The 55,020-nt window shown below is 62.0% G+C and carries 58 protein-coding genes and 2 tRNA genes; 26 read left to right on the top strand and 34 right to left on the bottom strand.

Annotated features, from left to right (window positions below):
• Positions 1-126 precede the first annotated feature (126 nt).
• Complete coding sequence (locus tag D3872_RS17410; RefSeq protein WP_119811988.1) at positions 127-456, bottom strand: hypothetical protein; 330 nt, start codon at positions 454-456, stop codon at positions 127-129.
• A 133-nt stretch (positions 457-589) separates the two neighbouring features.
• On the opposite strand from D3872_RS17410, the gene D3872_RS17405 reads away from it, so the two are divergent.
• Positions 590-862: a BrnT family toxin gene (locus tag D3872_RS17405; protein ID WP_119811987.1), complete on the top strand. Its 273-nt coding sequence runs from the start codon at positions 590-592 to the stop codon at positions 860-862.
• A complete protein-coding gene (locus D3872_RS17400) occupies positions 822-1,115 on the top strand; it encodes a BrnA antitoxin family protein (RefSeq protein ID WP_119811986.1) in 294 nt (97 codons plus the stop codon). Before D3872_RS17405 ends, D3872_RS17400 begins: the two co-directional genes overlap by 41 nt.
• A 193-nt stretch (positions 1,116-1,308) precedes the next feature.
• On the opposite strand, the gene D3872_RS17395 is transcribed toward D3872_RS17400, so the two are convergent.
• The 4 genes from D3872_RS17395 to D3872_RS17380 all read right to left on the bottom strand — a co-directional run bounded on the left by D3872_RS17395 (position 1,309) and on the right by D3872_RS17380 (position 4,775).
• Positions 1,309-1,384: transfer RNA gene (locus D3872_RS17395), tRNA-Lys, on the bottom strand.
• A 66-nt stretch (positions 1,385-1,450) separates the two neighbouring features.
• Positions 1,451-3,274, bottom strand: a complete 1,824-nt coding sequence (gene tfpB / locus D3872_RS17390; RefSeq protein ID WP_119811985.1) for a type IV pilus assembly ATPase TfpB — start codon at positions 3,272-3,274, stop codon at positions 1,451-1,453.
• A 29-nt stretch (positions 3,275-3,303) separates the two neighbouring features.
• Positions 3,304-4,086, bottom strand: a complete 783-nt coding sequence (locus D3872_RS17385; protein WP_119811984.1) for a spermine/spermidine synthase domain-containing protein — start codon at positions 4,084-4,086, stop codon at positions 3,304-3,306.
• A 158-nt stretch (positions 4,087-4,244) separates the two neighbouring features.
• On the bottom strand, positions 4,245-4,775 hold the full coding sequence (locus D3872_RS17380) for a glycine zipper 2TM domain-containing protein (protein WP_119811983.1): 531 nt from the start codon (positions 4,773-4,775) through the stop codon (positions 4,245-4,247).
• A 381-nt stretch (positions 4,776-5,156) separates the two neighbouring features.
• Between D3872_RS17380 and D3872_RS17375 the strand changes: the two genes are divergently transcribed.
• From D3872_RS17375 to D3872_RS17355, 5 genes are all read left to right on the top strand, one after another.
• Positions 5,157-5,555: a barstar family protein gene (locus D3872_RS17375; RefSeq protein WP_119811982.1), complete on the top strand. Its 399-nt coding sequence runs from the start codon at positions 5,157-5,159 to the stop codon at positions 5,553-5,555.
• Positions 5,556-5,658: 103 nt separating this feature from the next.
• On the top strand, positions 5,659-6,276 hold the full coding sequence (gene purN, locus D3872_RS17370; RefSeq protein WP_119812008.1) for a phosphoribosylglycinamide formyltransferase: 618 nt from the start codon (positions 5,659-5,661) through the stop codon (positions 6,274-6,276).
• Between the two features lie 12 nt (positions 6,277-6,288).
• The gene (locus D3872_RS17365; protein WP_119811981.1) at positions 6,289-7,593 is read left to right on the top strand and encodes an RsmB/NOP family class I SAM-dependent RNA methyltransferase; all 1,305 of its coding nucleotides are present in this window, start codon (positions 6,289-6,291) and stop codon (positions 7,591-7,593) included.
• A 14-nt stretch (positions 7,594-7,607) separates the two neighbouring features.
• Positions 7,608-8,933: a mechanosensitive ion channel family protein gene (locus D3872_RS17360; RefSeq protein WP_229459380.1), complete on the top strand. Its 1,326-nt coding sequence runs from the start codon at positions 7,608-7,610 to the stop codon at positions 8,931-8,933.
• Positions 8,934-9,041: 108 nt separating this feature from the next.
• Complete coding sequence (locus tag D3872_RS17355; protein ID WP_119811980.1) at positions 9,042-10,253, top strand: DesA family fatty acid desaturase; 1,212 nt, start codon at positions 9,042-9,044, stop codon at positions 10,251-10,253.
• Positions 10,254-10,547: 294 nt separating this feature from the next.
• On the opposite strand, the gene rpmG is transcribed toward D3872_RS17355, so the two are convergent.
• From rpmG to radC, 3 genes are all read right to left on the bottom strand, one after another.
• A complete protein-coding gene (rpmG, locus tag D3872_RS17350) occupies positions 10,548-10,718 on the bottom strand; it encodes a 50S ribosomal protein L33 (protein WP_197422130.1) in 171 nt (56 codons plus the stop codon).
• An 11-nt stretch (positions 10,719-10,729) separates the two neighbouring features.
• Positions 10,730-10,966, bottom strand: coding sequence for a 50S ribosomal protein L28 (gene rpmB / locus D3872_RS17345; RefSeq protein ID WP_119811979.1), 237 nt, complete (start codon positions 10,964-10,966; stop codon positions 10,730-10,732).
• Between the two features lie 172 nt (positions 10,967-11,138).
• Entirely contained in the window at positions 11,139-11,813 is a 675-nt protein-coding gene (gene radC / locus D3872_RS17340; RefSeq protein WP_119811978.1) for a RadC family protein, read from the bottom strand.
• Positions 11,814-11,898: 85 nt separating this feature from the next.
• Between radC and D3872_RS17335 the strand changes: the two genes are divergently transcribed.
• From D3872_RS17335 to D3872_RS17310, 6 genes are all read left to right on the top strand, one after another.
• Positions 11,899-12,354: an FKBP-type peptidyl-prolyl cis-trans isomerase gene (locus tag D3872_RS17335; RefSeq protein WP_119812006.1), complete on the top strand. Its 456-nt coding sequence runs from the start codon at positions 11,899-11,901 to the stop codon at positions 12,352-12,354.
• Between the two features lie 11 nt (positions 12,355-12,365).
• Positions 12,366-13,319, top strand: a complete 954-nt coding sequence (ispH, locus tag D3872_RS17330) for a 4-hydroxy-3-methylbut-2-enyl diphosphate reductase (protein ID WP_119811977.1) — start codon at positions 12,366-12,368, stop codon at positions 13,317-13,319.
• Positions 13,320-13,591: 272 nt separating this feature from the next.
• On the top strand, positions 13,592-14,521 hold the full coding sequence (locus D3872_RS17325; RefSeq protein ID WP_119811976.1) for a branched-chain amino acid ABC transporter permease: 930 nt from the start codon (positions 13,592-13,594) through the stop codon (positions 14,519-14,521).
• A gap of 18 nt (positions 14,522-14,539) precedes the next feature.
• On the top strand, positions 14,540-15,748 hold the full coding sequence (locus D3872_RS17320) for an ABC transporter permease subunit (protein WP_119811975.1): 1,209 nt from the start codon (positions 14,540-14,542) through the stop codon (positions 15,746-15,748).
• 23 nt (positions 15,749-15,771) lie between these two features.
• Positions 15,772-16,542 (top strand): ABC transporter ATP-binding protein, encoded by a 771-nt coding sequence (locus tag D3872_RS17315; protein WP_119811974.1) that lies wholly within the window; start codon positions 15,772-15,774, stop codon positions 16,540-16,542.
• A gap of 1 nt (position 16,543) precedes the next feature.
• Complete coding sequence (locus D3872_RS17310; RefSeq protein WP_119811973.1) at positions 16,544-17,266, top strand: ABC transporter ATP-binding protein; 723 nt, start codon at positions 16,544-16,546, stop codon at positions 17,264-17,266.
• A 116-nt stretch (positions 17,267-17,382) separates the two neighbouring features.
• On the opposite strand, the gene phaP is transcribed toward D3872_RS17310, so the two are convergent.
• Complete coding sequence (phaP, locus tag D3872_RS17305; RefSeq protein ID WP_119811972.1) at positions 17,383-17,949, bottom strand: TIGR01841 family phasin; 567 nt, start codon at positions 17,947-17,949, stop codon at positions 17,383-17,385.
• 339 nt (positions 17,950-18,288) lie between these two features.
• On the opposite strand from phaP, the gene D3872_RS17300 reads away from it, so the two are divergent.
• From D3872_RS17300 to pbpG, 3 genes are all read left to right on the top strand, one after another.
• Positions 18,289-19,194 carry a DMT family transporter gene (locus tag D3872_RS17300; RefSeq protein WP_119811971.1) on the top strand — a complete coding sequence of 302 codons (906 nt, stop codon included), beginning with the start codon at positions 18,289-18,291 and terminating at the stop codon, positions 19,192-19,194.
• Between the two features lie 8 nt (positions 19,195-19,202).
• Positions 19,203-19,898 carry a nitroreductase gene (locus D3872_RS17295; protein WP_119811970.1) on the top strand — a complete coding sequence of 232 codons (696 nt, stop codon included), beginning with the start codon at positions 19,203-19,205 and terminating at the stop codon, positions 19,896-19,898.
• 154 nt (positions 19,899-20,052) lie between these two features.
• Positions 20,053-21,129, top strand: coding sequence for a D-alanyl-D-alanine endopeptidase (gene pbpG / locus D3872_RS17290; RefSeq protein WP_119811969.1), 1,077 nt, complete (start codon positions 20,053-20,055; stop codon positions 21,127-21,129).
• Between the two features lie 13 nt (positions 21,130-21,142).
• Here the strand turns inward: pbpG and D3872_RS17285 are convergent, their stop codons facing one another.
• Positions 21,143-21,922: an IclR family transcriptional regulator gene (locus D3872_RS17285; protein ID WP_119812005.1), complete on the bottom strand. Its 780-nt coding sequence runs from the start codon at positions 21,920-21,922 to the stop codon at positions 21,143-21,145.
• Positions 21,923-22,080: 158 nt separating this feature from the next.
• On the opposite strand from D3872_RS17285, the gene D3872_RS17280 reads away from it, so the two are divergent.
• The 6 genes from D3872_RS17280 to D3872_RS17255 all read left to right on the top strand — a co-directional run bounded on the left by D3872_RS17280 (position 22,081) and on the right by D3872_RS17255 (position 27,078).
• Positions 22,081-22,467 (top strand): diacylglycerol kinase, encoded by a 387-nt coding sequence (locus tag D3872_RS17280; protein WP_119811968.1) that lies wholly within the window; start codon positions 22,081-22,083, stop codon positions 22,465-22,467.
• 93 nt (positions 22,468-22,560) lie between these two features.
• Positions 22,561-23,199: a peroxiredoxin gene (locus D3872_RS17275; protein ID WP_119812004.1), complete on the top strand. Its 639-nt coding sequence runs from the start codon at positions 22,561-22,563 to the stop codon at positions 23,197-23,199.
• Between the two features lie 137 nt (positions 23,200-23,336).
• Positions 23,337-24,110 carry a sulfite exporter TauE/SafE family protein gene (locus tag D3872_RS17270; RefSeq protein ID WP_119811967.1) on the top strand — a complete coding sequence of 258 codons (774 nt, stop codon included), beginning with the start codon at positions 23,337-23,339 and terminating at the stop codon, positions 24,108-24,110.
• A 130-nt stretch (positions 24,111-24,240) separates the two neighbouring features.
• The gene (gene cysT, locus D3872_RS17265; protein ID WP_229459379.1) at positions 24,241-25,092 is read left to right on the top strand and encodes a sulfate ABC transporter permease subunit CysT; all 852 of its coding nucleotides are present in this window, start codon (positions 24,241-24,243) and stop codon (positions 25,090-25,092) included.
• Positions 25,089-26,003 carry a sulfate ABC transporter permease subunit CysW gene (gene cysW / locus D3872_RS17260; protein ID WP_119811966.1) on the top strand — a complete coding sequence of 305 codons (915 nt, stop codon included), beginning with the start codon at positions 25,089-25,091 and terminating at the stop codon, positions 26,001-26,003. The genes cysT and cysW overlap by 4 nt, the downstream gene beginning before the upstream one ends.
• Position 26,004: 1 nt before the next feature.
• Positions 26,005-27,078 carry a sulfate/molybdate ABC transporter ATP-binding protein gene (locus D3872_RS17255; protein WP_119811965.1) on the top strand — a complete coding sequence of 358 codons (1,074 nt, stop codon included), beginning with the start codon at positions 26,005-26,007 and terminating at the stop codon, positions 27,076-27,078.
• Between the two features lie 129 nt (positions 27,079-27,207).
• On the opposite strand, the gene D3872_RS17250 is transcribed toward D3872_RS17255, so the two are convergent.
• The 5 genes from D3872_RS17250 to D3872_RS17230 all read right to left on the bottom strand — a co-directional run bounded on the left by D3872_RS17250 (position 27,208) and on the right by D3872_RS17230 (position 31,467).
• Positions 27,208-28,254, bottom strand: a complete 1,047-nt coding sequence (locus D3872_RS17250; RefSeq protein WP_119811964.1) for an aldo/keto reductase — start codon at positions 28,252-28,254, stop codon at positions 27,208-27,210.
• On the bottom strand, positions 28,251-29,300 hold the full coding sequence (locus D3872_RS17245; RefSeq protein ID WP_119812002.1) for a quinone-dependent dihydroorotate dehydrogenase: 1,050 nt from the start codon (positions 29,298-29,300) through the stop codon (positions 28,251-28,253). Before D3872_RS17245 ends, D3872_RS17250 begins: the two co-directional genes overlap by 4 nt.
• A 55-nt stretch (positions 29,301-29,355) precedes the next feature.
• Positions 29,356-30,084 carry an arginyltransferase gene (locus tag D3872_RS17240; protein WP_119811963.1) on the bottom strand — a complete coding sequence of 243 codons (729 nt, stop codon included), beginning with the start codon at positions 30,082-30,084 and terminating at the stop codon, positions 29,356-29,358.
• 62 nt (positions 30,085-30,146) lie between these two features.
• Positions 30,147-30,875 carry a leucyl/phenylalanyl-tRNA--protein transferase gene (gene aat, locus D3872_RS17235; protein ID WP_119811962.1) on the bottom strand — a complete coding sequence of 243 codons (729 nt, stop codon included), beginning with the start codon at positions 30,873-30,875 and terminating at the stop codon, positions 30,147-30,149.
• A 10-nt stretch (positions 30,876-30,885) separates the two neighbouring features.
• Positions 30,886-31,467 carry an NUDIX hydrolase gene (locus tag D3872_RS17230; protein WP_119811961.1) on the bottom strand — a complete coding sequence of 194 codons (582 nt, stop codon included), beginning with the start codon at positions 31,465-31,467 and terminating at the stop codon, positions 30,886-30,888.
• A 161-nt stretch (positions 31,468-31,628) separates the two neighbouring features.
• On the opposite strand from D3872_RS17230, the gene D3872_RS17225 reads away from it, so the two are divergent.
• Positions 31,629-31,705: transfer RNA gene (locus tag D3872_RS17225), tRNA-Met, on the top strand.
• Positions 31,706-31,816: 111 nt separating this feature from the next.
• Here D3872_RS17225 and D3872_RS17220 read toward each other — a convergent pair.
• From D3872_RS17220 to D3872_RS17200, 5 genes are all read right to left on the bottom strand, one after another.
• On the bottom strand, positions 31,817-32,152 hold the full coding sequence (locus tag D3872_RS17220) for a hypothetical protein (protein ID WP_119811960.1): 336 nt from the start codon (positions 32,150-32,152) through the stop codon (positions 31,817-31,819).
• A 16-nt stretch (positions 32,153-32,168) separates the two neighbouring features.
• The gene (locus D3872_RS17215) at positions 32,169-32,381 is read right to left on the bottom strand and encodes a ribbon-helix-helix protein, CopG family (RefSeq protein ID WP_119811959.1); all 213 of its coding nucleotides are present in this window, start codon (positions 32,379-32,381) and stop codon (positions 32,169-32,171) included.
• A gap of 131 nt (positions 32,382-32,512) precedes the next feature.
• Positions 32,513-33,409: a DNA-3-methyladenine glycosylase family protein gene (locus tag D3872_RS17210; RefSeq protein ID WP_119811958.1), complete on the bottom strand. Its 897-nt coding sequence runs from the start codon at positions 33,407-33,409 to the stop codon at positions 32,513-32,515.
• 3 nt (positions 33,410-33,412) lie between these two features.
• A complete protein-coding gene (locus tag D3872_RS17205) occupies positions 33,413-34,315 on the bottom strand; it encodes a DMT family transporter (RefSeq protein ID WP_229459378.1) in 903 nt (300 codons plus the stop codon).
• A gap of 81 nt (positions 34,316-34,396) precedes the next feature.
• The gene (locus D3872_RS17200; protein ID WP_119811957.1) at positions 34,397-35,404 is read right to left on the bottom strand and encodes an XdhC family protein; all 1,008 of its coding nucleotides are present in this window, start codon (positions 35,402-35,404) and stop codon (positions 34,397-34,399) included.
• A gap of 44 nt (positions 35,405-35,448) precedes the next feature.
• Here D3872_RS17200 and D3872_RS27110 point away from each other — a divergent pair, with 44 nt between their 5' ends.
• The gene (locus tag D3872_RS27110; protein ID WP_274381736.1) at positions 35,449-35,583 is read left to right on the top strand and encodes a hypothetical protein; all 135 of its coding nucleotides are present in this window, start codon (positions 35,449-35,451) and stop codon (positions 35,581-35,583) included.
• Between the two features lie 55 nt (positions 35,584-35,638).
• Here D3872_RS27110 and D3872_RS17195 read toward each other — a convergent pair whose 3' ends face one another.
• From D3872_RS17195 to D3872_RS17130, 14 genes are all read right to left on the bottom strand, one after another.
• A complete protein-coding gene (locus D3872_RS17195) occupies positions 35,639-36,727 on the bottom strand; it encodes a M48 family metallopeptidase (RefSeq protein ID WP_119811956.1) in 1,089 nt (362 codons plus the stop codon).
• Positions 36,728-36,742: 15 nt separating this feature from the next.
• Positions 36,743-37,192: a dUTP diphosphatase gene (dut, locus tag D3872_RS17190; protein ID WP_119811955.1), complete on the bottom strand. Its 450-nt coding sequence runs from the start codon at positions 37,190-37,192 to the stop codon at positions 36,743-36,745.
• A gap of 16 nt (positions 37,193-37,208) precedes the next feature.
• Positions 37,209-38,429: a bifunctional phosphopantothenoylcysteine decarboxylase/phosphopantothenate--cysteine ligase CoaBC gene (gene coaBC / locus D3872_RS17185; protein WP_119812000.1), complete on the bottom strand. Its 1,221-nt coding sequence runs from the start codon at positions 38,427-38,429 to the stop codon at positions 37,209-37,211.
• Positions 38,430-38,448: 19 nt separating this feature from the next.
• Positions 38,449-38,964, bottom strand: a complete 516-nt coding sequence (lspA, locus tag D3872_RS17180) for a signal peptidase II (RefSeq protein ID WP_119811954.1) — start codon at positions 38,962-38,964, stop codon at positions 38,449-38,451.
• A gap of 18 nt (positions 38,965-38,982) precedes the next feature.
• Positions 38,983-41,883 (bottom strand): isoleucine--tRNA ligase, encoded by a 2,901-nt coding sequence (gene ileS / locus D3872_RS17175; RefSeq protein ID WP_119811953.1) that lies wholly within the window; start codon positions 41,881-41,883, stop codon positions 38,983-38,985.
• A 69-nt stretch (positions 41,884-41,952) separates the two neighbouring features.
• Positions 41,953-42,924 (bottom strand): bifunctional riboflavin kinase/FAD synthetase, encoded by a 972-nt coding sequence (locus D3872_RS17170; protein ID WP_119811952.1) that lies wholly within the window; start codon positions 42,922-42,924, stop codon positions 41,953-41,955.
• 154 nt (positions 42,925-43,078) lie between these two features.
• On the bottom strand, positions 43,079-44,308 hold the full coding sequence (locus tag D3872_RS17165) for a tetratricopeptide repeat protein (RefSeq protein ID WP_119811951.1): 1,230 nt from the start codon (positions 44,306-44,308) through the stop codon (positions 43,079-43,081).
• 92 nt (positions 44,309-44,400) lie between these two features.
• Positions 44,401-44,829, bottom strand: coding sequence for an ExbD/TolR family protein (locus D3872_RS17160; protein WP_182915843.1), 429 nt, complete (start codon positions 44,827-44,829; stop codon positions 44,401-44,403).
• Between the two features lie 77 nt (positions 44,830-44,906).
• Positions 44,907-45,344, bottom strand: a complete 438-nt coding sequence (locus tag D3872_RS17155; protein ID WP_119811950.1) for an ExbD/TolR family protein — start codon at positions 45,342-45,344, stop codon at positions 44,907-44,909.
• 3 nt (positions 45,345-45,347) lie between these two features.
• Complete coding sequence (locus tag D3872_RS17150; RefSeq protein WP_220476954.1) at positions 45,348-46,274, bottom strand: MotA/TolQ/ExbB proton channel family protein; 927 nt, start codon at positions 46,272-46,274, stop codon at positions 45,348-45,350.
• A gap of 82 nt (positions 46,275-46,356) precedes the next feature.
• Positions 46,357-47,016, bottom strand: a complete 660-nt coding sequence (locus D3872_RS17145) for an energy transducer TonB (protein ID WP_119811949.1) — start codon at positions 47,014-47,016, stop codon at positions 46,357-46,359.
• Positions 47,017-47,481: 465 nt separating this feature from the next.
• Positions 47,482-49,011, bottom strand: coding sequence for a SpoVR family protein (locus D3872_RS17140; protein ID WP_119811997.1), 1,530 nt, complete (start codon positions 49,009-49,011; stop codon positions 47,482-47,484).
• A 13-nt stretch (positions 49,012-49,024) separates the two neighbouring features.
• On the bottom strand, positions 49,025-50,293 hold the full coding sequence (locus tag D3872_RS17135) for a YeaH/YhbH family protein (protein ID WP_119811948.1): 1,269 nt from the start codon (positions 50,291-50,293) through the stop codon (positions 49,025-49,027).
• Positions 50,294-50,356: 63 nt separating this feature from the next.
• Entirely contained in the window at positions 50,357-52,279 is a 1,923-nt protein-coding gene (locus tag D3872_RS17130; protein ID WP_119811947.1) for a PrkA family serine protein kinase, read from the bottom strand.
• Between the two features lie 610 nt (positions 52,280-52,889).
• On the opposite strand from D3872_RS17130, the gene D3872_RS17125 reads away from it, so the two are divergent.
• Complete coding sequence (locus D3872_RS17125) at positions 52,890-53,915, top strand: adenosine deaminase (protein WP_119811946.1); 1,026 nt, start codon at positions 52,890-52,892, stop codon at positions 53,913-53,915.
• A 7-nt stretch (positions 53,916-53,922) separates the two neighbouring features.
• On the top strand, positions 53,923-55,020 hold a 1,098-nt coding region (locus D3872_RS17120; RefSeq protein WP_119811945.1), incomplete at its 3' end, for an ABC transporter permease.

Genomic DNA, 55,020 nt, shown 5'->3' with positions numbered 1-55,020 from the left:
GCCGGGGACGCTGGTTCGTCAGTTATTGCATAGTATATTGCTCGCCAGCGGGACCATCAAACCGCGGCCCCGCTTACATGCAATATAGGTCGGAAAAACGTATAAGTCGAACAATGCTTTGATCGCTCAAGCGAGGCCGATCGCACTCGCGCGGAAGGCCTTGGTGCGGGCCAGGATCCGGCGGTCGCGCAGGAAGCGGGTGACCACCTGGGCCGCCTGATCGACACCCACGAAATGCCATTGTGGTGACGTTTCCGCCAAGGCTGCCAATTCGACACCACCTGCTCCGACGACGAGGACGCTGGCTTGTTCCTGCGCTCGCTCGGCGACCAGCAAAGCCGTCATTTTTTGCAGGTCGGACCAGCCCGGGACGAGGCGCCGAGTTTTTTCAGCGTAGTCGGACAGGGCAATGGGATCGTTGAAAGCTGAGGATGGCTCGACGTTTGATTTTTGCATTGGAGCAATCTAGGTCTCGGCCTTGGCAAGCGTCAACCAATCTTGATCTATCGTGAGGTGTAGAAAAGGAACGGTAGTAAGGTGCAAGTGCACAAAACACTGGCACATCCTATTTCTGTTACTACAATAATCAATGAAGCTTAGCTTCGATCCGGCAAAACGTGCCAAGGCACTTATTGAAAGAGGTTTGGATTTCGCACGTGCGAACGAAGTTTTCGCAGGTGTAACCATGACGCTTGACGACGACCGCCGGGACTATGGCGAGCCCCGGCGTATGACTGTCGGCTTGTTGGACGATCGGGTCATAGTCGTCGTGTGGACACCGCGTGGCGGGACGCGAAGAATCATTAGCATGAGGAAAGCAAATGAACGTGAAATCGCCGAATTCGAAAGAGCCTTGGGTTGACCCTGACGATGCTCCCGAGCTGACAGACGAATTTTTTGAGAAAGGCGAATGGAGAGTCGGCGAGAAGATCGTATCGCGCGAGGAAGCGTGCGCAGAGTTAGGAAAGCGGCGCGGGCGTCCGATAGGCAGCGGGACCAAGGTCAGCACAACGATCCGGTTTGATGCCGACGTGCTGGAGGCTTTCAAAGCTACTGGCGCTGGCTGGCAAACGCGCATGAACGATGTTCTTAGGGAGTGGCTGAAGTCACGTTGAGATGCAACGTTGCCAGAAGAGGTGCGGGTGCAGTCGACTGGAAGTGGCGAGGCACCCATCCCGGGAACGACGAGTTTAGAGGCGGGATGTAGTTTTGGCCGCTGATCACGCGATAAAAAACCTATCAGCGCCCCAAAACAAAAAAGCAGTCACGATCACTCGTAACTGCTTCATTTGCTTACTTCTGTATTCGTGGTAGGCCGTGCGGGATTCGAACCTGCGACCAACGGATTAAAAGTCCGCTGCTCTACCAGCTGAGCTAACGACCCGAAGAGGCAGCATTATAGCCTGCGATTCGTGATTGCGCTAGGGTATTTCTGCGGACTGTCCAAAAATCAGGTCAGTGCCGCCGTCACCTTCAATACTTCGTCCGCCGTGGTTACCCCTTCGATGATCTTGTACGCGCCCGCGATGCGCAGCGGCTTCATGCCGTCGGCCACGCTTTGCTGGCGCAGTGCGATCAGGTCGGTTTCTTCGCTGATGCGCTTGGTGAAGTCTTCGGTGATCGTCAGCAGCTCGTAGATGCCGGTACGGCCACGATAGCCGGTCTGCCGGCATTCCGGGCAGCCGATCGGGCGGTACATCGGCGACGGCTTCTGGATGTTCCACGAGCCGCCGATGCTTTGCCACACCTCGTCGCTGATCTCGCCATCGAGCGCCTTGCAGTGCGGGCACAGCGTACGCACCAGTCGCTGCGCCATGATGCCGACCAGCGTCGCCTCCAGCAGGTAGTAGGGCACGCCAAGTTCCAGCAGCCGCATCACGGCAGACGGCGCGTCGTTTGTGTGCAGCGTCGACAGCACAAGGTGACCGGTCAGCGCGGCCTGGATCGCCATTTCGGCGGTGCCGAGGTCGCGGATCTCGCCGACCATGATGATGTCCGGGTCCTGCCGCATCAACGCCTTCACGCCGTCAGCGAACGACAGGTCGATGCCGGGCTGTATCTGCATCTGGTTGAACGATGCTTCCACCATCTCGATCGGGTCTTCCACCGTACACACGTTCACTTCGGACGTGGCCAGCGCCTTGAGCGTGGTGTACAGCGTGGTCGTCTTGCCCGAACCGGTAGGACCGGTGACGAGGATGATGCCGTGCGGCTTGGCGGTCAGTTCGTCCCAGCGGCGCGCGTCGTCGAGCGGGAAACCGAGTTCCGGCAGCGTCTTGACCACCACTTCGGGGTCGAAGATACGCATCACCAGCTTTTCGCCGAACGCGGTTGGCATCGTCGACAGGCGCAGCTCCACTTCCTGGCCGCCGCTGGTGCGCGTCTTGATGCGGCCATCCTGCGGGCGCCGCTTTTCGATCACGTCCATGCGTCCGAGCAGCTTGATGCGCGCGGTCATCGCGATCATCACCACCGCCGGCACCTGGTACACCTGGTGCAGCACGCCGTCGATGCGGAAGCGGATGACGGCCATGTCGCGCTTCGGTTCCAGGTGGATGTCCGAGGCGCGCTGTTCGAACGCGTACTGCCACAGCCAATCGACGATGTTGACGATGTGCTGGTCGTTGGCATCGACCTGCTTGTTCGACTTGCCCAGTTCAACCAGCTGCTCGAAGTTGTTGCGCAGCGCGACGTCCTGGCCGGTCGACTTGTTGGCGTCCTTGATCGATTTGGCCAGGCTGAAGAACTGCGAAATGTACTGCGCGATGTCGAGCGGGTTGGCCATCGCCAGCTGGATCTTGCGGCGCGAGATCTTGGCAATCTCGGCTTCCCATTCGTGCGAGAACGGGTCGGCCGTGGCCACCGTCAGCGTGGTGCCGGTGAGTTCCAGCGGCAGGATGTTGAAGCGCGCCGCGTAGCTGGCGGACATTACGTCCGCCACTTTGGTGAAGTCGATCTTCAGTGGGTCGATGCGCACGAACGGCAGGCCGACTTTGCTGGCGGCGTATTCCGTCAGCAGGTCGAGCGTCATCAGGCGGTGCGGCGGTTGCGCGGAGATCAGCTTGCACTGGGCCGCGGCCGATAGCGGGTGCATCGAGCCGACCGCGTTTTTCAGGATGGCCTGGGCCTGGGTGAAGTTGGTTTTGACGTTGGCTTTTTCGACGATGCCGTCGGCAAGCAGCCACGAAAAAATCGTCTGGAGGTCGAGCGAGCGGGGAGCCCTTGGCTGGGCCGCCGCCGGTTTTGGCGCTGCTGGTTTCACATCTGCGTTCAAGCCGTTCCTCCTGCGGGCGCTGCGGTTGGTTATTCTGCTGACTGGATGCCCTTGACCCACGATTTGGCGGGCAGCTTGGTCGCGGCGACGATCTCCGCGGCACGCGCCTGCAGCGCCTCGATGTCGAGAGCCGGGCGGTCGCGGAAGCAGATCGCGACAACATTACCATCATGCACTTCAGGCAGGCAAATTACATGAGCGAAGGCGAACTTCATCGCCTTGAAGTTTTTCGCGAAGCTCGGGTGGTCGCCAAACAGGTTGACCGTCATGATACCGCCGTCGGCCAGGCAGGCGTTGCAGGCCTGGTAGAACTCGGGCGTGTCGAGCACTGGGCCGCGCGCGGTGGCGTCGTACAGGTCGCATTGCAGTACGTCGAAGGCGCCGTGGTTGGCATCGTCGTTGACGAAGTCCATCGCATCCATTTCGACCACGTTCAGGCGCTCATCGTTCGCCGGCAGCTTGAACATCGACGCGCAGATGTTGATGACGGCGTCGTTCAGTTCGACGGCGGTGACGTTCGCGTCGGGGAACTGGCGATAGCAGAACTTGGTGAGGGTGGCAGTGCCGAGGCCGAGCTGGGCGATGTTGCGCGGTTCTTTGATGAACAGCGTCCAGGCCATCATTTGCTGCGCGTATTCGAGTTCAGGCCAGTCGGGCTTGCGGATGCGCATCGCGCCTTGAACCCATTCGGTGCCGAAGTGGAGGTAGCGGACGCCGTCCTGTTCGGATAGGGTGACAGGTGCAAATTTTGGTTTGCGCGCGGGCTTGCGGGACGATTCGGCTTGTTCGATGGATTTGCGTTTGATGAGCATGATGCGGCCTGGTTGAGTGGGCGCATTATATCGTGTGCGCGTATCCAGAAAAACGTAGGGCGGATAAGCGAAAGCGCATCCGCCAAACGCACGCGTCACGATATCGCATGCATTTGGCGGATGCGCTCCGCTTATCCGCCCTACGGGTTGCTAACTTATTACTGGCGCTCGTCCGGCTCGACCGAAACGCGCAGGCGCACACGGTTGCCCGGATCGCGCGGCATTAAGGTCGTATAAGTGCGGCCACGGTAATCGTAAGTCACGTCGTAGCCCACATTGCGGGATTCGAACGAATCCACGGTGCGGCATTGACGCACGGCTTGTTCCTGATAACCCGGAGGCGGCGCCGCACGGTTGGCGTTCGACACCTGGTCGCCAATCGCGGCGCCGGCCAGCACGCCGGCCGCGGTCGCTGCCGCACGGCCCGAGCCGCCGCCAACCTGGTTGCCGATCACGCCGCCCGCCAGCGCGCCAAGGATGGCGCCGCCGGCGCTGCGCTGCGGTTGCTGCGCTACCGGTACCTGCACGTATTCGGTACGGCATTCCTGGCGCGGCTGGCTGTAGCGTTCGACGCGCGGCTGGACACGGGTGACGTGGCCAAAATCTTCAAACTCGGCTACCTGCGCCTGGGCCAGCGGGAGGGCGCAAACGCCCATCGCGGCGATCATCAATTTTGCTTGTGCGTTCATTTTGAACCTCGCTTGTATTCGTTGGACTGCATGGTTACTGACCCAGTTCTCATATTAATACTGCGCAGGGTTCATCCATGATCCATGTGGCAACAAAATGTAACAGCACGATAAGACGCCACGATCGACGCCCATTTCGAGGATATCGCTGAAATCAGACTTCTTTTAAGCCAATACATTCCATATTTTCACAAATCTTGCGTCCGTGATCACATTCGGGTTGATTCAACTACCACAAAACGTTACCCTTATATGATTCAGGGATATATTGGCGCGTGGCAACCAACCAAGGAGACAAGCGATCGCAGCAGCGAGCGCGTAGCGCATCAGCATTCAATACAAGAAAAAACACCCCGTTCATCAGGTCGACTTGAGGGAAAAATGAGTTTGTTTATAACAGTGCCGCCCAACCTAGTGCAGTCCATTCGTGCGTTCCGTGTGACGGAGCTGCAGGAGGAGGCCGCTCGCCTGGGGCAGCACTTTCTGTACGCTCACTGCGCCGATACGTTGACCAAACAGCAAGTGTGTGCGCGCATTGGCGAGAACTTCCATTTTCCCAAGCAGGCCAGCAAGAACTTCGAAGCGCTTCGCGTGTCGCTGACCGATACCATCTTCAAGGCCGGCCAGCAGCCAGGCTTCATTGTTGTGCTTGAGCAATTGCCAAATACGCAAAAATTCGACAAGGAAGCGCGCGAAACCCTGCTCGACGTCTTCCGTGACGCCGCCGACTACTGGGCCGAGAAAAAAGTCCCGTTCCGCGTCTTTTACTCGTTCGAATAAGCTTCAATCGCACTATCCGGTGGCGCAGAAAGTGTATGCTGCGCCGCATCATTTTTGGCCCGTTTCCTTGGTTCGGCCTGTGGGCCGGGGTACAATGTGCGCCATGAAAAACATTGTCATCCTCATTTCCGGCCGCGGCAGCAACATGGAAGCTGTCGTGCGCGCAGCTCAATCCGAAGCCTGGCCGGCACGTATCGCCGCCGTTATCAGCAACAAGGCGGACGCCAAGGGTCTCGAATTCGCCCAGGCGCACGGCATTCCAACCGCCGTGGTCGCAAACAAGGATTTCCCCACGCGCGACCAGTTCGACGCCAAATTGCAGGAAGTAATCGATGGCTTTGCGCCCGACCTCGTCGTGCTGGCTGGCTTCATGCGCATCCTGACCGCGCCTTTCGTCGAGCATTACGAAGGCCGCCTGCTGAACATCCACCCGTCGCTGCTGCCGCTGTTCCCGGGCCTGGATACGCACCAGCAGGCGATCAACGCCCGCGTTGCCGAGCATGGCGCGACGGTGCACTTCGTCACCGCCGAACTCGACCACGGCCCGGTCGTGGTGCAGGTAAAAGTACCGGTGCTGCCCGGCGACACGGAAGACACCCTGTCGGCGCGCGTACTGGTCGAAGAACACAAGCTGTATCCGCTCGCCATCCGGCTGTTTGTCGAGGACCGGCTCAGCATCGTCGGCGGCGGCGTCCGCATCGCCGACACAGCAAATATCTAACCAAGGAATTACATGAGACTGCCACCAGCGATCCTCGCGAACACAGAAGAAGTACTGCGCGAGATTTTGCGTTTTTCGGCGCCTGCCGACACCACCCTGTCGCGCTATTTCAAGGACCACCCACGGCTGGGCGGCCGCGAACGCGGCGCCATCGCCGAAGGTGTCTACGCAGTCCTGCGCAACAAGAACTTCTTCACCGACTTCGCCGGTTCGGGCAACGGCATGCGCCGCCTGACCATCCTTGGCCTGGCCGAAGCGATGGGTGTCGATTCTCTCGGCGGCCTGACCGAGGAAGAAACCGAATTCCTGGCACGCATCAAGGAAATCGACCGCAGCCTGATCCCGGCGGCCAAGCGCTCGAACCTGCCGCAGTGGCTGTACGATAAATTCGTCGGCCAGTACGGCGAGGAAGAAACGCTGAAGCTGGCCGAGGCGCTCAACCAGCCTGCGCCGCTGGACCTGCGCGTCAATTCGATCAAGGCCAACCGCGACGACGTGGTGGCGGAACTGGCGCAAGCGCCGATCGCCGCCGAGCCGATGCCTTATGCACCGCTGGGCCTGCGCGTGCTGCGGAAGCCGGCACTGCAGAACCTGCCGCTGTTCAAGAGCGGCGCGATCGAAGTGCAGGACGAGGGCAGCCAGGTGCTGTCGCAGATCGTCGGCGCCAAGCGCGGCGAGATGGTGGTCGACTTCTGCGCGGGCGCGGGCGGCAAGACGCTGGCGCTGGGCGCGGCGATGCGCAATACCGGCCGCCTGTACGCTTTCGACGTGTCCGAGAAGCGCCTGGCCAAGCTGAAGCCGCGCCTGGCGCGCAGCGGCCTGTCGAACGTGCACCCGGTGCAGATCGCACACGAACGCGACGCCAAGATCAAGCGCCTGGCCGGCAAGATCGACCGCGTGCTGGTTGACGCGCCTTGCAGCGGCATGGGCACCTTGCGCCGCAATCCTGACGTCAAGTGGCGCCAGAAGCCGGAAGCCGTGACCGAGATGCACGACAAGCAGGTAGCCATCCTCGACGGCGCAGCGCGCCTGCTCAAGGGCGGCGGCCGCCTGGTGTACGCCACCTGCTCGCTGCTGGATGAAGAGAACGACCGCGTGATCGAGCAGTTCCTTGCTTCGCACGACGATTTCGAGCTGGTGCCGATGAATAAGGTACTCGCGGAACAGAAGATCGACCTGGAAATGGGCGACTACCTGAAGCTGCTGCCGCACAAGCACCAGACCGACGGCTTCTTCGCTGCTGTACTTGAGCGCAAGAAGATGGTCAAGCCTGTCAAGGCTGTTGAAGCCGACGAAGAAACTGCAACCGACGAATAAGAAAGGCGCCGCCTATGCCGCTGTCAAACCTGCTTACCGACCTGGTCAACGATATACGCGATCCGGGCGTGCTATGGCAGGTGGCGGCGATCGTCGTTTGCGTGGCGCTGGGCTGGTTCATGGCGCGCGCCATCCGGAGCCGGCGTGCCGAGGGCGTGGAAGGGCATGCCGCCCTGGTACGCGCCGGCTTCGTCAGCTTCGCCCAGATCCTCACGCCGCTCCTGATCGCGGCGCTGGTCTGGGGCGTCAAGCTGGTGCTGGTCAACTTCCTGCATAACGTCAGCCTGCTCAAGGTTGCACTTCCGATCTTCGCGTCGCTGGCCGTGATCCGCACCGCGTTCTACCTGCTGCAGCGCGTGTTCGCGCGGCGCGGGCAACTGGGCGCGGCACTCGTCACCTTCGAAAAGATCTTCGCGCTGCTGGTATGGGCCGGCGTGGCGCTATACCTGGCCGGGCTGTGGCCGGACATAATCGCTTTCCTCAACGGCACCAAACTGCCGCTCGGGCGCAGCGACATCTCGCTGGCGATGGCGATCCAGGCCGTGGTGTCGGTGGTGGTGCTGCTGATGCTGGCGCTGTGGGCCGGCACCGCGCTGGAAGAGCGCCTGATGGGCATGGAGGGCATGCACACCTCGCTGCGCGTGGCGATGGCCCGCATCGGGCGCGCGATCCTGATTGTCGTCGCGGTGCTGTTCAGCCTGCAGCAGGTGGGCATCGACCTGACGGTGCTGTCGGTGTTCGGCGGCGCGCTCGGCGTCGGCCTCGGCCTCGGCTTGCAAAAGATCGCCAGCAATTACGTGTCGGGCTTCGTGATCCTGCTCGAACGCAGCCTGGCCATCGGCGACAACATCACCGTCGACAAATACAGCGGCAAGGTGGCGCGCATCAACACCCGCTACACGGTGCTGCGCAGCGTCGATGGCACCGAGTCGGTAGTGCCGAACGAAATGCTGGTGTCGGGCGCGGTCATCAACTCCTCGTTCACCGACCGCAAGACGCGGCTTGTCACCGAAGTCATCGTTGGCTTCGATACCGACCTCGCAAGCCTGCTGCCGCAAATCGTGGAGACCTGCCGCGGCGTGAAGCGCGTGATGCAGGAGCCGGCGCCGGAAGCTTTCCTGCTGCGCTTTACGCCCGACGGCCTGCTGCTCGAAGTCGGCATGTGGATCCAGGATCCGGACAAGAGCAAAGGTGAAGTATTGTCGGAAGCGAACCTGAAGATCTGGTCATTACTGCAAGCGGAAGGCGTGACGCTCCCTCGCGCTACGCGCGAACTGCGCCTTGCCGACCCGCGATTCGATGTACTACTCGATAAGGCAGCCACGCTCGACAGCAAATGATTGGTGACATTCGTGCCGTGCATCACTAATCAGCGTAAAATGTGGGTTCCCTGCACGTTGCGAAACGCAAGCCACGTGGTGGGATGAAGCCACCATTTTGGAGCAGTAATGAATTTGTTAAGCAACACTCTGGATACCGTCCTCGCGTTTCTCTCGACCGGCATCGTCGGTCTCTCAGGTTGGCAAGTTGTAATCTACACCCTGATCGTCACCCATATCACCATCGCAGCAGTCACGATCTACCTGCACCGCCACCAGGCGCACCGTGCGCTGGACCTGCACGCGATTCCAAGCCATTTCTTCCGTTTCTGGCTGTGGCTCACCACCGGCCAGGTCACCAAGGAATGGGCGGCGATCCACCGCAAGCACCACGCCAAGTGCGACACCGAGGAAGATCCGCACAGCCCGGTCACCCGCGGCATCAAGAAGGTCTTCTTCGAAGGCGCGGAGCTGTATCGCGCGGAATCGAAGAACCTCGAGACCATGGAAAAATATGGCCACGGCACGCCGAACGACTGGATCGAGCGCAACCTGTACACCAAGTACAGCTGGGCCGGTGTCGTCATCCAGCTGATCCTCAACGTTGCGCTGTTCGGCGTTATCGGCATCACCATCTGGGCGATCCAGATGATGTGGATCCCGGTCATGGCCGCTGGCGTCATCAACGGTATTGGCCACTGGTGGGGCTACCGCAATTACGATTGCGCCGATGCCGCTACCAACATCATCCCGTTCGGCATCCTGATCGGCGGCGAAGAATTGCACAACAACCACCACACCTACGCCACCTCGGCCAAGCTGTCGTCGAAGTGGTACGAGATCGACATCGGCTGGGCCTACATCCGCGGCCTGGAAATGCTGGGCCTGGCGAAGGTCAAGAAAGTGGCGCCGAAGCCGGTGTTCGAACACGGCAAGCAAGTGCCTGACTTCGATACGCTGCAATCGGTGATCGCGAACCGTTATGACGTGATGGCCAAGTATGCCAAGTCGGTCAAGCATGCATGGAGCGAGGAAGTCGAGCACCTGCGCCACAAGGCTGCATTCGAGAAGCGTTTCCTGAGGTCGTCGCGCAAGCTGATGCAGCGCGAACCGGCCAAGCTGGAAGCGCCGCACAAACTGCAACTGGGACAGGTGTTCGAGCACAGCAAGGCGCTGGAAACCATGCACCACATGCGTGTGGAACTGGGCGCGATCTGGGAGCGTTCGCACTTCACCCGCGACCAGCTGCTGCACCAACTGCAGGACTGGTGCGCGCGTGCCGAGGCATCCAAGATCAAGGCGCTGCAGGACTTCTCGCTGAGGCTGCGCAGTTACGCTTAATACATACGGCTTCAAGTGAAAAAACGGCTTCCGAGGAAGCCGTTTTTTTATGTGGGAAAGGTGGATGCGTGCTGCGCACTTATCCCCCCTACGTGTCTCTCATAGTGGCGTAGGGCGGATAAGCGGAGCGCATCCGCCGATTCGCCATGGCAAATGACGCAATTGTTCCCGGTGTTCGTAGGGGCGGAAAAGCGCGCAGCGCGTTATCCGCCGGTTTGAGGTCAGTGGTCCAAAAACAAAAAAGCCGCAAACTTTCGTCTGCGGCTTTTCTTCGTACCGAATACCCGATCAGAATTACTTGATCTTGGTTTCCTTGTACATCACGTGCTTGCGTGCTTTAGGATCGAACTTCATGATCTCCATTTTCGCAGGCATCGTGCGCTTGTTCTTGTCGGTGGTGTAGAAGTGACCCGTACCTGCAGTCGATTCCAGCTTGATTTTGTCGCGGCCAGTTTTTGCCATGATAGCTCCCTAATTTATACTTTTTCGCCACGAGCGCGCATGTCAGCCAGAACGGCGTCGATGCCCACTTTGTCGATGACGCGCAGGCCGGCGTTAGACAAACGCAGGGAGACCCAGCGGTTTTCCGACTCTACGAAGATACGGCGGTTCTGCAGGTTAGGCAGGAAACGACGTTTGGTTTTGTTGTTAGCGTGCGATACGTTGTTGCCAACCATCACGCCCTTTCCAGTAACTTGGCAAACACGTGCCATAGCGCACTCCTTGAAAATATCCAAAATTGGAAAAACGAGAGTATAGCGTGAAAACCATCACGGAATCAATCACTTGCGAAAAACAATAGTGTCTTAAGCTGATTCATGAATTTAACAATTGTAAAATCAGCGCAACACCCTTGATTTGCATAGGTTTCTACACAGCAGGCGCTTACATCTGCCCGTGCTCGGCGAAGGAATGGACATGTGGCCCGGCGACAACAAAGTGATCCAGCACCCGCACGTCGACCAGGGCCAGCGCCTGCACCAGCGCCCGCGTCAGCATCAGGTCGCAGTCGCTGGGTTCGGCTACGCCGGAAGGGTGGTTGTGGACCAACATGACGCTGGCCGCGTTGTGCGCCAGCGCCTTCTTCACCACCTCGCGCGGGTAGACGCTGGTGTGGGTCAGCGTGCCGGTGAACAGTTCCTCGCATTCGACCAGCCGGTTTTTCACATCCAGGAACATCACCAGGAAGGATTCATGATGCTGGCGCCCCAGGCGCATACTGAGGTAACTGCGCACGGCGGCGGGGGAAGTCAACAAATCGCCCGAGCGCAGTTGTTCCGCGATGGCGCGCTGGGCCAGTTCCATCACCGCCTGCAGCTGGGCGTACTTGGCCGCGCCCAGCCCCGGCACTGCGGCGAAATCGCGCAGGCTGGCGCTGAACATGCCGCCCAGCGAGCCGAAACGCGTAATCAGGTCGCAGCCGAGGTCGACCGCGCTGCGGCCCCTGACGCCCACGCGCAGGAATACGGCCAGCAATTCCTGGTCGGACAGCGCAGGGGCACCGTCCCGGATCAGGCGTTCGCGCGGCCGCAGGTGTTCGGGCCAGTCCTTGATTCCCATCGTCGCATCGATCCAAATGGCTGTGCATGAACCGGCGAGCGCCGCAGTGGCTTACAATAACGGATTCCCGATTTTTGCCACCACTATGTCGAACGCCACCGCCCCTGTTGTCAATGAGTCTTCCTACCTCACGCTGCATTATCGGCTCGCGTCGCTCGACGGTACTGATCTGATTACTACTTTCGGCGGGAACCCGGCGACGCTGATGCTGGGCCAGGGCCAGCTTGCCCCGGCGCTGGAGGCCTGCCTGCTCGGCCTGCCGGAAGGCACCCACAAGACTTTCGTGCTGACCCCGGCGCAGGGCTTCGGCGAACGCAGCCCGGAATTGGTGCAGGCGGTGTCGCGCGCCACGCTGGATGAGAACTCGGCGCCGGACGCCGGTTACAAGGTGGGCGACCTGGTCGACTTCGCCGCGCCCGGCGGCGGCCGTTTCGCCGGCGTTCTGCGCGAAATCGGCGACGATACCGCCATCTTCGATTTCAACCATCCGCTGGCGGGCCAGACCCTCAAGTTCGAAGTCAACCTGATCTCGGTTTTGTAACTGGATACTCCATGAATAACGAAATTCTCCTGGCCCAGCCGCGCGGCTTCTGTGCCGGCGTCGACCGCGCCATCGAAATCGTCGAACGCGCGCTGCAGCAGTTCGGTGCGCCGATCTACGTGCGCCACGAAATCGTCCACAACGCCTATGTGGTGGACGACCTGCGCAACAAGGGCGCGATCTTCATCGAGGAACTCGATGACGTCCCGGCCGGCAATACGCTGGTGTTCTCGGCCCACGGCGTCTCGAAAGCCGTGCGTGCCGAAGCCGAGCGCCGCGGCCTGAAGATTTTCGACGCGACCTGCCCGCTGGTCACCAAGGTACACGTGGAAGTGGCCAAGATGCGCAAGCAGGGCTGCGAGATCGTCATGATCGGCCACGACGGCCACCCGGAAGTCGAAGGCACCATGGGCCAGACCGAACAGGGCATGCACCTGGTCGAGACCGTGGCCGACGTCGCCACGCTCCAGGTGAACAACCCCAACGAGCTGGCCTACGTGTCCCAGACCACGCTGTCGGTCGACGATACCGCCGACATCATCGCCGCGCTCAAGCTGCGCTTCCCGAACATCATCGAGCCGAAGAAGGGCGATATCTGCTACGCCACCACCAACCGCCAGGAAGCCGTCAAGTTCATGGCGCCGCAGGTGGAAGTGGTGGTCGTGGTCGGCAGCCCGAACAGCTCGAATTCGAACCGCCTGCGCGAAGTGGCGCAAAAGATGGGAACGCCCGCCTATATGGTCGACAACGCCGACCAGATCGACCCGCAATGGCTCGAAGGCAAGCAGCGCATCGGCGTCACCGCCGGCGCTTCGGCCCCTGAAGTGCTGGTGCAGGCCGTGATCGACCGCCTCAAGCAGCTGGGCGCGCGCAGCGTCCGCGCCCTCGAAGGCGTCGAGGAGCACGTGACCTTCCCCTTGCCGAAGGGCCTGGATGGCGCCAAAGCGGCGCCGCAAGCCGAATGAGTATTTACATTCGACAAGAGAATATTTGGTAGAGAGGTAATTTTCCGGTGTTAGTTTTCACGAAACCTCGCTATCATGGCGACGCTCGAAAAATTTGTAGCCAGGCCCGCGTTATCCTCGCGCGCCCGGTGGGGGTGCGGTTGAAGCAATAGCGCGTGATCCCATGGGGATGCGAAGTTTGTGAGGCGGCGTCAGGCCATGAGCGGCACCACCGGAGATATCCTCCGGGGTGCCGTTTTTATTAGATAGATAATAAAAGAGGCAAGCGAACCATGGATACCTTTATCCAACAGATTATCAATGGTCTGGTGCTGGGCAGTATGTATGCCCTCGTCGCACTGGGCTACACGATGGTGTACGGCGTCCTGAACCTGATCAACTTCGCTCACGGCGACGTACTCATGATCGGCGCCATGGTTGGCTTGTCGATACTTAAGCTGCTCGACGTCTTCATGCCCGGCCTGCCGGGCGCGGTGCAGCTGGCCATCGCGATCGCAGGCGCCATCCCGGTCTGCATGCTGGTCAACATCATCATCGAACGCGTCGCCTACCGCCGCCTGCGCAATGCGCCGCGCCTGGCTCCGCTGATCACCGCGATCGGCGTGTCGACCCTCCTCACCACCTTCGCCATGATGATCTGGGGCCGCAATCCGCTGCCGTTCCCGCAGCTGCTGTCGTCGGATCCGATCGCCATCGGCGGCGCAGTCATTTCGCAAACCCAGGTGCTGCTGCTGGCGCTGGCGTCCTTGTCGATGGGCGGCCTGGTGCTGCTGGTCGAAAAAACCAAGATGGGCCGCGCCATGCGCGCCACCGCCGAGAACCCGCGCGTCGCGGGCCTGATGGGCGTTGACTCCAATAAGGTGATTGTCGCTACCTTCGCCATCGGCGCTGCGCTGGCCGCGGTCGCGGGCGTGATGTGGGGCGCCAACTATTCGTCGATCCAGTTCGCGATGGGCTTCCTGCCCGGCCTGAAGGCCTTCTCGGCCGCGGTGCTGGGCGGCATCGGCAACATCTACGGCGCGATGATCGGCGGCATCCTGCTGGGCCTGATCGAAGCGATGGGCGCGGGCTACATCGGCGACCTGACCGGCGGCTTCCTCGGCAGCCATTACCAGGACATCTTCGCCTTCGTGGTGCTGATCATCGTCCTGACCATCCGTCCGTCCGGCATCATGGGCGAACGTGTTGCCGACCGTGCGTAACAGGAAAGGACACTGACCATGAAACTCCTCTCTTTCGACGTCGAACACAATCCGCGCAAGGCCTATGCCAGCATGGCCATCGTGCTGGCGCTGCTGCTGGTGTTCCCATTCTTTGCCCAGCAGTTCGGTAACTCCTGGGTCCGCATCGTCGACATCGCGCTGCTGTACATCATGCTGGCGCTGGGCCTGAACATCGTGGTCGGATTTGCCGGCCTGCTGGACCTGGGCTACATCGCCTTCTTCGCGGTGGGCGCCTACCTGACCGGCCTGCTGGCCTCGCCGCAGTTCGCGGCCCTGCTCGAATCCGTCGTCTACCAATACCCCGTGCTCGGGGAATGGCTGGTCGCGGTGATGGGTCCGGAGATCACCGAGACCGGCATCCACCTGTCGGTCTGGTTCATCGTGCCGCTGGCGGCCGGCATCGCCGCGCTGTTCGGCGCGATCCTCGGCGCCCCGACCCTGAAACTGCGCGGCGACTACCTGGCCATCGTGACCTTGGGCTTCGGCGAGATCATCCGTATCTTCATGAACAACCTGAACGACCCGATCAACTTCACCAACGGTCCGCAGGGCATCAACATGATCGACCCGATCCGCATCTTCGGCGTATCGCTGGCCGGTGAAGCGGGCTCGAAGGCGACCGTCTACATCGGCAGCTTCGCGATGCCGTCGGTGAATGCCTACTACTTCCTGTTCCTGGCGCTGTGCATCGCCACCATCTTCATGACCGCGCGCCTGCAGCATTCGCGCCTGGGCCGTGCCTGGGTGGCGATCCGCGAAGACGAGATCGCCGCCAAGGCGATGGGCATCAATACCCGCAACGTCAAGCTGCTGGCATTCTCGATGGGCGCCTCGTTCGGCGGCATCGCCGGCGCCATGTTCGCGTCGTTCCAGGGCTTCGTGTCGCCGGAATCGTTCTCGCTGATGGAATCGATCGCGGTGCTGGCGATGGTGGTGCTGGGCGGTATCGGCCACATCCCGGGCGTGATCGTCGGCGGCATCCTGCTGGCCGCGCTGCCTGAAGTGCTGCGCCACACGGTCGAGCCGTTCCAGAACGCCGTGTTCGGCAAGGTGCTGATCGAAGCCGAAGTGCTGCGCCTGCTGCTGTACGGCCTGGCGATGGTGCTGATCATGCTGCTGCGCCCGGCCGGCCTGTGGCCGTCGCCGAAGCACGAAGACCGCCCGCAGGCGGCCGAGACCAACAAGCCAGACGTGTTTCCGGCCTGAGCGCCAAGCAAGGAAGACCAGAAATGAGCGACAAGATTCTTCTGAACATTGCCGGCGTGAACAAGCGCTTCGGCGGCCTGCAGGCGCTGACCGACGTCGGCATCAAGATCATGGAAGGCCAGATCTACGGCCTGATCGGCCCTAACGGCGCCGGCAAGACCACCTTCTTCAACGTGATCACCGGCCTGTACCAGCCGGACACGGGCACCTTCGAGCTGGCCGGCAAGCCGTATTCGCCGTCGGCCCCGCACGAAGTGGCCAAGGCCGGCATCGCCCGCACCTTCCAGAACATCCGCCTGTTCGGCGAGATGACCGCGCTGGAGAACGTCATGGTCGGCTGCCACGTGCGCACCCACCAGGGCGTGTTCGGCGCGGTCTTCCGCCACAAGGCCGCGCGCCAGGAAGAGGCGATGATCCGCCGCCGCGCGCAGGAGCTGCTGGACTTCGTCGGCATCGGCGAGTTCGCCAAGCGCACCTCGAAGTTCCTGTCCTACGGCGACCAGCGCCGCCTGGAGATCGCGCGCGCACTGGCGACCGACCCGAAACTGCTGGCGCTGGACGAACCGGCGGCGGGCATGAACGCGACCGAGAAGCTGGCGCTGCGCGAGCTGCTGGTCAAGATCAAGAACGAAGGCAAGACCGTGCTGCTGATCGAGCACGACGTGAAATTGATGATGGGCCTGTGCGACCGCATTACCGTGCTCGAGTACGGCAAGCCCATCGCGGAAGGCCTGCCGGCCGAAATTCAACAAAATCCGGCTGTGATTGCAGCCTACCTGGGAACGGCCCACTAACATGAGCGACAACATTCTCAAGATTCAGGGCCTGAAAGTTGCGTACGGCGGCATCAAGGCAGTCAAGGGCATCGACCTCGAAGTCAACAAAGGCGAACTGGTCACGCTGATCGGCGCCAATGGCGCGGGCAAGACCACCACGCTGAAGGCGATCACCGGCACCCTGCCGGACTGTAACGTCGAAGGCGTGATCAGCTACATGGGCCAGCCCTTGAAGGGCAAGCACTCGTTCCAGCTGGTGGAGCAAAAGCTGGCGATGGTGCCGGAAGGCCGCGGCGTGTTCACCCGCATGACCATTTACGAAAACCTGCAGATGGGCGCCTACACGCGCGACGACAAGGCGGGCATCGAGGCCGACATCGAGAAGTGGTTCGCCACCTTCCCGCGCCTGAAGGAACGTGCCGGGCAGCTGGCCGGCACACTGTCGGGCGGCGAGCAGCAGATGCTGGCGATGGCGCGCGCGCTGATGTGCCATCCGACCCTGCTGTTGCTGGACGAGCCGTCGATGGGCCTCTCGCCTATCATGGTCGAAAAGATTTTCGAAGTGATCCGCGACGTGTCGACGCAGGGGATCACGATCCTGCTGGTGGAGCAGAACGCCAAGCTGGCGCTGCAGGCGGCGGACCGCGGCTATGTGATGGATTCAGGCGCGGTCATCATGACGGGCAACGCCGAAGACATGTTGCACGACCCGCGCGTGCAGGCTGCGTACCTGGGCGAGTAAGGAATCCAGCCGTTCGCCCTGCCGTGACCGTTAGGGCGGATACGCCGTACAAAACAAAAATGCCTCGCATCGCGAGGCATTTTTCACTTCAAGCCGTCACCGGCTTTTACATCGAATTACTTAGCGCCGGCGCGTGCTGCAACCTTTTCCGCAACTTGCGAGAACTGGTTCACTGCTGCGTTGACGTTGGCTTCCACCACTTCAACTGCCTGCTTGGCGGTCTTGCTGAACTGCTCGTAGCCGGCGTTGGCGTTGCTCAGGCCAGCCTTGAATGCGGCAACAGCGTTTTCCGAACCAGCTGGCGCGTTGCGGGTGACTTCGTCAACCAGCGAGATGACCTTGCGGTTGGTTTCGGCGATTTGCTCTTCGGCAGCGCGGCTGAACTCAGCCTGTGCGCCCGAAGCGATCGCTGCCACCTGGCGGCCGTAGGAAATCGCTTTCTCTGCGGCTGGCTGGGCTTGTGCTGCGGACAGCGAGAAGAATTCTTGTGGATCTTTTGCCGACAGCAGCTGCTTGGCGGTCTGCGCGGACTCTTCCAGCGTTGCCTTGGCGGCGGTGATGTTCAGTTCAACCAGCTTTTCCATGCCTTCGAATGCTTTCGAGGTCAGGGAAGTCAGCATCGCGAATTGGGCATCCAGGTTGGCTTTGGTAGCGTTCGAAAACTGCTCAGGGAATGCAAACATATGTGTTCTCCAGATGTGTGGTGATTTTGTCGATTAATGTTGCTGGATTGACCGGTGAAGCAGACTCGTTATTCGTTGTTGCATTGTGCGTCGCAACAATTCATATTTTAATGAAATCAAATGACAAGTCAAGACATTCTTGTGCGGCGCAACATGATAGCCTCTATGCAACTTTTCGATATGCACAAAGGGTAGTGGAAGTCGGTGAAAACTCCAGTTTCATAGGAGAAATGACCACCTTCAATGCTGAAATGCGGGGCATGCTAGACTCGGTTTCTTGCGCTTTAGCCCCGCTGACGTGGCGCATCGGCCATTTTGCTAGCCCATGCGTATTGATCCATGTCAAACATCGACGTAAATAATGTTGCGCCGCGCCACACTGCGGCGTGGTTGTCCCCACTCCCTGTCTTTTTCGTCTTTCTGTGGAGCACGGGATTCATCGTTGCCAAGTTCGGCCTGCCGTATGCGCCGCCCCTGACCTTCCTGCTGCTGCGCTGTGTGCTCGTGCTGCTACTGCTGCTTCCATGGGTTGTCCTTGCGCGCGCGCCTTGGCCGAGCGGCAACATCGGCCACCTTGCCGTCGCCGGCGTGCTGCTGCAGGCCGGCTACCTTGGCGGCGTCTGGTGCGCGATCAAGCTCGGCATGCCGGCCGGGCTGTCGGCGCTGATCGTCGGCCTCCAGCCCATCCTGACCGCCGCCGCCGCGCCCCTGATCGGCGAGTCGGTCAAGCCGCGCCAATGGCTGGGGCTGGCCCTTGGCCTGGCCGGCGTCGGCCTGGTCGTATATTCGAAAATCAACCTGTCGGGCCTGTCGCCGCTGGCGATCGGTTTCTGCCTGCTGGCACTGCTGTCGATCACGGCCGGCACCATGTACCAGCGCCATTTCTGCCCGCGGTTCGACCTGCGTACCGGGACCGCGGTGCAGTTCGCGGCGACGGTGGCGGTGCTGTTGCCGCTGGCAGTGCTGTTCGAAGATCTCGGTCCGGGTATTGCCACAGTAAAATGGACGCCTGAATTCGTCGGTTCGCTGCTGTGGTCCTCGCTTGCGCTGTCCATCGGCGCCATTTTCCTGCTATTCAAGCTGTTGAGCCGCAACGAAGCGACCTCGGTGACCAGCCTGCTGTACCTGACCCCGCCGACCACCGCGCTGATGGCGTGGGCGGTGTTCGGCGAGGCGCTAGGCCTGGCCGGCGTGGCCGGCATGATGGTGGCCGTTCTCGGCGTGATATGCGTTGTCAAAAAATAGGAGGAGCAATGATTTCAAGCAAGCAACAGGAAATGGTGGACGCGGCCATCGCGTCGCGCCGTTCGATCCGCGCCTTCCTGCCGAAACCGGTCGCGCGCGAGGACATCGAACGCATCCTGGAGGTGTCCGCGCGCGCGCCGTCGGGCACCAATACCCAGCCGTGGAAAGTGTATGTGCTGACCGGCGCCGCCAGGGAACGCCTGTCGGATGCCATCACGGACGCCTACGCCGATCCTGCGGCCGCCGGCAAGCACAGCGAAGAGTACACCTATTACCCGCGCGAATGGGTGTCGCCCTACATCGACCGCCGCCGCAAGGTGGGCTGGGACCTGTATGCGCTGCTCGGCCTGAGCCGCGACAACAAGGCGGGCATGGCCGCGCAGCATGCGCGCAACTACAGATTTTTTGACGCTCCCGTTGGTCTGATCTTTACCATCGACCGCGTGATGGAGCAGGGCTCATGGCTGGACTACGGGATGTTCCTGGAGAACATCATGGTGGCCGCGCGCGGACGCGGGCTCGACACTTGCCCGCAGGCAGCTTTCACCCAGTTCCACCGCATCATCGCGGAACAGCTTGGGCTGCCTGGAACAGAGATGGTCGTGTGCGGCATGGCGCTCGGTTTTGCCGACCCTGGCAAGATTGAAAACAGCCTTGTTACAGAGCGCGAGCCAGTCTCGGGCTTTACCCGGTTTTTGGAGTAAAGGCGTATACTGTCGTCAGCGGGCAGAAAATTGTTGCGCACACGCCTTGCACTATTGCACCATGCTTTCGAGAAATGTTAAATTGCTTGTGATTGCCGAGTGCCTTGCTACACTGCAACTAGAAGTAAATCCGAGAGCTTCATAGGAATTCCAGATGTTCAAGTTAGCGTTGGGTGCATTTATCTCCCTGCTATTCGTGCTGACCCCCGCCGAGGCGGCCAAGGTCGAGCAGCGCGGCGGCTCCACGATTGTCAAAAAATCTACGGTCAAGAAGAGCGCCGCCAAAAAGCAACGCTACAAGCGCAAGGAAGCGGTATCCAAACGGGTCACGGTCAGCAGCCGCGGCAGCGTTGTGCGCCGCGTGATCACATTGAAAAACGGCAAGCGCAAGGTGGTGCACCAGCGCGTATACACCGCCGCGCCCGTCATCCGTTCGATGACCGCGGGCGACAAGGCCGGCCTCAACCTCACCCGCGATCCGCTCGCCCTCGCTTCCAGCGTCGCACTGGTGCTCGACCAGACCAATTCCGAAGTGCTGTTCGAAAAGAACGCCAACGTCGCCCTGCCGATCGCCTCGATCACCAAGCTGATGACGGGCTTGATTGTCGTTGAAGCGCAGCAGGACATGGACGAGATGCTGACGATCACCGATGACGACGTCGACCGCGAAAAGTTCACTACCTCGCGCCTGCGCGTGGGTGCGCGCCTGAGCCGCCGCGAGCTGCTGCACATTGCGCTGATGAGCTCGGAAAACCGCGCCGCCGCCGCACTGGGCCGTAACTATCCGGGCGGCATCCACGGCTTTGTTGCAAAGATGAATGAGAAGGCCCATGAACTGGGCATGAGCGACACTCACTATGTCGATTCGAGCGGACTGTCGAGCCGCAACGTGGCAAGCGCACGCGACCTGGCCAAGCTGGTCATGGTCGCGCACCAGCAGCCGCTGTTGCGCGAGTTCTCGACCGACCCGGGTTCGGTCGTGGCCGCAAGCGGCCGCCCTGTGCAGTACCGCAATACCAACAAGCTGGTCTCGCTCCCCGACTGGGACATCGGCCTGCAGAAAACCGGCTTCATCAACGAAGCAGGGCGCTGCCTGGTGATGCAGACGATCATCCAGGGCCGCGCCGTGATCATGGTGTTCCTCGATTCCAAGGGCAAGCAGTCGCGCACCGCGGACGCGGGACGCATGCGGCGCTGGCTTGAAGCGCTCAAGCCGCCCGGCCTGTCCTAGAATTTCCCTGAATTCAGCGCACTGGCGTGTAGCCCAGCGTCGCCGAAATCTGGCTGGCGGTCGTCACCAGGTCCTCGAGCCATTCTTCCTGCAGGCGGTCGGCCGGCGCCGAGATCGACAGACCCGCCACCAGCTTGCCGGAATCGTCATGGATGCCGGCCGCCATGCAGCGCACACCCAGTTCCAGCTCTTCGTTGTCGCGCGCGTAGCCGCGTGCGCGCACCAGGCTCAGCTCGCGTTCGAGCCTGGCGAGGTCGGTGATCGAATTCTTGTTGTGGCCGGCCAGGCCGGTGCGCGTCGCATAGGCGCGGATGGCTTTCGGTTCGTCCACCGACAGGAACAGCTTGCCGGTCGAGGTCAGGTGCAGCGGGCCGCGCCCGCCGATCGCACGCACCACCTGCATGCCGGAACGCTCGGAAAAAGCGCGGTCGATGTAGACGATCTCGTCGCCCTGGCGGACCGACAGGTTGATGGTCTGCTGGGTTTTCTTGTGCAGTGCGCGCATGAAGTCCAGCGCCGCCTCCCGCACAGACAGGCGGCTCTTGACCACATTGCCCAGTTCCAGCAGGCGCATGCCGAGGCGGTAGGTGCCGGGTTCGACCCGGTCGACGAAGCGCGTGACTACCATGTCGTTCAGGATGCGGTGCGCGGTGGAAGGGTGCAGCCCGGAGACCTTCGACAACTCCTTCAGGCTGACCGGGTCGGCATAGGTGGCCAGGGCGTCGAGCAGTGCCACCATGCGTTCGATGACCTGGATCGATGTTTTTGCGGGTTCGACTGATTCCATTTTCATCATGTGGTTGGTGCGGTGCAGTATAAGTTAAACACTTTATACCATATCGTGAAACGATAAGGCAACGAAGCGCGTCCATAATGTTGTGCGGCTGGCGATGTATATTTTGCGCCGCGCGGGGCATAATGGTGTACTACATGATTCTTTGAAAACACTCCATGGAACAACCGGTTAGCGAATTCAAGAGCAAGGGCGGCCTCGGCCGCATCAGCGGCGCCGTGCGCAACACGATGGACGGTTTCCGCACCGCATGGCGACACGAGCACGCCTTCCGCCAGGAAGTGGTGGTGGTTATCATCGGCACCATCGCCGCGCTGCTGTTGCCGATCTCGGCGTTCCAGAAGGCTTTCCTGATCGCCGTCATGCTGTTCGTGCTCACCGTCGAACTCATCAATTCCGCCATCGAAGCGGTGATCGACCGCATTTCGCTGGAACGCCACCCGCTGTCGAAGAACGCCAAGGACCTCGGCAGCGCCGCAGTCGCGGTCGCCATGGCCATCGCCGCCATATCGTGGATCGTCGTGTTGTTCAACCGCTTCTATTGACAGGTTCTGGGAAAATCGGGTCGTCGCACAATGCCTTGCTGGCATTCTTGCTATTATTGATTTCCCCTTAACTTTTCCATGACGGAGTTTACGATGACTTTACGCTTGGGCGATACCGCACCTGATTTCGAACAGGATTCCTCGATCGGCAAGATCCGTTTCCATGAGTGGGCTGGCGATTCGTGGTCGGTCCTGTTCTCGCATCCGGCCGATTTCACGCCGGTCTGCACCACCGAGCTGGGGCTGACGGCGAAGCTCAAGCCGGAGTTTGACAAGCGCAACGTCAAGGCGATCGCGCTGTCGGTCGACGCGGCCGAGTCGCACAACACCTGGATCAAGGATATCGAAGAGACCCAGCAAACGGTGGTCGGGTTCCCGATCATTGCCGACGCCGACCGCAAGGTGTCCACGCTGTACGACATGATCCATCCCGAGATGTCGGCCACCGCGACCGTGCGCTCGCTGTTCGTGATCGACCCGAACAAGAAGGTGCGCCTGTCGATCACCTACCCGATGAGCACGGGGCGCAACTTCGACGAGGTGCTGCGCGTGATCGACGCACTGCAGCTGACCGACAGCCATGCGGTGGCGACGCCGGGCAACTGGCAGGATGGCGATGACGTGATCATTCCGCTGACCGTGCAGGATCCGGAGGTCATCAAGCAGAAGTATCCGAAGGGGTTCAAGGCGCCGAAGCCGTATTTGCGTATCACGCCGCAGCCGAACAAGTAAATCTGCGCAACTGGCGGCCTTCGGTTTCGTAGTGCCGCCAGGCAACTCCGCCCCAAACCCGCATAAGTAAATGAGGAAGCTGTTGTTTGGATTACGGCTGAGCCCCTTTAAGCTGGACGTCACTCTAGGGGCTCTCCATGTTGCTGACATACGTAATTTCCGGCTTTGCGGTCGGCCTGCTGGTCGGGATGACCGGCGTTGGCGGCGGTTCGCTGATGACGCCGCTCCTGACCCTGCTGTTCGGCGTGCCGCCGTCGGTCGCGGTCGGCACCGACCTCGCTTTCGCCTCCATCACCAAGGGCTTCGGCACCTTCACCCACCGCCTGCGCGGCACTGTCCACTGGGACATCGTCAAGCTGCTGTGCATCGGCGCCTTGCCCGCCGCACTGGTGGCCACGGCCGGCCTCAAGTACTTCGGCACCCTGACCCCCGAGATGGGCCAGCTCATCCGCTACTCGATCGCCGGATCGGTCCTGCTGACCGTCGTCGCCTTGCTGTTCAAGGGCAAGATGCTGGCGTGGATCAACGCCAGGCCGGGACGCCAGCTGAAGGGCAGGGCGCTGGCCACCGCCACCATCGTGTCCGGCGCCGTGCTCGGCATCCTGGTCACGGTTTCCTCGATCGGCGCCGGGGCCATCGGCGCGACCTTGCTGGTCATGCTCTATCCACGCCTCAGCTCGGCCGAAGTGGCCGGCACCGACATCGCCTACGCGGTGCCCCTGACCGCCATCGCCGCCGTCGGCCACTGGTGGCTGGGCTCGATTAACTGGACCCTGCTGTTCACGCTGCTGATCGGCTCCGTGCCGGGCATCACGCTCGGCTCCTGGATAGCGCGCGCGGTGCCGGAACGCTTCCTGCGCGCCCTGCTGGCCATGACCCTGACCGGCGTCGCCGCCAAGCTGATCTACTGAGGCGGCGCTGGCGCGCACGGGCCACAGACATGAATCGTCTATGCAAATGACATTTGCTTCGTTTGCTTTATGATCACTGCGTGAGACGATTGTTCCTTATCAGCACGATTACTGAACAAGAGGACGCCAAATGTCTGTACCCAACCTGAAGCCGCGCGCGGCGCCGTACCGGGTGATGCCCGGCTTCGGCCTGACGCTCGGCTTTACCATCCTTTACCTGGCGCTGATCGTCCTGATCCCGCTGTCGGCGGTATTCCTGAAGACCTTCACGATGACGTGGGAGGCATTCTGGAGCGCCGTCACATCCGAGCGGGTGATGGCATCCTACCGCCTGACCTTCGGCGCATCGCTGATCGGCGCCTTCATCAACGTCATCTTCGGCGGCATCGTCGCCTGGGTGCTGGTGCGCTACAGCTTCCCCGGCAAGCGCTTCATCGACGCGCTGGTCGATCTGCCGTTCGCACTGCCGACCGCGGTGGCGGGCATCACGCTGACCGCGCTGTACGCCAACAACGGCTGGATCGGCCAGTATCTCGACCCGCTCGGCATCAAGGTCGCCTTCTCGCCGCTGGGCGTGGTGGTGGCGCTGACCTTCATCGGCCTGCCGTTCGTGGTGCGCACCGTGCAGCCGGTGCTGGAGGAGGCCGAGCGCGAGCTCGAGGAAGCCGCCGCCAGCCTGGGCGCCTCGTCGTTCCAGACCTTCTCGCGCGTGGTCTTCCCGAGCATCGTGCCCGCGCTGCTGACCGGCTTCGCGCTCGCCTTTGCGCGCGCCACCGGCGAATACGGCTCGGTGATTTTCATCGCCGGCAACCTGCCGCTGGTGTCCGAGATCACGCCGCTGTTCATCATCACCAAGCTGGAACAGTACGACTACACCGGCGCGACCGCGATCGCGGTGGTGATGCTGGTGGTGTCCTTCCTCCTGCTGCTGGCGATTAACCTGCTGCAGGCATGGACCCGCAGAAGGGCAGGCAAGAAATGAGCGCCGTCCTCGACTCCAAACCGCAGGCGGCGCCGGTGCGCCGCGGCGAACTGCCGACCACGTCGAACGTGTTCGAACCGGCGTGGGTGCGTATCACCCTGATTTCCATCGCGCTGGTGTTCCTGACGCTGTTCCTGTTCGTGCCGCTGGTGGCTGTCTTCGTGCAGGCCTTCGCCAAGGGCTGGGAAGCCTACCGTGCCTCCATCGTCGACCCGGACGCCATTTCGGCCATCAAGCTGACCCTGATCGCCGCAGCCATCTCGGTGCCGCTGAACCTCGTGTTCGGCGTGTGCGCGGCGTGGTGCATCGCCAAGTTCGAATTCCGCGGCAAGAGTATCCTGCTGACCCTGATCGACCTGCCGTTCTCGGTGTCGCCGGTGATCGCGGGCCTGATCTACGTGCTGATGTTCGGCGCCGAAGGCTGGTTCGGCGCCTGGCTGATGGAGCACGACATCAAGATCCTGTTCGCGGTGCCCGGCATCGTCCTCGCCACCGTGTTCATCACCTTCCCGTTCGTGGCGCGCGAGCTGATCCCGCTGATGCAGGCGCAGGGCACCGAGGAAGAGGAAGCTGCGCTGGTGCTGGGCGCATCGGGCTGGAGCACCTTCTGGCGCGTGACGCTGCCCAACATCAAATGGGGCCTGCTGTACGGCGTGATCTTGTGTAACGCCCGCGCGATGGGCGAGTTCGGCGCGGTCTCGGTGGTGTCGGGCCACATCCGCGGCGAGACCAACACCATGCCGCTGCACGTCGAAATCCTTTACAACGAATACAACTTCGCGGCTGCTTTCGCGGTCGCCTCGCTGCTGGCATTGCTGGCGCTGGTGACCCTGGCAATCAAGTCCTTTGTCGAATGGCGTCTCCACGAGAGCATGTCGACCGACGCCGCAGCACGCAACCTGGAGCACTGACATGACGATCGAAGTCAACAACATCCGCAAGCAGTTCGGCCAATTCACCGCCCTCGACAACGTATCGCTGCAGTTCCCCGCGGGCGAACTGACCGCGCTGCTGGGACCTTCCGGCTGCGGCAAGACGACTCTGCTGCGCATTATCGCGGGCCTCGAGCATCCGGACTCGGGCCAGGTGCTGCTCGACGGCGAGGACGCCTCCGCGCGCCACGTGCGCGAGCGCCAGGTCGGCTTCGTGTTCCAGCATTACGCGTTGTTCAAGCACATGACCGTGTTCGAGAACGTCGCCTTCGGCCTGCGCGTCAAGCCGCGCAGCGAGCGCCCGAACGAGGAGCAGATCCGCCACAAGGTGCACCAGCTGCTGGACCTGGTGCAGCTGGACTGGCTGGGCGACCGCTATCCGCCGCAGCTGTCGGGCGGCCAGCGGCAGCGCATCGCGCTGGCGCGCGCACTCGCGGTCGAACCGCGCGTGCTGCTGCTGGACGAACCGTTCGGCGCGCTCGACGCCAAGGTGCGCAAGGAACTGCGCCGCTGGCTGCGCCGCCTGCATGACGAACTGCACGTCACCAGCATCTTCGTCACCCACGACCAGGAAGAAGCGCTGGAAGTGGCGGACCAAGTGGTGTTGATGAACAAGGGGAGGGTGGAACAGCTTGGCACGCCGGACTCGGTGTACAACAACCCGGCGTCGCCGTTCGTGTACAGCTTCCTGGGCAATGTGAACCTGTTCCACGGGCGTGTGCACGAAGGTGTGATGGCCAGCGGCGGCGTGAATTTCGATGTGCCGGACCATGCGGAAGTGCAGGACGGGAAAGGCATCGCCTATGTGCGGCCGCATGATCTCGATGTCGACCGCTACGTCGCGGGTGGGGAGGGCATTGTCGTCAAGCTGCGCCGCGCGCATGCGATCGGGCCGCTGGCGCAGCTGGACCTGGAGCGCGATGACAATGCGCAGCTGATCGAGGCGGTGATTCCGAACGAGCGCTTCGCGCAGCTGGGATTGAAGGAAGGGGAGACGCTGCTGGTCAGGCCGCGCCGGATGCAGGTGTTTGTGGACCAGGGCGCCGCGATTTAATCATCCGCGAAATATTCGCCGGGGACGCGTAGGGCGGATAAGCGCAAGCGCATCCGCCATTTGCATGCATCACGTAGACGCGTGCAATCGGCGGATGCGCTTGCGCTTATCCGCCCTACGTCTGATCGTTCATTGCCCCGGATTGGTGATCCGCGCATGGATCGCGTCGATCGCGTCCACCACATCCCTCGACAGCGTAAGCTGCGCCGCGTCGATGTTCTCTTTCAGCTGTTCCAGCGTCGTAGCGCCGATGATGGTCGATGCGACGAACCACCTCGAATAGCACCACGCAAGCGCCATCTGTGCCGGCGTCATGCCGTGGGCGCGCGCCAGCGCCGCGTATTCCTTCACGGCGTGCAGCACAGCTGGCCGCAGGTAGCGCGGACTCCAGGTCGGCGGGAAAATGGTCAGCCTGCCGTGTGCATGCGGGTTGTCCATGTACTTCCCGCTCAACTGCCCGAACGCCAGCGGGCTGTAGGCCAGCAGGCTGACGTACTCGCGCATGCAGGTCTCGTCCAGCAGGCTGGTCTCGAAGCCGCGCGCGGCCAGGTTGTACAGGTTCTGGATCGTGGCGATGCGCGGCAGGCCCTTGTTTTCGGCCTGCTTCACATATTCGCTGACGCCCCAGCAGCTTTCGTTCGATACGCCGATATAGCGGATCTTGCCCTCGTCGACCAGGCTGCCCAGCACGGCCAGCGTGTCTTCGATCGCCACGCTTGCTCGCTCATTGCCTGGATCGAAAGCGGTGGCGCCGAACACCGGCACGTTCCGGCTTGGCCAGTGCATCTGGTACAGGTCGATGTAGTCGGTCTGCAGCCGCTTCAGGCTCGATTCGACCGCGGCGCGGATATTCGCCGCATCGAGGTTGTTCTTGCCGTTGCGGATCCAGTGCATCGCGGCGTTCGGCCCCGCCACCTTGGTGGCCAGCACCACGCGGTCACGCTTGCCGGTCTTCTTCAGCCACGAGCCGATGAAGCGTTCGGTCGAGCCTTGCGTCGTTGGCCGCGGCATCACCGGGTACATCTCGGCTGTGTCGATGAAGTTGATGCCGCGCTCGAGCGCATAATCGAGCTGGCTGTGCGCCTGTTCTTCGGTGTTCTGCTCGCCGAAGGTCATGGTCCCCAGGCAGATCGGCGTCACCTCGAGCGTGCTGGCGCCCAGCTTCACGCGCTTCATTTTGGCTGGACTCCCTTGAGCGCCTTCGCGCAGTCGCGCACCAGCGCCGGGCCTGCGTAAATCAGGCCGCTGTACACCTGCACCAGCGATGCGCCGGCACGCATTTTTTCCTTCGCGTCCTCGCCGCGCATGATGCCGCCGACGCCGATGATCGGCACCGCGCCGCCCAGTTCGCGGTGCAATGCGCGTACCACGATATTCGATTGCTGGAACACCGGGGCGCCCGACAGGCCGCCCGCTTCGGTGCCGTGGTGTTCGCGCTCGACGTCGCGGCGGTCGGTGGTGGTGTTGGTGGCGATGACGCCGTCGATCTTGTGGCGCAGCAGTGCGTCGGCGATGTTCTTGATCTGTTCCCCGTCGATGTCCGGCGCGATCTTCAGCGTCAGCGGCACGTAGCGCTTGTGCTGGTCGGCCAGGCGCGCCTGCGCTTCCTTCAGCCGGGAGAGCAGGGTGTCGAGTTCGGACGCGTCCTGCAACTGGCGCAGGTTCTTGGTGTTCGGCGACGAAATGTTGACCGTGACGTAGCTGGCGTACGGGTAGACCTTTTCAAGGCAATGCAGGTAGTCGTCTGCCGCGCGCTCGATCGGCGTGTCGGCGTTCTTGCCGATGTTCAGTCCCAGCACGCCTTCCTTGTTCTGGTAGAAGCGCGAGGCCTGCACGTTGGCCACGAAAGCATCGACGCCGCCGTTGTTGAAGCCCATGCGGTTGATGATGGCCTGCTTGCGGGGCAGGCGGAACATGCGCGGCCTGGGATTGCCCGGCTGCGCGCGCGGCGTCACCGTGCCGATCTCGATGAAGCCGAAACCAAGGGCCGCCAGTCCGTCGATGTACCTGCCATCCTTGTCCAGGCCCGCCGCGAGGCCGACCGGATTGGGGAAGGTGATGCCCATGACCGTGCGCGGGTCGGGATCGGGCTTGCGGATGGCGCCGGCAAGGCCGAGCGAGGCGGCGGTGCGCAGTGCGGGCAGGGTCAGGTTGTGGGCCGACTCGGCGTCGAGTGCGAACAGCAGCGGGCGGGCCATTGCGTACAGCAGTTTTTGGGACATGGGGGTACTCAGCTTGAAACGGAACGGCATTTTACCCCGCGCCGTTACCCCGCGGCTACTTGCCGAGCAGTCCCCAGCTGCCGTTGATGCGCGCTTCGAGCGGGCGGAAATTGATCTTGTAGGCCATTTTGGGGCTTTGCTCGATCCAGTAGCCCAGGTAGACGTGGGGCAGGCCGAGCTCGCGCGCCTGGCCGATCTGCCACATGACGTTGTAGGTGCCGAAGGAGGCGCCCGGCACGTCCGGGTCGAAAAAGGTGTACACCGACGACAGACCGTCGGACAGCACGTCGATGATCGAAACCATGCGCAGCACGCCTTCCGGGTCGCGGAATTCGACCAGGCGGGTGTTGACCCGGCTTTGCAACAGGAACTGGGCGTACTGGTCGCGGCTGTCCTGGTCCATGCCGCCGCCGGGGTGGCGGGTGGTCTGGTAGCGCAGGTAGAGCGCGTAGTGTTCGTCCGAGAAGCTCAGGTTGGCGACGCTGGCCACCAGCGCGGAATGGCGCGCCCAGGCCCGGCGCTGGCCGCGGTTGGGCTTGAACTGGTCGGCCTTGACCCGCACCGGGATGCAGGCGTGGCAGCCGTCGCAATAGGGGCGGTAGGTGAAGATGCCGCTGCGGCGAAAACCGTTCTTGACGAGCTCGGAATAAACGTCGGCGTTGATCAGGTGGGAGGGGGTGGCGACCTGCGAGCGCGCGTGGCGCGCGTCGAGGTAGCTGCACGGATACGGCGCGGTGGTGTAGAACTGCAGCGTGGCGAAAGGCAAGTCGTTCAGGTGCGTCATGCTGTTTCTTTCCGGTGCCGTTGGATTTCCCGTCGTCCTATTGTAGCGAAAGTTTGCCGGTATTAGCGCGCGTCCGTCAAGGGCGGCGCCGGGGTCCACTGCTCGATCTCTGGCTGCCGGATCGCGGCCCGCAAATGCTCCAGGAAGGCGCTGCGCGGGATCGGCGCGGCGCCCAGCGAGGCCAGGTGGCCGGTTTCCTGCTGGCAGTCGATCATGCCCACGCCCTGGCTGCGCAGGAAGGCCACCAGGTAGGCCAGCGCGATCTTGGAGGCGTCGGTGACGTGGGCGAACATCGACTCGCCGTAGAACATGCGGCCGATGCAAACGCCGTAGGCGCCGCCAACCAGCTTGCCGTCGAGCCAGACTTCGGACGAGTGCGCGTAGCCGAGCGCGTGCAGGCCGGTGTAGCCGCTGATGATTTCCTCGGAGATCCAGGTGCCGGGCCCGTCGCGGCGCGGGGCGGCGCAGGCGCGCATCACGCGCTCGAAGGCGCAGTCGAAGCGGATCTGCCAGCGGCCGCCGTGCTGCATGCTGCGGTCGACGCGGCGCAATGTCTTGCGCATGCTGTCGCTGATACGGAAATTTTCGGTGCGCAGCACCATGCGCGGGTCGGTGCTCCACCACAGGATGGGCTGGCCTTCGGAAAACCACGGGAAGATGCCGTTGCGGTAGGCCGAAAGCAGGCGCTGCGGCGACAGGTCGGCGCCGGCGGCAAGCAGGCCCGGCGCGTCGATCGTCAAAGCCTCGGACACGTCGGGGAACGGCGTTGTCGTTTCAAGCCACGGAATCATGATTGCTGCTTTAACTGGCGTCGCTGGACATGCGCATCGAGCGCACGAGGTCACGGCTGTGGAAACCATAGCTTCCGCCCTCACGCATTTTGACGCGGTCGGCGAAGAACAGTTCCAGCGTGGTGCGTACAGTGGGGAAGGCCAGGTCGTCCCACGGAATTTCATCCTCGGCGAACAGCTGCACGTCCAGGCTCTCGATGCCGGGCGCGAAGTCCAGGTCGATCAGGCGGGCAAGGTAGAACAGGTGAACCTGATGAACCTGGGCAACGTTGAGCAAGGTGAACAGTTCGCCCAGCTCGACGTGGGCGCCGGCTTCCTCTTCGGTTTCACGCTGCGCGGCCTGCGCCGTGGTCTCTTCGTTCTCCATGAAGCCGGCGGGCAGGGTCCAGTAGCCGTAGCGCGGTTCGATCGCGCGCTTGCACAGCAGGACCTTCAGTTCGCCGTCGTTCTCCCACACCGGAATCGAGCCGACCACCAGTTTGGGATTTTGATAATGGATTGCCTCGCACTGCCCGCACACGTAGCGTGGCCGGTTGTCGCCCTCAGGAACGCGCAGGTCGACAGGATGGGCACACTCGGAACAAAATTTCATAGATCGCACAAAGAATAATATTTCGCTTACTTTACACCGATTGCGCCTGCCGTGCCGCTCGCACAAGGCTGTGTTGCCGGCCATGGTTCGATGCTATCGCGCATCTTGTTGGGATTAACATTGCCTAATTGGGCAAACGGCCGTATAATGATTGCATCAGACGCGGGGTGGAGCAGTCTGGCAGCTCGTCGGGCTCATAACCCGAAGGTCACAGGTTCAAATCCTGTCCCCGCAACCAAATTCTAAAGCCGTTGATCCTGGAAAGGGTCAGCGGCTTTTTCGATTTTGGGCGTTGGGTTCTTTTCTAAGCCGTGAGTAGGAAGCCGCTTGTGGGACTGGACTGCCCAGCCTAACGCTGGGAGGCGTTCGCGCCGAAATAGTAGCCAATGGCGGTCCCGGCCAACGTAATGATGGGTGCAAAAACGATTTGGAGTACCTGCACGAGGTTATCGACGTATTCCCTCGTTCCTCGGGTTAGCGGTAAGGTCCATAAATACGCAAATGCAAGAAAAATGATGGACGCGACGATCCAGACTAACCAGTACGCAACGTTGCGACGTGCCTTCTCCTGTTCCTTCTGATGGTTGTACTGCCTTGTCGGGATCGCGCTGACCGGCGGTGGCGATATAGGCGGAGAAGCGACGTCATGGCCCGTCGATACCTTCTTGGTCTCATGGTCATTCATGGGCCACCTATTGAAATTACTGGAAGAAGACTTGTTGAAGGTTCTGATTCTTGTCTTCGATCAGTAGGGTGTGCCCGTTTCTCTTGGCCTTATCGATAAAAATGAAATTGGCCAAGGCATCTCGCAGGATGTCGGCGGTGCTCACATTGCGGGAGGCGGCGAGTTGCTCGAGCACTTTAAAATCAGCTTCCCTCAATTCGACAGATGCTTTGTAAACCTTCGTATCCATGACTTACTCCTACAGAGCTTGGGCAATCGCTTCATTCAACGTATCAGGATTGGACAGCGAATTCAAGCGGATGTTCTGCGAGTGCGCGAGGATCTTGAATGAACCATGTCAGAGGCTTTGCATCAAGTAAATCAGGACTGTTCGTTGGGAGTATTCAGGCTTGCCCAGAGATGTGCCGCAGCCATCGTGCGGTGCGGTTTGTAACGCGCCAGCAGCGCTTCGGTGCGCGGCATGTCCGGCTTGCTGTCCTCGCCCAGCAGGCGCTGGAAGGCGGCGCGGATCGCGACGTCGCCGTGCAGCGAACAGTCGGGATAGCCGTAGCCGCGCAGCAACGCGTAATTGACGGTCCACGGGCCGATTCCTTTTACGGCTAGTAGCGAGGCCGACACGTGTTCGATGTCGTCGCTGCGTTCGAGCGACAGGGCGCCGTCGTCGACCAGCTGCGCGAGCCGCAGCAGGGTCTCGGCTTTCGAGCGCGAGAACTTCCGCGTCGTCAGGTCTTCCACCGACAGCTTCGCCACGTCGGCCGCTTCAGGGTAGCACCACAATCCGCTGGCGTGCTGGCGGCCTGCCTGCACGATGAAGGTGCGGCGCAGCGCGATCGCGAAGTTCAGGTTGATCTGCTGGCCGATGATGGCCCAGGTGAGCGCTTCGAAAATGGTGGCCGACTGCACGATGCGCAGGCCCGCATTGCGCTGCACGACAGGGCCCAGCAGTGGGTCGCCGGCAGACGCACGCAGGAAGGGTTCCGGATCGATGCGCAAGCCGAGAATGTTGAGCAGCGCATCGTCCAGCAGCTGCGACGCGCGCTGCGTGAGCGCGCCACCCGCGTCGATGTCGATCGTCGCGCGGCGTGGCGCCAGTGCGATGTCCAGCGCGACCGGAATATCGTCGAGAACGACGCCCTTGCGGATGCGGCCGGGCGCTACCTGTTCGGCCACGCCTTCGGCATCTCGGCCGTGGAAAGCCATGACGTCCGCGCTGCGGTAGCCTTCTGGAAGTTCGATCGATATCTGCTGCAAGGGCATGCCTTACTTGGTCTTGGGCGAGGGCGAAACGATAGCACGGCTCAGGAAGGCTGGCTTGAAGCCGGTGACCAGCGCCGTGCCGGTGATGACGATGGCCGCGCCGAGGATGGTGTGCCAGCCGACCACTTCGTCCAGGAACAGCGCGCCCCACAGGATGCCGAACAGGGGATTGAGGAAGGTGACCGTCAGCGCGGAAGTCGGACCGACGTCCTGGATCAGCTTGAAGTAGAGGACGTAAGCGATGCCGGTGCACATGAGGCCCAGTGCGAGCGCGGCGCCCATGATGCCGATGGTCGGCTCGGCCGGTGCGGGAAAGAACGGCAGCACCGGGATCACGAGCAGGGTGGCGGCCCACATGCTGCCGTGGGCATTGGCGAACGGCTCCACGCTTTTCGCCGTGCGCGCATAGGCGCTGGCGATGCTGTAGCAGATTGCCGCGACCAGCGCGGCGCAGATCGCGATGCCGGCGCCGGGGAGCGAGGTCACCTGGTCGAAACCGACCAGCAGCGCGACGCCCGCGGTGCCGAGGATCAGGCCCAGCGCGCTGCGCCCGGAGATGGCCTGGCGCGACCACAGCGCGCCGATCAGGGCGCCCCACATCGGCGCGGTGGCGTTCAGCACCGACAGCACCGAAGCGGACAGGGTGCGCGCGGCGTAGGCGAACAGCAGGAAGGGCAGGGCGGAGTTGAGCAGGCCAAGCACAAGGTAGTGCTTCCAGTTGGCGCGCAGGTCGAGGCGCTTGTGGAGGAAGAAGCCGACGATGGCGAGGAACACGGCGGCGAAGCCGACGCGGTATTCGATCAGCACGGCCGGTCCCAGCACTGGTGCGGCGATCCGCATGAACAGGAATGAGCTGCCCCAGATCGCGGCGAGCGTTACGAGGCGGAGCATGCTGGCAGTGTTCATCTTTGGGTGTCCCGTTTCTTGATGTTGTTATTGTCGGATGCCGGCCTGCGTCCGGAAAGCCGGTTCTTGCTTTTGAATTGGCTAGCGCGCGCAGACGTCCGATGTCGCCTCGCCGGCGCCGTCGGCATGCGCCATGCGCAGCTGCTGCGGCACGCCGTTCTTGACGGCGGTGAGTTCGGCCATGATCGAGATCGCGATTTCGGCCGGGGTCTTGCTGCCGATATAAAGGCCGATCGGGCCGTGCAGGCGTGCCAGCTGCTCGTCGTTGAGGTCGAATTCCCTGAGGCGTTCGCGCCGCTTGGCGTTGTTCATGCGCGAGCCGATCGCGCCGACGTAGAAGGCGTCCGACTTCAGCGCCTCCATTAGCGCGAGATCGTCCAGCTTGGGGTCGTGGGTGAGGGCGACGACCGCGCTGCGGACGTCGAGCCGCGATTCGATCACCAGGTCGTCGGGCATGCTGTGCACCAGCCGCACGCCAGGCAGCTGCCAGCCGGCGCGGTATTCTTCGCGCGGATCGCATACGGTAACGTGGTAGTCCATCGCCGTGGCCACCTGCGCCAGGAAGCGCGACAGCTGGCCGGCGCCGATGATGAGCAGGCGCCAGCGCGGGCCGTGGATGGTGGTGAGCACCCGGCCTTCTATGCGCTGCGCTGCGCCGGCTTGCGCGGTGTCGAGGGTGACTGCTCCGGTGTCGAGGTTGACGTTGCGGGCCACCAGTTCGTGCTGTTCCAGCCGCGCGAGCAGTTCCGCGATCTTGCTGGAGCCGGAGAGCGGTTCGATGGCCAGTTCGATGGTGCCGCCGCAGGGAAGTCCGAAGCGGTGGGCTTCGTCGGCGGTGATGCCATAGCTGACGATCTCGGGAGCGGTGCGGGTGATGCCCTGCTGGCGCACGCGGTCGATCAGGTCGTCCTCGATGCAACCGCCAGAAACCGAGCCGACCACGCAGCCGTCGTCGCAGATGGCCAGCGTGGCGCCGATCGGGCGCGGGCTGGAGCCCCAGGTCTTGATGACGGTGACAAGTTCAACGCGGTGCCCGGCGTCGATCCAGCGGGCGGCGGTCTTGAGGACTTCGAGGTCTATGCTGTCCATCGGGATCGAATATACTGAGCACTTAACAACAGTGCAGGTGGAAGATGACCAATGATACAAAAAAAGACGACGGCTCGCCGAAGTTCGGCCGTTTGTTGCTGGTGCTGGTTGGAACCGTCGCCATGCTGGGCGTGCTGACGTTTGTGATGGCGAAGTTTTTCCCGGATTTTCCGAGCTAGACCTGTACCGCTGAGCCGTCGTTTCCGGCATTGCCGGAAACGACTTCCGGGTGTTTTACGGCATCAGCGGCTGGCCCGCTGCCTTCTTCGCCTTGATGTCGGCCACGATCCTGTCGATCACCGCAACGCGGTAAGCCGTCGACGGGTGGTTCGCCACATACCCATTGAGCACCGTGGCCGGATGGGTCGACGCCAGCCGCTTCCAGAACGACGATGCGTCGTCGATCTTGTAGCCCGCGCGCGCCAGCATGTACAGGCTCAGTGCATCTGCCGCGGCATCGAGTTCCTGCGGCATCGGCTTGATGCCGCCACTGCCGATCAGCATCGAGGTATCCGGACGCACGCTCTTCAGGTTCTCGATGATCGAGCCGATGGTGCCGGCGTTGCGTTCCTTCGACGCGTGGTTCAGCGCATTGTGGGCCATGCCCTTGGCCATGACGTAGGCCAGTTCGTCGTCGTCATCGGCGAAGCTGATCATCCCGCGCGTGACCATTACGCGCTGCCCGTCCGCATACGAGTTCACATTGTCCGCGTTGCCAAGCTCGATGCCGAAGCTGCAGGCGCGGGTGACCGGCACCGACAGCTGCTTTTCCTTCGCGTCGCGCTCGATCCCGAACGCCACGGTGGACTGGTTGCGCACCAGCGCACCCAGTACCGAGCCGGCCGACGACACCGCGCGCTGGCCGGTCGGCAGCGGTTTGCCGCCTGCGGTGACAAGGCGGTCGCCCACGTTCAGCCCGGCCCTGGCGGCGCCGCTGCCGGCCAGTACGCCGGTCACCTGCATGCGCTCGCCCATGTCCAGCGCGAGGTGCGCCGCTTCGTTGTATTCGCCGGGGTAGAAGTAGCGGTTCTTGGCCGTGAAGCCGAGCAGGTTGCGCGCGTGGCTCTTGCACAGCTCCGTGTTCTTGATCAGCAGCGGCGCCGCCACGCGGTACAGGCGGTCCTGGAGCTGCGCCATTTTCGTCAGCGTCTGGGCTGCTGCCGCGATGCGCGGCGTAATGACAGGCCTGGCTTCCTCGGCCGGGCCTGCCGGCTGGGGCGCCGGCGTGACGGGCGCACTTGGCGCGATGGTCTGGCAGGCCGACAAAAGTACTGCGATTGATATGCCCAGTAATGCCGGGCAGCGACCGACGAGACGGGTCATGGCTATCCTCACTTATTATTGTTTGCCGGTGCTTCCAAAGCCTCCGGCACCGCGTTCACTCGCATCGAAATCGTCCACGACCTTGAAACCAACCTGCAGGACAGGCACGATGATCAGCTGCGCAAGGCGCTCCATCGGGTTCAGCGTAAAGGCAGCCTGGCCGCGGTTCCAGGTCGAGACCATCAGTTGACCCTGATAGTCGGAGTCAATCAAGCCTACCAGATTCCCCAGAACAATGCCGTTCTTGTGACCCATGCCGCTGCGCGGCAGGATCATGGCGGCATAGCCAGGATCGGCGACGTGGATCGCCAGGCCGGTCGGCACCAGGATGGTCTGGCCAGGCTCGATGGTGACCGGGTGGTCGAGGCAGGCGCGCAGGTCCAGCCCCGCGCTGCCGGGCGTCGCGTAGGCCGGCAGCTGGTCCTTCATGCGGGGGTCGAGGATCTTTACGTCGATGGTCTTCATGTATTTGCGTGTCTTCTTATTTGAGCAGGGAGCGCTGTTCGATGCGCTTTGCGATTTCTGAAATCAGCTGGCGCGCCAGCGTGAGCTTGTCGGCGCGGGGCAGCACGGTGTGGCCGCTCTCGTCGAACAGCACGATCGTGTTGTCATCCTGCCCGAAGGTATGGTGGCCGATATTGCCGACCAACAGGGGAATGCCTTTCTTCTCGCGTTTGATCGCGCCGTATTCGACCAGGTTTTCCGATTCGGCCGCGAAGCCGACGCAATAGGGCCAGCCCGAGATCGAGGTAGTGGCCGCCACCGACGCCAGGATGTCCGGGTTCTGCTCGAACTCGAGGCGGGGCGTGGCGCCGTCGTCCTGCTTTTTCATCTTCTGGTCGCTGGCATTGGTCACGCGCCAATCGGCCACCGCCGCCACGCCGACGAAGATGTGCTGGCCGCCGATGTGGTCCATCACCGCTTCGTGCATCTGGGCGGCGCTGCGCACGTCGATGCGGCGCACGCCGTGCGGCGTCGGCAGGGTGGTGGGGCCGGACACCAGGGTGACCTCGGCGCCCGCTTCGCGTGCGGCGCGGGCGATCGAGTAGCCCATTTTGCCGGACGAAAGGTTGGTGATGCCGCGCACCGGATCGATCGCCTCGAAGGTCGGACCGGCCGTCAGCAGCACGCGCTTGCCCGCCAATACCTTGGGCTGGAAGGAGGCGACCAGTTCTTCGAGCAGGTCGGACGGTTCGAGCATGCGGCCCAGGCCTACTTCGCCGCACGCCTGTTCGCCGGCCGCTGGGCCGAAGATGCACACGCCGTCGGCCAGCAACTGGGCGACGTTGCGCTGGGTGGCAGGGTTTTCCCACATCTCGACGTTCATCGCCGGCGCCACCAGCAGCGGCAGGCGGCGCGGCCGCGCCAGGCACAGGGTCGACAGCAGGTCGTCGCAGACGCCGTGCGCCAGCTTGCGGATGAAATCGGCGGAGCAGGGCGCGACCAGGATCGCGTCGGCGTCGCGGGTCAGGTCGATGTGGGCCATGTTGTTGGCCATGCGCGGGTCCCACTGGTCGGTGTACACGGTGCGGCCGGACAGCGCCTGCATCGTCACCGCGGTGATGAAGTGGGTGGCGGCGTCGGTCATCACGACCTGCACCGCCGCGCCTTCCTTCGTCAGCTCGCGGCACAGTTCCGCGGCCTTGTAGCAGGCTACCCCGCCGGACAGGCCGAGGACGATTTTCTTACCCTTCAGGTCCATCGTCATGTGACGCTCCTTGTTACTGCTTGTTGACGCGCCGCAGTTCATCGTAGATGAACAGGATCGCTCCCAGAGAGATGGCCATATCGGCGATGTTAAAGGCCGGGAAGTGGCCCAGGCTGCCGAAGTGGAAATCGAGGAAGTCGATTACGTGGCCGTAGGCCATGCGGTCGATCACGTTGCCGACCGCGCCGCCCATGATCAGCGCCAGCGCCCAGCAGAACAGGCGCTGGCCCGCGTGCTTGCGCAGCAGGTAGACAATGAAGCCTACCGCCACGATGCCGATGGCGGTGAAGAAGTAGCGCTGCCAGCCGCTTTCGTTGGACAGGAAGCTGAAGGCGGCGCCGCGGTTATAGGCCAGCACCAGGTTGAAGAACGAGGTGACGACCCGCTCCTCGCCATACACGAACAGTTTTTCGATGGTGATCTTGGTGATCTGGTCGAGCAGGATGACGATGGCCGCGATTCCCAGCCATGGTGCGAGGCTGGAGCGCGAGTGCGAGGAGGAGAACGTGGTCGTTTTTTTGGTGGCCATTGGTCGTCTTGTGGTGGATTATGCGAACGCGCGCTTTTCGCCGCTGCCGAACAGGTTGCCGTAGCACCGGCCGCACAGGCCGGCGTGGTCGGCGTGGGTACCGACGTCGGCGCGGTAGTGCCAGCAGCGCTCGCACTTGGCCGCTTCGGACGGCGTCACCGTGACGGCTTCATCGGCGTCGCCGGCCACTTCCTCGACCTTCGCAGCGGAGGTGATGAAGACGAACTTCAGGTCGTCGTCCAGGCTTGCCAGCGCCTTGTACTTGTCGCCGCTGGCCTTGATCGCCAGTTCCGCCTGCAGCGACGAGCCGATGGCGCCCGAGCCGCGCACTTCTTCCAGCTGCTTGGTCACTTCGGCGCGCACTTCGCGCAGGGTGGCGTACTTGGCCAGCAGGGTGGCGGCGTCCGGCACCTCCGGCAGGTTCCACGAGGTCTGCGTGAAGATGGTTTCGTCGCTGTCCTTGTATGCCTGTTCGCCGGCGAACACCGCCCATGCTTCTTCCGCGGTGAACGACAGCATCGGCGCCATCAGGCGCAGCAGGCTTTGCGTGATGTGCCACAGCGCGGTCTGGGCCGAGCGGCGGGCATGCGAGTCGATGCCGGTGGTGTACAGGCGGTCCTTCAGGATGTCGAGGTAGAAGCCGCCCAGGTCTTCCGAGCAGTAGTTCTGCAGGCGCGCGACGACCGGGTGGAACTCGAACGATTCGTAGTGCTTGCCGATGTCGGCCTGCAGCACCGCCATGCTGGCGATGGCGTAGCGGTCGATCTCGAGCATCTCGGAAACCGGCACCGCGTTTTTCACGGCGTCGAAGTCGGAGGTGTTCGCCAGCAGGAAGCGCAGGGTGTTGCGGATGCGGCGGTACGATTCGGTCACGCGCTTGAGGATCTCGTCGCCGATAGACAGTTCGCCGGTGTAGTCGGTCGAGGCCACCCACAGGCGCAGGATGTCGGCGCCGAGGGTGTCGGAGATCTTCTGCGGCGCCAGCGTGTTACCGAGCGACTTGGACATCTTCTTGCCTTCGGCGTCGACGGTGAAGCCGTGGGTCAGCAGCGCCTTGTATGGCGGCTGGCCGTTGAGCATCGAGGACGTCAGCAGCGAGGAGTGGAACCAGCCGCGGTGCTGGTCCGAGCCTTCAAGGTACAGGTCGGCCGGGAACTGCGACTGGGCCCCATGCGAGCCGCGCAGCACGGTCTGGTGCGTGGTACCGGAGTCGAACCACACGTCCAGCGTGTCCTTGTTCTTGATGTACATATCGGCGTCCGCGCCGGCCAGGAAGTCCTTCGGCTCGACGCGCAGCCAGGCGTCGATGCCTTCCTTTTCGATCAGCTGGGCGACCTTTTCCAGCAGCGCCGGGGTATCCGGGTGCAGCTCGCCGGTTTCCTTGTGGATGAAGAAGGCCATCGGCACGCCCCACTGGCGCTGGCGCGACAGGGTCCAGTCGGGACGGTTGGCGATCATGCCATGCAGGCGCGCCTGGCCCCAGTCAGGGAAGAACTGGGTCTTGGCGATGCCTTCGAGCGCGGTTTCGCGCAGCGACTTGCCGCCTTCTTTTGGAGTGATGTCCATGCCGGCGAACCACTGCGAGGTGGCGCGGTAGACGATCGGGGTCTTGTGGCGCCAGCAGTGCATGTAGCTGTGGTCGAACATCTTCAGTTCGAACAGGGCGCCGGCTTCGGTCAGCGCATTGCAGATCGGCTTGGAGGCTTCCCAGATCGTCATGCCGCCGAACAGCGGCAGGGTCGAGGCGAAGCGGCCGTCGCCCATCACCGGGGTCAGGATCTCGTCGTCGTTCATGCCGTGCGCCTTGCACGAGATGAAGTCGTCCTGGCCGTAGGCTGGCGCGGAGTGGACCACGCCGGTGCCGCTTTCGGTGGTGACGTAGTCGGCCAGGTACATCGGCGAGCGGCGGTCGTAGAACTTTGCTGCGGCGTGCAGCGGGTGCTTGAACTCGATGCCGCCCAGCTTTTCGCCCAGGGTTTCGGCGGCGATGCGGCCTTCCAGCTTGTAGCGCTGCAGGCAGGATTCGACCAGGTCTTTTGCCAGGATCAGCAGCAGCGGCTTGCCGTCGCGGGTCGTTTCGACCAGCGCGTAGGTGATTTCCGGGTTGACGTTGAGCGCCTGGTTGGACGGGATGGTCCACGGGGTGGTGGTCCAGATCACGATGAAGCCGTCGCCCGCCGGCAGGGCAGGCAGGCCGAAGGCGGCCGCCAGCTTTTCAGGTTCGGCGAACGGGAAGCCGACGTCGATCGCCGGGTCGCGCTTGTCCTGGTATTCCACTTCCGCTTCGGCCAGCGCCGAGCCGCAGTCGAAGCACCAGTTGACCGGCTTCAGGCCGCGGTAGACATAGCCCTTTTCGAGCATCTTGCCGAGCGAGCGCAGTTCGTCCGCCTCGTTGCGGAAGGCCATCGTCATGTACGGGTTGTCCCACTCGCCCAGCACGCCGAGGCGGATGAAATCCTTGCGCTGGCGGTCGATCTGCTCGTGCGCGTAGGCGCGCGCCTTGGTCAGGACGTCGGCGGTCGGCAGGTTCTTTCCGTACTGTTTTTCGATCTGGATTTCGATCGGCATGCCGTGGCAATCCCAGCCCGGCACGTAAGGCGCGTCGAAGCCGGCGATGGTGCGCGACTTGATGACCATGTCCTTCAGGATCTTGTTGACCGCGTGGCCGAGGTGGATGTCGCCGTTGGCGTACGGAGGACCGTCGTGCAGCACGAACATCGGGCGGCCCTTGGCGGCCTTGCGCACGCGCTCGTAGACTTTCTTGTCCTGCCACTGCTTGACCCAGCCCGGCTCGCGCTTGGCGAGGTCGCCGCGCATCGGGAACGGGGTGTCGGTCATGTTGACCGGGTATTTGCTTTCAGGTTTCTTGGCGCCCTTCGGGGCTTGCGTGTTCTGTGCTGGCTTGCTGGTATCGGACATGTTTTTCTTCAATCGTGTGTATGCGGTTTCGGGGAGTCTTGCTGGCCGCGGCGCGGCGAGAAGTCCCGCTCAAATTCGGTCGGTGGCGGTGAGGGCGCCGGCGCGTTGCGCGAAGTAGTCGCGCGCCTGGCTGGTGTCGCGCGCGATGGCGGCGGTGAGCGTGGCGAGGTCGTCGAACTTTTCCTCGTCGCGGATTTTGTCGAGGAACTCGACCCGAACCAGCTTGCCGTAGCAGGATTCGGCGTAGTCGAACAGGTGCACCTCGAGCAGCACGCGGCCGCTGTCGTCCACGGTCGGGCGCACGCCAAGGCTGGCGACGGCGGGCAGCGGGTGCGCGGCCAGGCCATGCACCTGCACCACGAAGATGCCGGACAGGGTGGGGCGGTGGGCGACGCGCAGGTTCAGGGTTGGGAAGCCGAGCGTGCGGCCCAGCTTCTGGCCGTGGATCACGTGGCCGGACATGTAGTAGGAGTGGCCGAGCAGCTGGCGCGCCGTATCGAGCTCGCCCGCGGCCAGCGCGCTGCGTACGGCCGACGACGAGATGCGGTGGTCGCCATGCATCACGGTGGGCAGGGTCTCGACTTCGAAGCCGTGGCGGCGGCCTGCTTCCTTCAGCATCTCGACATTGCCGGCGCGTTTGGCGCCGTAGCAGAAGTCCTCGCCGATCATCAGCCACTTCACGTGCAGGCCGTCGACCAGCACGCGGCTGGTGAAGTCTTCCGGCGTGATCGATGCAAAGTGGGCGTTGAAGTGTTCGACGATGACGCGGTCGATGCCGGCGTTCTCCAGCGATTCGAGCTTGTCGCGCAGGTTGGCGATGCGTTTCGGCGCCTTGGAGACGTCACCCATGCGTTCGGCGAAGAACTCGCGCGGATGGGGTTCGAAGGTCATCACGGCCGCTTCGATGCCGAGGCGGGACGCGGCAGCGCGCACGCGCGCCAACAATGCCTGGTGGCCGCGGTGGACACCGTCAAAGTTGCCGATCGTGAGAGCACAGGGGGCGCGCGCCCTGTCGTTGGGAAGTCCGCGAAATACCTTCATTGTTCCTGGGGCCGGAAAACTGGTGCTAAATAGTGGATTATACGGTCAAGTTGCGCGTTGCACATCCCAAGGGGCCAGCGTGGGCCTTTGGGCAATAAAAAAGCGCTGCCGGCTTTCGCGGGCAGCGCTTCCCTGATACGGTTTTCCGGATCGGTTACAGCGACATCGCGTAGTAGCGGGCGACGTCGGCGGCGCCTTCCTTGCCGCCAACCGAACGGAAGGCCGAGATCGCTTGCGACTTCTTGCCGGCCGTGGCGTAAGCCTGGCCCAGGCGCAGCTTGGCGTCGTCCGGACGCTTCAGGTCGCCGGCCTTGATGGCAGCTTCCATCATCGCCAGGCCCTTGGCGGTATCGCCAGCCTGTACCAGTGCGTAGCCCAGGGCAACCAGGCCGTCCTTGTCGCCAGCCTTGACCAGCTCGGCTTCCTGCGCCGCTGCCTTGGTCTTGGTCTCGGCCAGGTTCTTCTCGGCCAGGTCCTTCAGGCGCTGGTGACGGGCGGCATCGGGGCCGACACCCAGGATGCCTTCCTTGTAGCCGCGGTTGATGACCTTGACGCCTTCGCCGGCCGCGCCGTCACGCAGGACCAGCTGGGACAGTTCCATGTAGTCGTTCGGCTTTTTCAGCATGTTGTGCTGCATGCGCAGGCGCAGGACGTCGATCGACAGGCGCTGCGAGAAGCCGGGCTTGGCCGAAATGCCGTTCAGCAGGATCAGCCAGTAGCTTTCCTTCGGATAGTGGGCAGCCAGCTTTTCGACGGTGTTCATGTAGCCGGCCTTGTCGCCCGACTTGTTCTGGATGCTCGACAGCATTTGCAGCTGGTCTTCAGGCGGTACGCGGCCCGATTTCTCGTAGGAGCGCATCTCGGCCTGCAGCAGGCGGGTGGCGTCGCCGGTCTTGCCCATCGAGATCAGGTTCTGGATCAGGTAGGCGCGCAGCTTCGGATCTTCGCGGTCCTTCAGCTGGCGTTCGATCGCGGCGTTGGCCTTGCCGAAGTCGCGGGCGCGCATGTAGATGCCGATCAGGCCTTCGGAGAATTGCGCTTTTTCGGCGCCGGACAGCTTGCCCGAGGCGATCAGGCTTTCGAACGCCTTGGCGGCGGTGTCGTAGTCGCCGGCGGACGAGGCCGCAGCAGCGCGCACGCGCTCGATCAGGTAGTTCTCGTTCGGGGTCTTGCCGCCGACGTTGTCGAGCTTGTGCAGCTCGGCGAGGGCGCCTTTGGCGTTGCCCGACTTCATCATCTTCTGGGCGTTTTGCAGCGGGCCGCCGATTTCAGGGCGTACCGTTTCAGCGGCATGGGCGACGGACAGTCCGATGACTGGGCTTGCCGCGGTAAAACCGAGTGCGGCCAGGACGAGGCCGAGGTGCGCGATGCGGGATTTGATCATTGGTTTTCTTTCAATCAAAAGCGAAACAGCAGGGAATCCCTGCTGTTTCTCACAGGAACCCCTGCGTGGTACGTCAAACAAACGATAGCGGCTTACTGGAACTGCTCGTTGCCGACCATGCCGATCTTGGTTACACCAAGACGCTGGGCAGAGGCCATGACACCGGCGACAGACTTGTATGCCACCAACTTATTAGGACGCAGATGCACTTCCGGCTGGTCGGCCATCGCCGCGACCGAAGCAAGCTTCGATTCCAGCGTAGCACGATCTGGAACAACCTGGCCATCCCACAGGATAGTGCCATCGAAGTCGACGTCGATGGTAACGACGACCGGCTTGATGTTGCTTGGCGGTGGGGTGCCAACTGGCATGTTCAGATTGACCGAGTGGTTTTGCTTCGGAATCGTGATGATCAACATGATAATCAAGACCAACATAACGTCGATCAAGGGGGTCATGTTCATTTCCATCATTGGTTCCGGATCGCCACCAGCTTTTGGAGAACCGACACTCATACTCATAATGTTTCCTTCATCAATGTTGGGACTTCACCGTGCCGGGCTGCCCTGTAGGCAGGTCCGGCGCGGAGGAAGGGGAATTAACGGCCGCCAGTTTTATCTGGTGGTTCGGTAATGAACCCAACCTTCTGAATCCCAGCACGCTGTGCCGTGTAGATCACCTTGCCGACAAATTCGTAGCGGGTATCCTGGTCGCCACGAATGTGTACTTCCGGCTGAGGAAGCTTGACCGATTCCTGCTTCAGGAATTCGAACAGCTCCGTGGTGTCAGCCAGGCGCTTCTGGTTGAAATACATGTCGCCATCTTTGTTAACAACGATGTTGACGTTAGTAGGTTTACTTTTCAGTGCCTGGTTGGTTTCCTTCGGCAGCTCAACCTTCTGCAGCTTCAGTACCACCGGGCTCGTAATCAGGAAGATGATGAGCAGAACCAACATAATGTCGACGAGCGGCGTCGTGTTGATCTCTGACATCACTGCATCTTCTTCTCCGGTATCGGAGCCGACGCTCATTGACATGATTTACCCAATCTTTTTAGCACCAGCAGCACGACCTGCTTCGCTGGTGGACATTGCGCCCGAGATCAGTACCGAGTGCACGTCTGCGCTGAAGGAACGAACATCTTCCATTGCCGACTTGTTGCGGCGAACCAGCCAGTTGTAGCCCAGAACCGCTGGAACTGCAACGAACAGACCGAAGGCGGTCATGATCAGTGCTTCACCAACTGGACCTGCAACCTTGTCGATCGACGCGTTACCGGACATGCCGATGGCGGTCAGTGCGTTGTAGATGCCCCAAACGGTACCGAACAGACCGATGAACGGTGCGGTCGAACCAACGGTTGCCAGGAACGACAGGCCGTCTTGCAGGCGCGACTGAACTTTCTCAACAGCGCGCTGGATCGACATCGTCACCCAGGTCGACAGGTCGATCTGCTCGAGCAGGGCGCCGTCGTGGTGTGCGGTTGCCTTGGTGCCGGTTTCAGCGATGAAGCGGAACGGGCTGCCTTCTTTCAGCTGGGCCGAACCAGCGGCGATCGACGAAGCTTTCCAGAACTTGGCCTGGGTTTCTTTCGACTGCTTCATGATCTTGGCCTGGTCGATCAGCTTGGTGATCAGGATGTACCACGAACCCATCGACATCAGCGACAGGATGATCAGGGTGCCTTTCGAAACGAAGTCGCCTTCTTCCCACAGGGCTTCGATGCCGTATGGGTTCTTGACTTCTTCTTTTTCGCCAGGAGTGACTTCAGCTGCTGCTGGAGCTGCTGCGTCGGCTGCAGGAGCTGCTGCATCGGCTGCAGGAGCTTCAGCCGCTGGAGCTGCCGCTTCAGTTGCTGGTGCTGCAGGCGCGTCCGCGAACGCTGGTGCGGATACCAGCGCGCCGGCTGCTGTGATCGAGAACAGGACAGCCGCGAGCAGAGCGGACAAACGGGTATTCTTAAACATGCTTCCTCCAAAATTTAAAATAATCAGTTCGCTGAACGTAACGACAACGAAAATCACAGTGTTGAGACCGAGGTCTCGGTTTTTATTCCAGCGTCCAGACGTATTGCATTGTCATCCAAGCTTGTTCCGGTTTGCCGTCATTCATACCTGGCTTAAACTTGCATTTGGAAATGCCGGTTACAGCCGCCCTGTCCAGATCGCGGAAGCCGCTCGACTTGACGATCTTGGAATCTGCCACACGACCATCGACGCCGATCAGGAACTGCAGGGTAACGGTGCCGGTTTCTTCGTTGCGCAGGGAGGCTTTAGGCCACTCTGGTTTTGCGCAAGTGCTGAAATCGGCAACCGCTGCGATGCGAGCTGGTCCGGCGGTTTTGGCTACAGGCGCGGCTGGTGCTGGCGGCGCCGGTGGGGCAAGCTCGTTGGTCGCCGGCTTCACGTTCGTCGCTTGCGAGATCGTGTTCTGTACCGGCGGAGGCTGCTGCACGTTCACTTCGACCGGCGGGATGAATGGAGGCGGCGGGGCCTTCATTTCCGGCGGTGGTGGCGGCGGCGGCGCTTCCGGTGGTGGCGGAGGCGCTACCTCTTCAATAATTTTTGTCTCCACGGCTTCGGCCATCTTAGTGACCATCCGGGTCCCCAGACCGCTGACGATGCCCCAAGCCACCAATGCGTGGAGGAGGACAACGACCGCGATGCCAGTGACATTCTTACCGGGGTCCTTTTCATGCGAAAAATTCATGCCTGCTTTCTCCAATACCAACTCTTTTTTGTTGCTACCAAACCCACAAAACACGACAAAAGCTTGAGCCGCATCCGGGACATCAAAGAATTATACCTACGAATTCTTTTTTTCACATATGTTTTTGCACCCCCAAAACGAGGAGATTTGGGCTGTACGGCGGGGGCCGCTGGCGGGAAGCTTATAAATTATAACGAATCGCTGGCTTGCCTCGCTATGGAATGGCCGTCGGATGTTTCTGGCGTGGAAAATTTGCATTCGATGCGGTTGTGAAAAATATTGATTCGTGTCAATTTAAAATATGCAAATATTGTTCTGACGGGTTTATTCGCGTCCGTAAATATAGCCAAATCCGGCGAACGGGGGCGTTCGTTTGAAATGGCGAAAGGGAGGGGCGGCGGGGTGGGAAAAGGGGTGCCGGGTATGAGTAAACGGCATACCCGGACCACTACTCACTATGGAGTGTCAATACTCGCGCTGGCGTTTCTCGCGCTTGACTTCCAGCGAACTGACCACATGTCCGGTGGGGTCGACCGTCTCGAGCCGGACGTCGAAACCCCACAGGCGGGCCACGTGGCGCAGCACTTCCTGGGCCTGCTGGTTCAGCGGGCGGCGCTGGAACTGGGTATGGCGCAGGGTCAGCGCACGGTCGTCCCGTGTATTAACCTGCCATACCTGGATGTTCGGCTCGCGGTTGCCGAGGTTGTACTGTTCGGCCAGCTGGCGCCGCACGTAGCGGTAGCCGCTCTCGTCGTGGATGGCCGACACCGTCAGCTTCTCGTGCTTGTCGTCGTCGAGCACGGCGAAGAAGTGGAAGTCGCGGATCAGCTTGGGCGACAGGTACTGGGCGATGAAGCTCTCGTCCTTGAAATTGCGCATCGCGAAGTCGAGCGTCTTTTGCCAGTCGCTGCCGGCGATATCCGGGAACCATTCGCGGTCCTCGGGCGTCGGGTCTTCGCAGATGCGCCGTATGTCGCTCATCATGGCGAAGCCCAGCGCATACGGGTTGATGCCGCTGTAGTGCGGGCTGGTGGCGGGCGGCTGGTAGACGACGTTGGTATGGCTCTGCAGGAATTCCAGCATGAAGCCTTCGCCGACCACCCCCTCTTTATATAGTTCCTGCAAAATCGTGTAGTGCCAGAAGGTGGCCCAGCCCTCGTTCATCACCTGGGTCTGGCGCTGCGGGTAGAAGTACTGCGAGATCTTGCGCGTGATGCGCACCAGCTCGCGCTGCCAGGGTTCCAGCAGCGGCGCATATTTCTCGATGAAGTACAGCAGGTTTTCCTCGGGCTCGGGCGGGAAGCGCGGAATCGCCTCGTTGGCGACTTCCTCGTCGCGCCGCGGCACCGTGCGCCACAGGGCGTTGACCTGGGACTGGGCGTATTCTTCGCGTTCCTTCTGGCGCGCGTTTTCCTGCGCCATCGACAGCTTGGCCGGGCGCTTGTAGCGGTCGACCCCGTAATTCTGCAGGGCATGGCAGGAATCGAGCAGCAGCTCGACCGCGTCGATGCCGTGGCGCCGCTCGCACTCGGCGATGTAGTTCTTGGCAAACACCATGTAGTCGACGATGGCGTCGGCGTCGGTCCAGGTGCGGAACAGGTAGTTGCCCTTGAAGAAGGAGTTGTGGCCGTAGGCGGCGTGGGCGATCACCAGCGCCTGCATGGTCAGGCTGTTTTCCTCCATCAGGTAGGCGATGCAGGGATTCGAGTTGATGACGATTTCATATGCCAGGCCCATCTGGCCGCGCTTGTAGCTTTTTTCCGTGGTCAGGAAATGCTTGCCGAACGACCAGTGGTTGTACGACACGGGCATGCCGACCGAGGTGTAGGCGTCCATCATCTGCTCGGCGGTGATGATCTCGAGCTGGTTGGGATAGGTGTCGAGCCCGAACTTGCTGGCGACCCGGCGGATTTCCTCGTGCGCGTGTTCGATCAGGTCGAAGGTCCACTCCGACTGCTCGGGCAGCGCGCGCGGGTGTTTCGGTTCTCGTGGCATTGCGGCGTTCATGCTATTTCACCTGCTTCTTGAACAGTTCGCGGAACACCGGATAGATGTCGGCCGGCGTGACGATCTTCTGCATCGCGAAGTTGCGGTGGTGGTCCGCGACTTCGGTATATTGCTCCCACAGGTTTTGCTGCGGGCCATCGGTGATCTCCACATAAGTGTAGTACTGAACTTCCGGCATGATGGTGTTATTTAACAGCTGCTTACACAGCACCGAATCGTTGTCCCAGTTGTCGCCGTCCGACGCCTGCGCCACGTAGCTGTTCCAGTCGCCGTTGGAGTAGCGCTCGCCGATGATCTTCTGCAGCAGGTGCAGCGCCGACGACACCACCGTGCCGCCCGACTCGCGCGAATGGAAGAACTCGTTCTCGTCGACCTCGGCCGCGGCGGTATGGTGGCGGATGAACACCACGTCGATCTTGTCGTAGGCGCGCTTGAGGAACAGGTAGAGCAGGATGAAGAAGCGCTTGGCGGTATCCTTGCGGCCTTCGTCCATGGAGCCCGACACGTCCATGATGCAGAACATCACGGCCTGGGTGCTCGGCTTGGGCACCTTGATGCGGTTGCTGTAGCGCAGGTCGAACGGGTCGATGAAGGGGATCGCCAGCAGGCGCAAGTTCAGGCGGTGGATCTCCTGCTTCAGCTCGAGCACCCGCGGGTCGGTTTCGGACACGCCCTGGTCGAGCAGGCGCTCGACCTCGAACTCGAGCCGCGCCATTTCCTTGCGCGAGCTGCCGCCGACGGCGATGCGCCGCCCCAGTGCCCCGCGCAGCGAGCGCAGCACGTGGATGTTGGACGGCGTGCCCGAGATGTTGTAGCCCGCGCGCTGGTTCCTGAACTCCGGGGTCTTGGTCAGCTGCGTCTTGACCATGTTCGGCAGCTCAAGGTCCTCGAAGAAATAGTTCATGAACTCTTCGCGGGTGAGTTCGAACATGAAGTCGTCCTGGGTGGTCTCCTCGCTGTTGCCGGCGCGGCCGCGGCCGGCGCCGCCTCCGCTGCGCGGCCGGTTGAACTGGTCGCCTTTCTGGTACTCGGTATTGCCGGGGTTGACGGTCTCCCACACGCCGCCGTGGGCGTGGCCGAAATGCGGCTCGCCAACGTCCTTGACGGGGATGGAGACCTTCTCGCCGTTTTCAATGTCGGTAATCGAGCGGCCTTTGATTGCGCGCCCGACGGCATCCTTGATCTGGCTCTTGTAACGCCGTAGGAAGCGCTCCCGGTTGATCGCTGACTTGTTTTTACCTTGCAAGCGTCGGTCGATGAGGTGAGTCAAAGCATGCCTCCTGCTTCAAAAGCGGGGCGGGGCGGCGCATGGCGCCGGCCCCCGCATGCCGCGTTACGACGATTTGCGCACGCGCAGGTACCATTCGCACAGCAGGCGCACCTGCTTGGCAGTATAGCCCTTCTCCACCATGCGCGCGACGAAGTCGGCGTGCTTGTTGGCGTCTTCCGCACTGGCCTTCGCATTGAACGAGATCACTGGCAGCAGCTCCTCTGTGTTCGAGAACATTTTCTTCTCGATCACGGTACGGAACTTCTCGTAGCTGGTCCACGCCGGGTTCTTCCCGCCGTTGGTTGCGCGCGCGCGCAGGCCGAAGTTGACGATCTCGTTGCGGAAATCCTTCGGGTTGGAGATGCCGGCCGGCTTCTCGATCTTTTCCAGTTCGGCGTTCAGGGCTTCGCGGTCGAAGCTCTCGCCGGTGTCCGGATCGCGGAATTCCTGGTCTTGGATCCAGAAATCGGCAAACGTGACGTAGCGGTCGAAGATGTTCTGGCCGTACTCCGAATAGCTTTCGAGGTAGGCGGTCTGGATCTCCTTGCCGATGAAGTCGACATAACGCTGCGCCAGGTGCTCCTTGATATACGAGAAGTAGCGCTGTTCGGTTTCCGGCGCGAACTGCTCGCGCTCGATCTGCTGCTCGAGCACGTACAGCAGGTGCACCGGATTGGCCGCCACCTCGGTGTTGTCGAAGTTAAAGACCTTGGACAGGATCTTGAAGGCGAAGCGGGTCGACAAGCCGTTCATGCCTTCGTCCACGCCGGCGTAATCGACGTATTCGTGGATCGACTTGGCTTTCGGGTCGGTGTCCTTCAGGTTTTCGCCGTCGTAGACCAGCATCTTGGAGAAGATGCTCGAGTTTTCCGGGTCCTTCAGGCGCGACAGGATCGCGAACTGCGCCATCATCTTCATCGTTCCGGGCGCGCACGGCGCCTTGTCGAGCGAGGAATTGCGGATCAGTTTCTCGTAGATGTGGATCTCGTCCGACACCCGCAGGCAGTAGGGCACCTTGACGATGTAGATACGGTCGAGGAAAGCCTCGTTGTTGCGGTTGTTGCGGAAGGTCTTCCATTCCGATTCGTTCGAGTGGGCCAGCACGATGCCCTCGAACGGGATCGCGCCGAAGCCCTCGGTGCCCTTGTAGTTGCTTTCCTGGGTGGCCGTCAGCAGCGGGTGCAGCACCTTGATCGGCGCCTTGAACATCTCGACGAATTCCATCAGGCCCTGGTTGCCGAGGCACAAGCCGCCCGAATAGCTGTAGGCGTCCGGATCGTCCTGGGCGTAGTCTTCGAGCTTGCGGATGTCGACCTTGCCGACCAGCGAGGAAATGTCCTGGTTGTTCTCGTCGCCCGGCTCGGTTTTCGAGATGGCGACCTGCCTGAGCACCGAGGGGTAGCGCTTGACCACGCGGAACTTGTTGATGTCGCCGTTGAACTCGTGCAGGCGCTTGACCGCCCACGGGCTCGGGATGGTGCGCAGGTAGCGGCGCGGGATGCCGTAGTCTTCTTCGAGGATGACGCCGTCCTCTTCCTCGTTGAACAGGCCGAGCGGCGATTCGTTCACCGGCGAACCTTTCAGGCAGTAGAACGGCACCTGTTCCATCAGCTGCTTGAGTTTTTCGGCGATCGACGACTTGCCGCCGCCGACGGGGCCGAGCAGGTAGAGGATCTGCTTGCGCTCTTCCAGCCCTTGCGCCGCGTGGCGGAAGTAGGACACCACTTGCTCGATCACTTCTTCCATGCCGTAGAAGTCCTTGAAGGCAGGGTAGAGCTTGATGACCTTGTTGGCGAAGATGCGCGACAGGCGGGTGTCGTTACGCGTGTCGACCAGGATAGGCTCGCCGATGGCGGCTAGCATTCGCTCCGGGGCGCTGGCATAGGTCATTGGATCTTTTTTGCACAGAGCCAAGTACTCGGTGAGGGAATATTCCTCCTCGCGGGTACGTTCGTAGCGAGCTGCGTAGTTGTCAAAAATGGTCATTTGAATGTCCTTTAATGTGCTTACACTGATCACTGTTTGGCAGCCGTCAAACGGCGTGCAGTCCAGGCCTACTTCTTGGCGCAGACGCGGCGTCCCGACTCCTGCGGCTCTCCTTCCTTTGGCTCGTCGCGGCCCTTTGCTGTGTCAACGCACGTTGAGCAGAAATGGATGACGAAAATTATTTTTGTGTCCGGAATCTCCGGTTGTTTGCGGCGCATAGGAAGTCGCGAGAACGGGCTTCTTACGCCTGTGAAATTTATTATGTGCCTAATGGTAGTCGAAGTCAAAGCAATGTCGCGTTGTGTTATAAGTCATTGATTTTTAACGACAAATGATGATCCTGCTTAGTCCATTTTACGCTTCTTTGCACCGTCTTCATATGGCCCCGTACCCCTGCACAATCAAGTGCTTTTTTGGCCCGGAAAGAGTGCATCGCGTTCATAAATCCCTGATTGGATAGTGCACGATATGGCCGGGCAGCGGCGCACGGAAATGCGTACCGTGCGCACCCCATTTGACACATTTTCCCGAGTGAACTGAAGAGCTCGCGCGGGTGCGCTACACTTCCGGTTGACACACAATTCGACGCCACCAACACCTGGAGAAAAACATGCTGGATGAACGGATGCGGAATATTCTGCAGCAGATGCCGAAGGCCGAATTGCATATACATATCGAGGGCTCGCTGGAGCCGGAGCTGATATTTGCGCTAGCGCAAAGAAATGGTGTTTCCCTGAATTACGCAACGGTCGAGGAGCTGCGCCGGGCGTATGCGTTTACCGACCTCCAGTCCTTCCTCGACATTTATTACGCCGGCGCCAGCGTGCTGCTCGAGGAACAGGATTTCTACGACATGACCGCCGCCTACCTGGCGCGCGCCCATGCCGACAACGTGCGCCACGCCGAGATTTTCTTCGATCCGCAGACCCACACCGCGCGCGGCGTACCGTTCGAAACCGTCATCAACGGCATCTGGCGCGCCTGCCAGGACGGGCCGGTCAGCGCCACCCTGATCATGTGCTTCCTGCGCCACCTGTCCGAGGACGAGGCCATCGCCACGCTGGAAGAGTCGCTGCCGTTCCGCGACAAGTTTATCGGCGTCGGCCTCGACTCGTCCGAACGCGGCCACCCGCCCGCGAAATTCTGCCGCGTGTACGAACGCGCGCGCCAGCTCGGCCTGCACCTAGTGGCGCACGCCGGCGAGGAGGGCCCGCCGGCCTACATCGAAACCGCGCTCGACCTGCTCAACGTCGAACGCATCGACCACGGCGTGCGCTGCCTGGAAGACCCGGAGCTGACGGCGCGCCTGGCGCGCGAGCAGGTCGCGCTGACCGTTTGCCCGCTGTCGAACATCAAGCTGCGCGTGTTCGACCGCATGGACGAGCATAACCTCGCGCGCCTGCTCGACGCGGGGCTGGTGGTGACCATCAATTCCGACGACCCGGCCTACTTCGGCGGCTACATGAACGATAATTTCATCGCCACCTTCGAGGCGCTGCCGCTGGGCGTGGAGCACGCGCGCCAGCTGGCCCGCAACAGCTTCTCGGCCGCCTTCCTCGAAGGCGAGGCGAAGCGCGGCTTCCTCGACCAGGTCGACCGCTTCTTCCAGCAGCACGCAAACACAAACACGAACTGAGAACCACATGCTGATTCAATCCCTGCGCATGACCGCGCGCGACTGGCGCGCGGGCGAACTGCGATTCCTGCTGATTGCCCTGATCGTCGCCGTATCGGCGCTGTCGGCGGTCGGCTTCTTCATCGACCGCATGCGCACGGGCCTCAACCGCGACGCCCACCAGCTGCTGGGCGCCGACCTGCTGATCGCGTCCGACCAGCCGGTCAAGCCGGAATGGCGGGCCGAAGCCGAACGGCGTGGGCTGGTGTTGGCCGATACCGTGAACTTCCCCAGCATGGCGCAGGCTGGCGAGGGCGAGCAGTCGAAGGCGCAGCTGTCGGCCATCAAGGCGGTCACCAAAGGTTATCCGCTGCGCGGCAAGGTCAGGCTCAACACCGACCCGGAGCAGGCCGCCGAAGCGCGCGGCATTGCCACCGACCGCATTCCGGAACGCGGCACGGTGTGGGTCGACCCGGCGATCCTGACCATGCTGGGCGCCAAGGTGGGCGGCACCCTCACGCTGGGCGACAAGGATTTCCGGATCGCGCAGGCGATCGCATCCGAACCGGACCGCGGCGCTTCCTTCGTCAATTTCGCCCCGCGCGTGATGCTGGCGATGGACGACTTGGCGGCCACCAAGCTGGTGGACACCGGCTCGCGCGTGACCTGGCGCCTGCAGGTAGCGGCGCGATCGAACAACGACATGGCGGACGTGGCAGCCTACGAAACCTGGCTGAAGGCCCACATCGCCAGCGAAAAAGTCAAGGGCGTGCGTATCGAATCGCTGCAGAACGGCCGGCCCGAAATGCAGTCGACGCTCGACCGCGCCGACCGCTTCCTGTCGCTGGTCGGCCTGCTGACGGCGATGCTGGCCGCGGTGGCGGTGGCGATGGCCGCGCGCCGCTTCATGCTGCGCCACCTCGACGCCTGCGCCATGCTGCGCTGCCTCGGGCTGACGCAAAACCAGGTGACGGTGCTGTACCTGGTCGAATTCACGCTGGTGGGACTGGCCGGCAGCCTGGCCGGGGTGCTGGTGGGCTTCGGCGCGCACTACGTGCTGCTTGAGCTTCTGGGCCAGCTGGTGGCGGCCGACCTGCCGCCGGTGTCCTTGCTACCCGCGCTGCGG

The organism is Massilia cavernae, assembly GCF_003590855.1.
Classification (GTDB): Bacteria; Pseudomonadota; Gammaproteobacteria; order Burkholderiales; family Burkholderiaceae_D; genus Telluria_A; species Telluria_A cavernae.
Note: the sequence above shows the minus strand (reverse complement) of the source record. Positions and strands in the feature narration are given on the sequence as shown.

Coding starts and splice junctions, on each gene's coding strand:
- D3872_RS17325 (WP_119811976.1), top strand. CDS start 13,592: ATGGATACCTTTATCCAACAGATTATCAATGGTCTGGTGCTGGGCAGT.
- ispH (WP_119811977.1), top strand. CDS start 12,366: ATGAATAACGAAATTCTCCTGGCCCAGCCGCGCGGCTTCTGTGCCGGC.
- coaBC (WP_119812000.1), bottom strand. CDS start 38,429: ATGGACCTGAAGGGTAAGAAAATCGTCCTCGGCCTGTCCGGCGGGGTA.
- aat (WP_119811962.1), bottom strand. CDS start 30,875: ATGATTCCGTGGCTTGAAACGACAACGCCGTTCCCCGACGTGTCCGAG.
- radC (WP_119811978.1), bottom strand. CDS start 11,813: ATGGGAATCAAGGACTGGCCCGAACACCTGCGGCCGCGCGAACGCCTG.
- D3872_RS27110 (WP_274381736.1), top strand. CDS start 35,449: ATGACCAATGATACAAAAAAAGACGACGGCTCGCCGAAGTTCGGCCGT.
- D3872_RS17300 (WP_119811971.1), top strand. CDS start 18,289: ATGTCAAACATCGACGTAAATAATGTTGCGCCGCGCCACACTGCGGCG.
- D3872_RS17160 (WP_182915843.1), bottom strand. CDS start 44,829: ATGAGTATGAGTGTCGGTTCTCCAAAAGCTGGTGGCGATCCGGAACCA.
- D3872_RS17205 (WP_229459378.1), bottom strand. CDS start 34,315: ATGAACACTGCCAGCATGCTCCGCCTCGTAACGCTCGCCGCGATCTGG.
- D3872_RS17210 (WP_119811958.1), bottom strand. CDS start 33,409: ATGCCCTTGCAGCAGATATCGATCGAACTTCCAGAAGGCTACCGCAGC.
- D3872_RS17295 (WP_119811970.1), top strand. CDS start 19,203: ATGATTTCAAGCAAGCAACAGGAAATGGTGGACGCGGCCATCGCGTCG.
- D3872_RS17280 (WP_119811968.1), top strand. CDS start 22,081: ATGGAACAACCGGTTAGCGAATTCAAGAGCAAGGGCGGCCTCGGCCGC.
- lspA (WP_119811954.1), bottom strand. CDS start 38,964: ATGGCCACCAAAAAAACGACCACGTTCTCCTCCTCGCACTCGCGCTCC.
- D3872_RS17355 (WP_119811980.1), top strand. CDS start 9,042: ATGAATTTGTTAAGCAACACTCTGGATACCGTCCTCGCGTTTCTCTCG.
- D3872_RS17360 (WP_229459380.1), top strand. CDS start 7,608: ATGCCGCTGTCAAACCTGCTTACCGACCTGGTCAACGATATACGCGAT.
- purN (WP_119812008.1), top strand. CDS start 5,659: ATGAAAAACATTGTCATCCTCATTTCCGGCCGCGGCAGCAACATGGAA.
- D3872_RS17410 (WP_119811988.1), bottom strand. CDS start 456: ATGCAAAAATCAAACGTCGAGCCATCCTCAGCTTTCAACGATCCCATT.
- D3872_RS17285 (WP_119812005.1), bottom strand. CDS start 21,922: ATGAAAATGGAATCAGTCGAACCCGCAAAAACATCGATCCAGGTCATC.
- D3872_RS17150 (WP_220476954.1), bottom strand. CDS start 46,274: ATGTTTAAGAATACCCGTTTGTCCGCTCTGCTCGCGGCTGTCCTGTTC.
- phaP (WP_119811972.1), bottom strand. CDS start 17,949: ATGTTTGCATTCCCTGAGCAGTTTTCGAACGCTACCAAAGCCAACCTG.
- D3872_RS17365 (WP_119811981.1), top strand. CDS start 6,289: ATGAGACTGCCACCAGCGATCCTCGCGAACACAGAAGAAGTACTGCGC.
- D3872_RS17310 (WP_119811973.1), top strand. CDS start 16,544: ATGAGCGACAACATTCTCAAGATTCAGGGCCTGAAAGTTGCGTACGGC.
- D3872_RS17275 (WP_119812004.1), top strand. CDS start 22,561: ATGACTTTACGCTTGGGCGATACCGCACCTGATTTCGAACAGGATTCC.
- D3872_RS17220 (WP_119811960.1), bottom strand. CDS start 32,152: ATGAATGACCATGAGACCAAGAAGGTATCGACGGGCCATGACGTCGCT.
- D3872_RS17255 (WP_119811965.1), top strand. CDS start 26,005: ATGACGATCGAAGTCAACAACATCCGCAAGCAGTTCGGCCAATTCACC.
- D3872_RS17405 (WP_119811987.1), top strand. CDS start 590: ATGAAGCTTAGCTTCGATCCGGCAAAACGTGCCAAGGCACTTATTGAA.
- D3872_RS17270 (WP_119811967.1), top strand. CDS start 23,337: ATGTTGCTGACATACGTAATTTCCGGCTTTGCGGTCGGCCTGCTGGTC.
- D3872_RS17400 (WP_119811986.1), top strand. CDS start 822: ATGAACGTGAAATCGCCGAATTCGAAAGAGCCTTGGGTTGACCCTGAC.
- D3872_RS17170 (WP_119811952.1), bottom strand. CDS start 42,924: ATGAAGGTATTTCGCGGACTTCCCAACGACAGGGCGCGCGCCCCCTGT.
- D3872_RS17130 (WP_119811947.1), bottom strand. CDS start 52,279: ATGACCATTTTTGACAACTACGCAGCTCGCTACGAACGTACCCGCGAG.
- D3872_RS17380 (WP_119811983.1), bottom strand. CDS start 4,775: ATGAACGCACAAGCAAAATTGATGATCGCCGCGATGGGCGTTTGCGCC.
- D3872_RS17335 (WP_119812006.1), top strand. CDS start 11,899: ATGTCGAACGCCACCGCCCCTGTTGTCAATGAGTCTTCCTACCTCACG.
- D3872_RS17215 (WP_119811959.1), bottom strand. CDS start 32,381: ATGGATACGAAGGTTTACAAAGCATCTGTCGAATTGAGGGAAGCTGAT.
- D3872_RS17320 (WP_119811975.1), top strand. CDS start 14,540: ATGAAACTCCTCTCTTTCGACGTCGAACACAATCCGCGCAAGGCCTAT.
- D3872_RS17245 (WP_119812002.1), bottom strand. CDS start 29,300: ATGTCCCAAAAACTGCTGTACGCAATGGCCCGCCCGCTGCTGTTCGCA.
- pbpG (WP_119811969.1), top strand. CDS start 20,053: ATGTTCAAGTTAGCGTTGGGTGCATTTATCTCCCTGCTATTCGTGCTG.
- D3872_RS17145 (WP_119811949.1), bottom strand. CDS start 47,016: ATGAATTTTTCGCATGAAAAGGACCCCGGTAAGAATGTCACTGGCATC.
- D3872_RS17375 (WP_119811982.1), top strand. CDS start 5,157: ATGAGTTTGTTTATAACAGTGCCGCCCAACCTAGTGCAGTCCATTCGT.
- D3872_RS17385 (WP_119811984.1), bottom strand. CDS start 4,086: ATGCTCATCAAACGCAAATCCATCGAACAAGCCGAATCGTCCCGCAAG.
- D3872_RS17200 (WP_119811957.1), bottom strand. CDS start 35,404: ATGGACAGCATAGACCTCGAAGTCCTCAAGACCGCCGCCCGCTGGATC.
- rpmB (WP_119811979.1), bottom strand. CDS start 10,966: ATGGCACGTGTTTGCCAAGTTACTGGAAAGGGCGTGATGGTTGGCAAC.
- D3872_RS17125 (WP_119811946.1), top strand. CDS start 52,890: ATGCTGGATGAACGGATGCGGAATATTCTGCAGCAGATGCCGAAGGCC.
- cysW (WP_119811966.1), top strand. CDS start 25,089: ATGAGCGCCGTCCTCGACTCCAAACCGCAGGCGGCGCCGGTGCGCCGC.
- D3872_RS17165 (WP_119811951.1), bottom strand. CDS start 44,308: ATGATCAAATCCCGCATCGCGCACCTCGGCCTCGTCCTGGCCGCACTC.
- D3872_RS17140 (WP_119811997.1), bottom strand. CDS start 49,011: ATGCCACGAGAACCGAAACACCCGCGCGCGCTGCCCGAGCAGTCGGAG.
- D3872_RS17315 (WP_119811974.1), top strand. CDS start 15,772: ATGAGCGACAAGATTCTTCTGAACATTGCCGGCGTGAACAAGCGCTTC.
- D3872_RS17230 (WP_119811961.1), bottom strand. CDS start 31,467: ATGAAATTTTGTTCCGAGTGTGCCCATCCTGTCGACCTGCGCGTTCCT.
- D3872_RS17155 (WP_119811950.1), bottom strand. CDS start 45,344: ATGTCAATGAGCGTCGGCTCCGATACCGGAGAAGAAGATGCAGTGATG.
- cysT (WP_229459379.1), top strand. CDS start 24,241: ATGTCTGTACCCAACCTGAAGCCGCGCGCGGCGCCGTACCGGGTGATG.
- D3872_RS17195 (WP_119811956.1), bottom strand. CDS start 36,727: ATGACCCGTCTCGTCGGTCGCTGCCCGGCATTACTGGGCATATCAATC.
- D3872_RS17250 (WP_119811964.1), bottom strand. CDS start 28,254: ATGAAGCGCGTGAAGCTGGGCGCCAGCACGCTCGAGGTGACGCCGATC.
- ileS (WP_119811953.1), bottom strand. CDS start 41,883: ATGTCCGATACCAGCAAGCCAGCACAGAACACGCAAGCCCCGAAGGGC.
- D3872_RS17240 (WP_119811963.1), bottom strand. CDS start 30,084: ATGACGCACCTGAACGACTTGCCTTTCGCCACGCTGCAGTTCTACACC.
- dut (WP_119811955.1), bottom strand. CDS start 37,192: ATGAAGACCATCGACGTAAAGATCCTCGACCCCCGCATGAAGGACCAG.